Source organism: Streptomyces sp. NPDC001941 (assembly GCF_040296945.1).
Taxonomy (GTDB): Bacteria; Actinomycetota; Actinomycetes; order Streptomycetales; family Streptomycetaceae; genus Streptomyces.
Genome location: NZ_JBEOYE010000076.1, coordinates 1 through 44,372 on the forward strand (window position 1 = coordinate 1; position 44,372 = coordinate 44,372).

The window sequence follows — 44,372 nt, forward strand, 5'->3', positions numbered from 1 at the left end:
CACCGGCGCCACGGCCTCCCCGGGCGGCGGCCCGGTCGCCTTCACCTCGGCGCTCGCCGGGGGCCGGCTGACCTCGGGCAAGAAGCAGCTGTACGAGCGTCAGCGCACCTCGGTGATCTCCGGGCCGCGCTGGAGCTGGCCCATCCCGCCGGCGAAACGGGACTCGTCCTGGTCGTCGGTCTGCACGCCCTCGGGGACCATCTGCGCGTCCTGGGGGAGCTTGAGGACGATCGGGTCGCGGGGCGCCATCGGCCCCTCGCCCCGCACGACCACGGTGTCCCGGAAGATCTGCTCCAGGACCCCGGCCGCCTCCGGCTGGACCGCGCCCTGGCCGGAGATCACGCCGCGCAGGAACCAGCGCGGGCCGTCGACGCCGACGAACCGCACGATCTGCACGCCACCGGTGCCGTCGGGCAGCTGTACGGGGACCTGGGCGCGCAGCTCCCAGCCCAGCGGGCCCTCGACCTCGTCGATGACACCGCCCTGCTGGGTGATACCCGAGGCGATCTCCTCGCGGACCTCGCCCCAGATGCCCTCCTTCTTGGGGGCGGCGAAGGCCTGCAGCTGGACCGCGCTGTCGCGCAGCACGACGGTGGCCGCGACGATCGCGTCGCCCGCGACCTCCACGCGCAGCTCCATGCCCTCGACCCCGGGCACGAAGATCCCCCCGAGGTCGACCCGGCCCTCGGCGGCCTCGGTCACCTCGGAGGCGTCCCACGGGCCGTCGGGCCGCGGCGCCGGCGGAAGGTTCACCCGGCGCGGCTCGTCCTCGGCCGCGTCGTCGGTGTCGACCTCGTCGACGACCTGCTCGGCCTCGCCCGCTGCGTCCTCAGCGGCACCGCTCTTCTTGCGACGTCCGAACACGTCACTGTCCTTCCCGGTCGGATACGACCGAAGCGTATCGATTCCCACCCGTAGTGCCGTCCACGGCGGCGTGGCCGCCGGTGGAACCGAAGCCCCCCTCGGCCCGCGCCGAACCGGGAAGCTCCGCCACCTCGTGGAAGCGCACCTTCTCGACCTGCTGGACGACGAGTTGGGCGATCCGGTCGAACCGCTCGAACGTCACGCTCTCGCGCGGGTCCAGGTTCACCACGATCACCTTGATCTCCCCACGGTACCCGGCATCCACCGTCCCGGGGGCATTGACGAGGGCGACGCCGCAGCGGGCCGCGAGCCCCGAACGGGGGTGCACGAAGGCCGCGTACCCGTCGGGGAGCGCGATGGACACCCCGGTGGGCAGCACCGCCCGTTCGCCCGGGGCGAGTTCGGCGGCCTCGGTGGTCACCAGGTCGGCGCCCGCGTCGCCGGGGTGCCCGTACGAGGGAAGCGGCACCTCCGGGTCCACGCGGCGGATGAGTACGTCGATGGGGTTGCGCATCAGGGGTTCACCTCGAAGGCGCGGGCGCGCCGGAGCTGGTCGGGGTCGTCCATGGCGGCCCGGATCTCCTCCGGGCGGCCGTTGTCGATGAAGTGGTCGACCTTGACCTCGATGAAGAGGGCGTCGGCGCGGACGGCGACGGGGCCGTCGGGCCCGCCGATCCGGCCGGTCGCCGTGGAGTAGATCTTGCGGCCGTGCACCGCGGTCACCTCGGCCGACAGGTGCAGCACGGTGCCCACCGGCACGGGCCGCACGAAGTCGGTCTCCAGGCGGCCGGTCACCGCGATCACCCGCAGCAGCCAGTTCAGCGAGCCCAGGGTCTCGTCCAGGGCCGTGGCCAGCACGCCGCCGTGGGCCAGGCCCGGCGCGCCCTGGTGGTCGGGGGTGACGGTGAACCCGGCGGTGACGGTGACGCCCTCGCCGGCCCGGGCCTCCAGGTGGAGCCCGTGGGGCTGGCCGCCGCCGCAGCCGAAGCAGTGCGCGTAGTGCGCGCCGAGGGCCTCCCCGGGCGCGGGCGCGTCGGGGTGCCGTACGGGCGGTATGGCCTCGGGCGGAGGGGTCAGTGCAGTACTCACAGGCGCAGACCTTACCCGCGCGGCAAACCGCCCGGCGCGCCGTGCCAAGCTTGGCTCCATGCAGTCTTACGAAGAGCGCCTGACCGCCCCCCGATCCTGGTGGCTGATCGCTTTCCTGCTGGGGGTCGCGGGCGGCCTGGCCCTGCTGCCGCTGGGCACGGTGGCGATGCTCGGCGGGCTGATCGTGACGGGCGTACTGGCGGCCGCCGGGGTCAGTTCGTACGGCTCCGCGCGGATCCGGGTGGTGCAGGGCTCGCTGGTCGCGGGCGACGCCCGGATCCCGGTGTCGGCGCTGGGCGTGCCCGAGCCGCTGGACGCCGAGGAGGCGCGGGCCTGGCGCTCGTACAAGGCGGACCCGCGGGCGTTCATGCTGCTGCGCGGCTACGTGACGACGGCGCTGCGGGTGGAGGTCACGGACCCGGCCGACCCGACCCCGTACGTGTACCTCTCCACGCGTGACCCGGAGGCGCTGGCCGAGGCCCTGGAGCAGGCCCGGACGGCCGAGCGGGACCAGGCCTGACGGGCGGGCGCCGGGACCTGGTCCGGGCGTCCTAGGTTCCGAGCTCCTTGGGCTTGTCCAGCGGGGGGAGCTCGGGCAGCGCGTCCCAGGGGACCTGGCGGCGGCGCAGGTCGCCGCGGATGTGTTCGGCGAGCTTCTTGGTGTCGCGGCGGTTCATCACCGCTCCGACGGCCGCGCCCACCATGAACGGCATCAGGTTGGGCAGGTTGCGCAGCGTCCGCTTCATGATCTGCTGGCGCAGCTCGCGCTTGAACTGTCCGCCGAGGGCCGTGTTGAGGCTGGTCGGCTTGGACACGTCGATGCCGCGCTCCTCGGTCCACGAGGTGAGGTACGCGGCGGCGCGCTCCCGTACGTTGCCGGGCGGGCGCAGGCCGTAGACCTCGTGGAGCTCGGCGACGAGCTTGAGCTCGACGGCCGCGACGCCGGTGATCTCCGCGGCCAGCTCGGCCGGCATCGCGGGCGGTACCGGCATCATCGCGGCCGCGCCGACGCCGGCGCCGACCGTGGAGCTGGCGTTGGCCGCGCCCGCGACCAGCTTGTCGGCGAGCTGCTCCGGGCCGAGGCCCGGGAACTGCTTGCGCAGGGTGGCGAGGTCGCGCACCGGGATCCGCGGGGCGTTCTCGATGATGCGGTCGGCGAGGTGGCCGATGCCGGCCCTGGCGCTCTCGCCGCCCTTGCGCACGCCCCGCTTCAGGGCGTCCAGTCGCTTCCCCCGGGTGGTCGGCCCGGATTGTTCGACTGCTTCGAGCGAGGCCGGCAGGCCCCGCTCGTCGTCACGTGCACCGGTGGAGGGCAGGAGGGCGGTGGAGTCGGCGGGGTCGGACGCCTGGGCGCCCTCCGCCGGTCCCGTGCCGCCCTGACGCGCCTCCGACGGCTTCGACTGCTCCTGGGAGCGGTCGCGCCGGAAGCGCGGTTTCCGAGACGGTGTGTCGCCTGCCACGGCCGACCTGACCTAGTCGCAGTCGCGGCAGATCGGCTGGCCGTTCTTCTCCCGCGCCAGCTGGCTGCGGTGGTGCACGAGGAAGCAGCTCATGCAGGTGAACTCGTCGGCCTGCTTGGGCAGGACCCGGACGGCCAGCTCCTCGTTGGAGAGGTCCGCGCCGGGCAGTTCCAGGCCCTCCGCGGCCTCGAACTCGTCGACGTCGACGTTCGACGTCGACTTGTCGTTCCGGCGGGCCTTCAGTTCTTCAAGGCTGTCCGAGTCGACGTCGTCGTCGGTCTTGCGTGGGGTGTCGTAATCCGTTGCCATGTCGCTCTCCCCCTCTGGGTGGTTGCGGTGTCTCCAGCGCACGTAACGCGTGAGAGGCCGGACTTGTGCCCGACCCGAGGCGGAGATTTTGCCTCACATCAAGGTCTGTTACTCAATCGACACCCAACCGGACCCCTCAAGAGTGATCGTCTTTGGGTGGCGATCCGGACCGTACATGGTCCGTTTGTCGACTCCACGGGCGCCACCCCGTGTACTTCCCGTGATGAGGACCCCCGGAAACCCGGACTTTTCCCGGCTTTCCGGTGCTGTTCTTGATCACGGAGAGTAGACGGCGGAAAATTCGCTCCTGTGAGCGATCCCACACGGGACCATTCATTACAGGGTACGAGAATTCCGCGCAAAGCGAACTCCGCCGACTGCTTCGCGGGCACGGGTCACACCGGCAGGGTGACCCGCATCACGAGGCCGCCGCCCTCGCGGGGCTCCGCGATGATACGGCCCCCGTGGGCGCGCGCGACGGACCGGGCGATGGAAAGGCCGAGACCGACCCCCTTGTCGCTGCCCGTGCGCTCCTGCCGCAGCCTCCTGAACGGCTCGAAGAGGTTGTCGATCTCGTACGCGGGAACCACTGGTCCCGTGTTCGAGACCACCAGGACCGCCTGTCCCTGCTGGGTCTCGGTGGTGACCTCCACCCAGCCGTCCCGCGCCACGTTGTACCGCACCGCGTTCTGCACCAGGTTCAGCGCGATGCGCTCCAGGAGCACGCCGTTGCCCTGGACCACCGCGAGCCCGCGCTCGCCCCGGAGCTCCACGCCCTTGGCCTCGGCCTCGGCGCGGGCCTGGTCGATGGCGCGGGAGGCCACCTCGGCCAGGTCCACCGGCTTGCGCTCGACGATCTGGTTCTCGCTGCGGGCGAGCAGCAGCAGGCCCTCCACGAGCTGCTCGCTGCGCTCGTTGGTGGCCAGCAGCGTCTTGCCCAGCTGCTGGAGCTCGACCGGGGCGCCCGGGTCGGAGAGGTGGACCTCCAGGAGGGTGCGGTTGATCGCCAGCGGGGTCCGCAGCTCGTGCGAGGCGTTGGCGACGAACCTCTGCTGGGCCGTGAAGGCCCGCTCCAGGCGCTCCAGCATCTCGTCGAAGGTGTCGGCGAGCTCCTTGAACTCGTCGTCCGGGCCGTCCAGCTCGATGCGCCGGGACAGGTCGCTGCCGACCACCCGGCGGGCGGTGCGGGTGATCTTGCCCAGCGGCGAGAGCACCCGGCCCGCCATGGCGTAGCCGAAGGCGAAGGCGATGATGCTCAGGCCGAGCAGCGCGAACAGCGAGCGGCGCAGCAGGTCGTCCAGGGCGTGCTGGCGCTGCACGCCGACGCACGCGCGCAGGGACGCGTTGGCGGCGTCCGCGCTGCTGGTGTCGAGCGGGCAGGACGGGTCGGACCTGACCTGGGAACCGGGCAGCAGCGTGATGGGCAGGCTGGTGCCCGAGTGCAGCGCCTGCGCCGTGAGCAGGTAGATGATCGAGAGCAGCAGGATCCCGGCGATCAGGAACATCCCGCCGTACAGCAGGGTGAGCCGTATCCGGATCGTGGGCCGCAGCCAGGGACGCGCCGGCTCCCTGGGGTCCCAGGTGGGCTTCGGGGGCGCCTTGGGTGGCGCGGGGGTGGTGGCCACCGGGGGTCAGATCCGGTAGCCGGAGCCGGGCACGGTGACGATCACCGGGGGCTCGCCCAGCTTGCGGCGCAGCGTCATGACGGTGACCCGGACCACGTTGGTGAACGGGTCGGTGTTCTCGTCCCAGGCCTTCTCCAGGAGCTGCTCGGCCGAGACGACCGCGCCCTCGCTGCGCATCAGGACCTCCAGGACCGCGAACTCCTTGGGCGCGAGCTGGATCTCCTTGCCGTCGCGGAAGATCTCGCGGCGGTTGGGGTCGAGCTTGATCCCGGCGCGCTCCAGGACGGGCGGCAGCGGCACGGTGGTGCGCCGGCCCAGCGCGCGCACGCGGGCGGTGAGCTCGCTGAAGGCGAAGGGCTTGGGCAGGTAGTCGTCGGCGCCGATCTCCAGGCCCTCGACGCGGTCGCTGACGTCCCCGGAGGCGGTGAGCATCAGGATGCGGGTGGGCATGCCGAGCTCGACGATCTTGCGGCAGACGTCGTCGCCGTGGACGAGCGGGAGGTCGCGGTCCAGGACGACCACGTCGTAGTCGTTGACGCCGATGCGCTCCAGGGCGGCCGCCCCGTCGTAGACGACGTCGACGGCCATGGCCTCCCGGCGCAGTCCGGTGGCCACCGCATCGGCGAGCAGCTGCTCGTCCTCGACGACGAGTACGCGCACGGCGCATTCCTTCCTGTGGTCCCGATCACACGGACCCGGTCACGGGCCGATACGGGTACTGACTGTGAGCTTCCATCCTGCCCCTTACGCGCGTAAACCGGCCGTAAGGCGGCGCGTCGGGGGCTCCGGGACAGCCGCCGTCCACGAGGAATTCACCGTTTTCCCGGGCCAGTTGAGGTTTCCCTGAGGAAGGGCGCGGGGAGGACGTCTTCACACCCGCGATCACGCCCTGTACGTGGCACGCCACGAGCCGCTCTGTCCCCCAGAGGTGAGGGCAGGTGATCCGGATCCAACCCTCGGCACACCCCGGTGCCACCGACCCATGACGAGGGGGCACATGATGGACGCTTTCACGGCGGGACTGCTGCAGCGCATAAAGGCCACGGAGACGGACCTGACGAGGGCCCGCGAGACCGGCGACGAGTTCCTCGCCGACGTCGAGCAGGCCGAGCTGGACGACCTGCACCGACTCGCCGCCGAGCACGGCGTGGAGTTCGGCGCGGCCAGCGCCTGAGCACGGCGGAGGGCCCCGGTACCGCTCGCGGTACCGGGGCCCTTCGCGTACGCACGTTCGCGCGCGCCGTTCCCGCAGGTGCGGGCATGTGCCGGGGGCTCAGTCGTGCCAGGCCCCGAACTCCTCCAGGAGGCCCTGCAGGGGTGCGAACACGCCCGGTGACGCGGCGACCGTCAGGTCGCGGTCCGGGCGCCGTCCCGGGCGGCCCCCGGTGAGCGCCCCGGCCTCGCGGGCGATCAGCTCGCCGGCCGCGAAGTCCCACGGGTTCAGCCCGCGCTCGTAGTAGCCGTCGAGGCGGCCCGCGGCCACGTCGCACAGGTCCACCGCGGCCGAGCCGCCGCGCCGGATGTCGCGCAGCAGCGGGATCAGCCGGTGGGCCACCTCGGCCTGGTGGGCGCGGACGTCGGCGACGTAGTTGAAGCCGGTGGAGACCAGGGCCTGGTCCAGCGGGGGCGCCGGGCGGTGGGCCAGCCGGCGCCCGCCGAGGAAGGCGCCGCCGCCGCGCACCGCGCGGAAGGTCTCCCCGCGCATCGGCACCTCGACCACGCCCGCCAGGGTCTCGCCCCGGTACTCGGCGGCGATCGAGACGGACCAGGTCGGCAGCCCGTACAGGTAGTTGACCGTGCCGTCGAGCGGGTCGACGATCCAGCGCACCCCGCTGCTGCCCTCGGTCGCCGAGCCCTCCTCGCCGAGGACGCCGTCGTCGGGCCGGTGCTCGGCCAGGAAGGCGGTGATCAGCTTCTCGGCGGCGAGGTCCATCTCGGTGACCACGTCGATGGGGCTGGACTTGGTGGCGGCCACGGCGAGGTCGTCGGGCCGCCCGTCGCGCAGCAGCTCCCCGGCCCGGCGCGCGGCCTGGAGGGCGAGTTCGAGCAGTTCGTCCGCGAGGGTGTCGGTCATGGCGTCTCCTCAGGCCTGTCCGGCCGGTCGTGTCGGCGTCGGTGCTACGCGTACGGGCTGTCGGCGCCGGCCGCCGCGGGCCGCTCGCTGCGGGCCGGGCAGCAGCCGATCGGGCACAGGTCGTGCGAGGGGCCGAGCGCGCCCAGGGCGCAGCGCTCCACGCGCGCGCCGCGCGTGGTGGCGGCCCGCTCCAGGACCAGGTCGCGCACGGCGGCGGCGAAGCGCGGGTCGGCCCCGACGGTGGCCGAGCGGCGCACCGGCAGGCCGAGCTCGGCGGCCTTGGCGGTGGCCTCGGTGTCCAGGTCGTACAGGACCTCCATGTGGTCCGAGACGAAGCCGATGGGCACCATGACGACGGCCGGGGCCCCGGCCGCGTGCCGCTCCTCCAGGTGGTCGCAGATGTCGGGTTCCAGCCACGGGACGTGCGGGGCGCCGCTGCGGGACTGGTAGACGAGCCGCCAGGGGTGCTCGGTGCCGGTGGCCTCGCGCACGGCGTCGGCGACCAGCGCGGCGACGTCCAGGTGCTGGGCCACGTACGCCCCGCCCTCGCCGTGCGCCTCGGAGGGCCCCGAGGTGTCGGCGGAGGCGTCGGGGATGGAGTGGGTGGTGAAGGCCAGGTGGGCGCCCGCGCGGACGTCCTCGGGCAGGTCGGCGAGGGCGGCCAGCACGCCCTCGGCCATGGGCTCCACGAAGCCGGGGTGGTTGAAGTAGTGCCGCAGCTTGTCGACCTTGGGCAGCGGCAGCCCCTCGGCCTCCAGGGCCGCCAGCGCGTCGGCGAGGTTCTCGCGGTACTGGCGGCAGCCGGAGTAGGAGGCGTACGCGCTGGTGGCGAGGACGGCGATGTGGCGGCGCCCGTCGAGCACCATCTCGCGCAGGGTGTCGGTGAGGTACGGCGCCCAGTTGCGGTTGCCCCAGTAGACCGGCAGGTCCAGGCCGGACTCCGCGAAGTCGGCGCGCAGCGCGTCCAGCAGGTCGCGGTTCTGCTCGTTGATCGGGCTGACGCCCCCGAAGAGGAAGTAGTGCCGGCCGACCTCCTTGAGCCGTTCCTTGGGGATGCCCCGGCCGCGGGTCACGTTCTCCAGGAACGGAACCACGTCGTCCGGGCCCTCGGGGCCGCCGAAGGAGAGCAGCAGAAGGGCGTCGTAGGGGGCGGGATCGCGCTGATCGGACATGGTCTTGATCCTGCCACCCGCCCCTGACAGCCGGGAAACCACACCACGGCGACCGGGCGAACGGACCGCGAGCGCGGCCGGAAACCGCCCCCCGACTGCCCGGAACCATGCGTTCCGGCGCCATCTCGGGCCTCCGCGGGAAGTCGTGCCCGCCGGCGCCCTGAGCCGGAAAACGACGGTGCGCCGGGGTCCACGGCGGCCGTAACCTGTAAAGGCCAACTACACGCCTTACGGAGCGCCCCTTGCCCAGTCCCTATCGCGCGATCTTCGCGGCCCCCGGCACCAGGGCGTTCTCCATGGCCGGCTTCCTCGGCCGGATGCCGCTGTCCATGATGGGCATCGGCATCGTCACGATGGTCTCCCAGCTCACCGGGCGATACGGGCTCGCGGGCGCGCTCTCGGCGACCCTGGCGATGTCGGCCGCGGTCATGGGCCCGCAGATATCCCGGCTCGTCGACCGGCACGGCCAGCGCCGGGTGATGCGCCCGGCGACCCTGATCGCGCTGGCCTCGGTGACCGGGCTGCTGCTGTGCGCCACGACGGGCGCCCCGGACTGGACGCTCTTCGTCTTCACGGCCGGGGGCGGCTGCGTGCCCAGCGTCGGTTCGATGACCCGTGCCCGGTGGGCGTCGATCCACCGCAGCTCCCCGCGCGACCTGCACACCGCGTACTCGTGGGAGTCGATCGTCGACGAGGTGTGCTTCATCTTCGGCCCGATCATCTCCATCGGCCTGTCCACCGCCTGGTTCCCCGAGGCGGGCCCGCTGCTCGCCGGGGTGTTCCTGGCGGTCGGCGTCTTCTGGCTGACCGCCCAGCGCTCCACCGAGCCGGTGCCGCACCCGCGCGGGCAGCACACCGGGGGGTCCGCGCTGCGCTCCCCCGGGCTGCAGGTCCTGGTCGCCACCTTCGTGGCCACCGGCGCCATCTTCGGGGCCGTCGACGTGGTGACGGTGGCCTTCGCCGAGGAGCGCGGCAGCAAGGCCTCCGCCAGCCTGGTGCTGGCCGTCTACGCGCTGGGCTCCTGCCTGGCCGGCGTGGTCTTCGGGCTGCTGCACCTGAAGGGAGAGCCCTCCCGCAGGTGGCTCCTGGGCGTCTGCGCGATGGCCGTGAGTATGATCCCCCTCCAACTGGCCGGGAGCCTGCCGTTCCTGGCCGTGGCGCTCTTCGTCGCGGGCCTGGCCATCGCACCCACGATGGTCACCACCATGGCCCTCGTCGAAGCGCACGTACCGCGCAGCAAGCTGACCGAGGGCATGACCTGGACCAGTACCGGGCTCGCGGTCGGCGTGGCGCTGGGCTCGTCGGCCGCCGGCACGGTGGTGGACGCGTCGGGTGCGCGCGCGGCGTACGTGGTGCCCGCGGTGGCGGGCGCGCTCGCGGCCGCGGTGGCGTTCCTGGGGTACCGCCGGCTGCGCAGGCCGGTGACGGAGCGGGAGGGGCAGCGGGCCGATGAGCACCACCAGCACGACGAGCAGGACGAGCAGGACGAGCACGTGGCGTAACTGGGCGGGGAACGTCTCCGCGCGGCCGGCCCGCGAGGTCTCCCCCGCCTCCGCCGAGGAGGTCGCCGATGCCGTGCGGCGCGCGGCGGAGGACGGGCTGAGGGTGAAGACCGCGGGCACCGGCCACTCGTTCACCGCCATCGCGGCCACCGACGGGCTGCTGATCCGCCCGGACCTGCTGACCGGGATACGCCGGGTGGACCGTACGGCGATGACGGTGACCGTGGAGTCCGGTACGCCGCTGAAGCGGCTGAACGCGGCCCTGGCGCGCGAGGGCCTGTCGCTCACGAACATGGGCGACATCATGGAGCAGACGGTGGCGGGCGCCACCAGCACCGGCACCCACGGCACCGGCCGGGACTCCGCCTCGATCGCCGCGCAGATCCGCGAGCTGGAGCTGGTGACCGCCGACGGCACCCTGCTGACCTGCTCGGAGAAGGAGAACCCGGAGGTCTTCGCGGCCGCCAGGATCGGCCTCGGCGCGCTCGGCGTGGTCACCGCGATCACCTTCGCGGTGGAGCCGCTCTTCCTGCTCAGCGCGCGCGAGGAGCCGATGGCCTTCGAGAAGGTCACCGCGGACTTCGACGAACTCTTCGCGGAGAACGAGCACTTCGAGTTCTACTGGTTCCCGCACACGGGCAACTGCAACACCAAGCGCAACAACCGCAGCGCGGGCCCCGCCGCCCCGCCCGGCGCGGTCAGCGCCTGGATCGAGGACGAGCTGCTCTCCAACGGCCTCTTCCAGGTGGTCAACTCGCTCGGCCGGGCGGTCCCGGCGACGATCCCCGCGATCGCGAAGGTCTCCAGCAAGGCACTCTCCGCCCGCACCTACACGGACATCCCGTACAAGGTCTTCACCAGCCCGCGCCGGGTGCGGTTCGTGGAGATGGAGTACGCGCTGCCGCGCGAGGCCTGCGTCGCGGCGCTGCGCGAGGTGCGGGCGATGGTCGACCGCTCCCCGCTGCGGGTCAGCTTCCCGGTCGAGGTGCGCACCGCGCCCGCCGACGACATCGCGCTCTCCACGGCCTCGGGCCGGGAGAGCGCGTACATCGCCGTGCACATGTACAAGGGCACGCCGTACCAGGCGTACTTCACCGCCGTGGAGCGGATCATGACCGCGCACGGCGGACGGCCGCACTGGGGCAAGGTGCACACCCGCGACGCCGAGTACCTCGCCGGGGCCTACCCGCGCTTCGGCGAGTTCACCGCGCTGCGCGACCGCCTCGACCCGGACCGCCGCTTCGCCAACGACTACCTGCGGCGCGTCCTGGGCTGAGCCGGGCCTACCCGGCGGGCGTCTCCCGCAGGGAGTTCTGCCCGCCGGACCCGGAGCCGGACCCGGATCCCGATCCGGATCCCGCGCTGTCGCCCGAGGGCTTCGGGGACGGCGGCGGCGGGCTGGGCGGCGGCGTCGGGCCGTCCGAGGGCGAGGGCGAGGCGCCGCCGTCCCCGTCGGAGGACGAGGGGTCGGGCGAGGGGCTGCCCCCGCCGTCCTCGCCACCGGTGCCGGGCGACGGGCTCTGCTTCCCGCCCGTGCCGTCGCCGGTGCCCTTGTCCTGGTCGCCCTGGTCCTGGCGCTGCCCGCCACTGCTGCCCGGGGCGGGCTGCTCCTGCCGCTGCTGCTCCTTCTTGCCGCTGTCGCCGGTCACCACGGACCCGAAGGACGTCCTGCCCGGGGTGCCGCTCAGGTCCTCGCCCGCCACGGCCTCGTACCCCGTGATGCACACCATCGCGACGCCGAAGACCACGCCGGCCGCGATCACCGGGCGCTTCCAGCCGCGCATCCGCGTGCCGTGGGTGGTCGAGGTGTTCCACTCGCCGTCCTCGGGCGGCCCGTCCTCCTGGGCCTGCGGCATCAGCCTGGTCTCGGCCACGCTGCCGGGCACGGGCACCTGACGGGCCTTCGGCCGGACCACGGTGACCTCGCGGATCTGCTCACCGGTGCGCCGGAAGAAGTGCTGGAACACACTGCCGCCGCAGGTGGCCACGATGCTGACCACGCCGGCGCCCAGGAACGTCCCGTACACGCCCAGCTTGGAGGCGAGGACCGCCGCGGTGATCGCCGCCAGCGCGCTGCCCGCGACCTGGGGCACGCTCAGATCGAGCCGCTGCTTCTTCTTCTCTTCCTGCCCTGCGACGACCATCACCTGTCCCTGCTCACCCATCTGTACCGTCCTGCACGAGAAAGGGACTTATGGGCGAAGCGATTGGTTCCGCATCCGCCGGTTGTGTGAAGGACGCCACGCGTGACGGGGGTGGACGGGACCCAACTCCCGTGCGCGCCGAGAACTTCAGCGGCGCGGCGGTCCACCCAGGTGGCCCGAATGGAGTACTGTGGCGAACCCTGGGCCCGGCCTCCCTCAGGGGTGTCCGGACCTACGGGAGGGGGCCGAAAAGCGGCGCTCGAACCGGCGGCGCCGCGGCACCGCACGGAGACCTGTTACACGGCGTGATGAACCGGTCACTCCGCGTAACGAAAAGGTAACCGTGCCATAACGGCGTTACAGGGTCCATGCCCGACACGCCGGGCAACTCGGCAAGGTTGTGGCAGGCTGCACCCGGGCAGGCCACACTCGACTAGCGGAAGCAGCGACGCAGGTGACGTCGGCAGGCACCACCCGGGAGGTCCCCATGCCCGAACTGCGTGTCGTGGCCGTCTCCAATGACGGCACACGACTGGTGCTGAAGGCTGCTGACAGCACGGAGTACACCCTTCCGATCGACGAGCGGCTGCGCGCCGCCGTGCGCAACGACCGCGCACGGCTGGGCCAGATCGAGATCGAGGTGGAGAGCCACCTCCGCCCGCGGGACATCCAGGCGCGGATACGAGCCGGTGCCTCCGCCGAGGAGGTCGCCCAGCTCGCCGGCATCCCCGTCGACCGCGTCCGTCGCTTCGAGGGTCCCGTGCTCGCGGAACGAGCCTTCATGGCGGAGCGGGCGCGCAAGACGCCCGTGCGCCGCCCCGGTGAGAACACCGGCCCCCAGCTCGGCGAGGCCGTGCAGGAGCGGCTGCTGCTGCGCGGGGCCGACAAGGACACCGTCCAGTGGGACTCCTGGCGCCGCGACGACGGCACCTGGGAGGTCCTGCTGGTCTACCGGGTCGCGACCGAGGTGCACTCGGCGAGCTGGACCTACGACCCGCCGCGGCGGCTGGTCCAGGCCGTCGACGACGAGGCGCGCCGCCTCATCGGCGAGACCGACGACACGCTGGCCGCGCAGGAGCCGAGCTTCCCGTTCGTGCCCCGCATCGCCCGGCTGCCCCGCGACCGGCCGCTGGACCGCGCCCTGGACCGGCAGCTGGAGCGGCCCGCTCCGGTGCCCGCGCCCGAGCCGGAGGAGAGCGAGCGCGACTCGCTGACCAGCCTGCTGGAGGCGGTGCCGAGCTTCCGGGGCGACCTGGTCGTGCCCGAGCGGCCCGAGCCCGCCCCGGTGCCGGTGACCGAGCCCGTGGAGGAGGCCGAGGCGGAGGAGCCGCCCGCGCCCGCCGCGTCGGCCGGGGCCGGATCGGCGTACGCGGACGTGCTGATGCCGCGCTCGGTCAGCGGCCACCGCGACCGCCTGGTCGGCACCACCGACCGGCAGGCGGAGGCCGACGGGGTGCGCCCCGGACGCCGCGCGGCGGTGCCCAGCTGGGACGAGATCGTGTTCGGCACCCGGCGCAAGAAGCAGGAACCGAAGTAGTACGGCAGTAGTACGGCCGACTTGAGGGGTACGGGAACGGGGCAGCGCCCCGTTCCCGTACCCGTCTGTCGTCAGCCGCGCTCGGGGCCCGTCGCCACCGGGCGGGTGCCGTCGTAGGACCACTCCGACCACGAGCCCGCGTACAGCGCCGCGTCGATCCCCGCGACGGCCAGCGCCAGCACCTCGTGCGCCCCCGAGACGCCCGAGCCGCAGTACACGCCGACCCCGTCCGCGTCCGCCGCGCCCAGCCCCTTGAAGCGGGCGGCCAGTTCCCCGGCGGGCAGGAAGCGGCCGTCCGGGCCGACGTTCTCGGTGGTGGGCGCCGAGACGGCCCCCGGGATGTGCCCGCCGACCCGGTCGATCGGCTCCACCTCGCCCCGGTAGCGCTCCCCCGCCCGGGCGTCCAGCAGCAGCCCGGAGCGGGCCAGCGCGGCGGCCCCGTCCGCGTCGAGGAGCTCCGTCGCGCCCGGCCGGGGCACGAAGTCGCCCGCCTCCGGCTGCACGGCGCCGCTCTCCAGCGGGCCCTCCCACACCGCGAGGCCGCCGTCGAGCACCCGCACGTCCGGGTGACCCGTCCAGCGCAGCATCCACCAGGTCCGTGCGGCCGCCCAGCCCTGGCCGCCGTCGTAGACGACCACCGGGCGTCCGGCGCTCACGCCGGCCGCCCGCATCGCCGCCCCGAAGGCCTCCGGCTCAGGCAGCGGGTGGCGTCCGCGCGGGCCCGCCCCGGCGGCCAGGTCCGCGTCGAGGTCGACGAAGACGGCGCCGGGAAGGTGCCCCTCGGTGTACTCGGCCCGGCCGTCGAACCCGGGCTCACCTGCGGCTTTGGCGGTACTGAGCTGCCAGCGGACGTCCAGCAGGAGCGGCGGGTTGGGGCCGGTCGACTCGCTCGCGAGTTCGGATGCGGAGATGATGGCTGTCATGGACGCCATCCTCGCGCACGGCCACGCGGGAGCGTAACGCGCCCGAAACCGACGGGCACGGGCGGGAAACACCACCAGAGGCCTCCTCCCCCAGGATCACGCCAAGTGCGGCGCGGCCGGGGCGCGCCGCGGGCCCGGTGGTGCGAGCATCTGACCCGGCGCGCACGGCTCGACGGCGAGCCAGCGCGACCAGGGCCGAGAAAGGGCCCCAGGTCCCCCCGTACGGCCACGACGATGGTCCGAGGAGAGAGTGACGATGACCGAGGCGACTCGGCGCACGCCCGGCGCCCCCTGCTGGGTGAGCTTGATGGTGCACGGCCTTGACGCGACGCAGGAGTTCTACGGAGAGCTGTTCGGCTGGGAGTTCCGCCCCGGGCCGCAGCAGCTCGGCCCCTACGTGCGCGCCCTGCTCGACGGCGCGGAGGTGGCGGGTATCGGCCAGCTCCCGCCCGACCGCCACCTGCCGGTGGCCTGGACGACGTACCTGGCGACGGACGACGCGGACGAGACGGCGGAGGCGATCCGGGCCTGCGGCGGCACGGTCGGCGTCGGCCCGCTGGACGCGGGCGAGGCGGGCCGCCTGGCCATAGGGTCCGACCCCTCGGGGGCGGTCTTCGGCATCTGGCAGGCCGGCGGGCACGCGGGCGCGGCGGCTCCGGCGGGGCCGGGCACGCCGGTCTGGAACGAGCTGGTGACCCGGGAGACCGCGTCGGTCGGCAAGTTCTACCAGACGGTGTTCGGCCACGAGACGGAGGCGGTCGTCTCGGCCGACCACGACTGCCTGACGCTGCGTCTGGAGGGCCGCCCGGTGGCGTCGGTGCACGGCGTGGGCCATGCGCTGGCGCGCGACCGGGGCCCGCACTGGATGACGTACTTCGAGGTGGAGGACCCGGACGCGGCGGCGCGGCTGGTGGCCGGGCTGGGCGGCCGGGTGGTCCGCCCGGCGCGCTCGGGGCCCTACGGCCGCACGGCGGTGGTGGCGGACCCGGAGGGCGCGGTGTTCGCGCTGGTGCGTTCGGAGCGGGCGGACTGACCGACGGCCCGGGTCAGCCCGAGGTGACCGGCAGCACGTCCGGGGAGAGGGCCGCGGCGCGGGCGGACGCCGCGGTCATCCGGCGGCGGTGGTGGCGCCGGCACAGCACCTCGTAGCCGACCTCGTCCCCGGCGTTCACGTCGCCGATGACGACCTGGGCGCCCTCCACGACCATGTGGCCGCCGACGGTGCGCGCGTTGTGCGTGGCGCGCGCGCCGCACCAGCAGAGGGCCTCGACCTGGAGCACCTCGACCCGGTCGGCCAGTTCGACCAGGCGCTGGGAGCCGGGGAAGAGCTTGGAGCGGAAGTCGGTCGTGATGCCGAAGGCGAAGACGTCCAGTTCGAGGTCGTCGACGACCCGGGCCAGCTGGTCGATCTGCTCGGGGGCGAGGAACTGGGCCTCGTCGGCGATCACGTAGTCGCAGCGGCCGCCCTTGGACAGGTGGTTGACCAGGTACCCGTAGAAGTCGAAGCCGTCGGCGGCCTCGATGGCGTCGGTGACCAGGCCCAGGCGCGAGGACAGCTTGCCCTGGCCGGCCCGGTCGTCGCGGGTGAAGATCATGCCCTGCAGTCCGCGCGCGGACCGGTTGTGCTCGATCTGAAGAGCGAGGGTGCTCTTTCCGCAGTCCATCGTTCCGGAGAAGAACACCAGCTCGGGCATGGGGAGTCGAGGACCTTTCGGGGTCGGGTGGGGGCGGGGGTGCGGGGAAGGGGGGCGTTACGAGCGTACTTCGAGGAGCGGCACCAGCTGCTCCACGGGGGTCATCGAACCGTGCACGCCGACCATCGCGGACTCGTGCGGCTCCGCCGCGGACGCGGTGATGATCACGTCGTCGGCCGCCGCGGCGACCACGTCGCCGATCCGCCCGTACACCCGCTCGTCCACCTCGGGGCCGAACCAGCCCAGGGCCAGGGCCTCGTCGCGGCCCGCCACCCAGAACCGGTCGCCGAGCACCTCGCGCCAGCAGGTGAGGACGTCGGCCTCGGCGCCCGGCACCGCGTACACGTGCCGCGCCCGGCCCTCGCCGCCCAGCAGGGCGACCCCGGCGCTCAGCTCCCAGTCCTCGTCGAAGTCGATCCGCGACTCCTCGTCGAACGGGATGTCGATCATGCCGTGGTCGGCGGTGACGTACAGCGCGGCGCGCGGCGGCAGTTGCTCGGCGAGCCGCTGCACCAGCCGGTCCACGTACATCAGCTGGCCGCGCCAGGCGTCGGAGTCGACGCCGAAGCGGTGGCCCTTGCCGTCGACCTCGGAGTAGTACGTGTAGACCAGCGAGCGGTCCCCGCCGGCCAGCTGCTCGGCGGCCAGGTCCATCCGCTCCTCGCCGGACAGCCGTCCGTGGAACGTGCCGCCGCTGAGCGCGATCTGGGTGAGCGGGGTCTGCTGGAAGGTGGGCGAGGAGACCTGCGCGGTGTGCACGCCCGCCGCGTCGGCCAGCTGGAAGACGGTGGGGTAGGGCTGCCAGGCCTGCGGGGAGGTCCAGGGCTTCCAGCGCAGCTGGTTCATCAGCGCGCCGGTGCCGGGGTCGCGCACCGTGTAGCCGGGCAGTCCGTGGGCGCCGGGGGTCAGGCCGGTGCCGACCGAGGCCAGCGAGGTGGCGGTGGTGGCGGGGAAGCCCGCGGTGACCGGGCGGCCGGTGCCGCCGCGCGAGGAGCCGAGCAGCGAGTGGAGGTAGGGCGCCTCGGCGGGGTGCGCCCTGATCTGCTCCCAGCCCAGGCCGTCGATCAGGAAGACGCAGTTGCGGTCGGCGGGGGCCAGCTCGGCGATGCGGGCCTCGAAGCCGGGCACCTCCATGCCGGCCGCGAGGGTCGGCAGCAGGTCGGCGAGCGATCCGGTGCCGTACTCGGGGACGGGCGCGGTGGCGGGGGCGAGCGGCTCGGGGTCGTCCGGCCAGGCGGGCTGGGCCATCAGCGGGTGGCTGCCGTGGCCTCGGAGAGCGCCTGCGCGAACGCGAGCGTCTGGCGCACGGTGTCGGGGCCGTCGCCGGCCTCGCTGACCCGCAGGCTGAGGTCGTCGGCGGTGGAGTTGCCCGTGTAGCCGTGGTCGGCGTCGCAGTCGGGGTCGCCGCAGGCGGCGGGCTCCAGGTCGATGCGCGAGACGGCGCCCCAGCCGATGGTCAGGACGACCTCGCGGGGCAGGGTGCCCGGGGTGTACGACTCCGGGTTGGCGACGACGCGGCTGACCACGACCGAGGAGATCCGCTCCAGCTTCACCGACTCGGTGGAGGTGGTCGCGTAGGGCGTGGGCGAGCTGCTGTCGGCGGCCTGCTCGTCGGTGTGGCTGACGATGAACCGGTTCGCCGTCAGGACCAGGACGGTGACGTGGCGGCGGACCTCGTTGGAGTCGAAGGTGGTCTCCTGGTGCACCACGTACGAAGAGACCGGCTCGCCGCCGACGGCGGCCTCCACCGCCTCGGCCACGAGGGCCGGGTAGTAGCCGCTGCGCTCGATCGCCGCGCGCAGCCCCTGGGTGGTCGTACCGGTCTTCGCCATGGACTCCATCCTAAGCCCCGGGTGGGGGCGTGACGGCCGGGTCGGCGGCCGGGCCGGCCGCTCAGTAGCTGGGCAGGCGGCGGGGGCCGAGGTCGGTGCGGGCGTCGCCGGGGCCCGGTGGCTCGGCGAGGCGGACGGTGGCGCCGAGGACGGTCAGCCCGTGCGGGGCGACGACCACCGGCTCCAGGGCCACCGAGACGACCTCGGGGTGGTCGTCGACCAGCCGGGAGACCCTCAGCAGCAGCTCTTCCAGGGCGGCGGTGTCCACGGGCGCGGAGCCGCGCCAGCCGAAGAGCAGCGGGGCGGTCCTGATGGAGCGGATCTGCTCGGCCACGTCGCGGTCGGTGGCGGGGATCAGCCGGTGGGCGGTGTCGCCGAGGAGCTCGGAGGCGGCGCCGGCCAGGCCGAAGGAGAGGACGGCGCCGACGGCCGGGTCGATGGCGGCGCGCACCACGGTGTCCACGCCCCGGGGGGCCATGACCTGGACGACGGGCTGGAGCTCGGCGGGCTTGCCGAGGGTCTCGGTGAGCTCGGCGTAGGCGGTGCGCAGCTGCTGCTCGGTGGCCAGGTCCAGGCGGACGCCGCCGAGGTCGGGGCGGTGGCGCAGGTGGGGTGCGGTGGTCTTGAGGGCGACGGGGTAGCCGAGGCGGTCCGCGGCGCGGACGGCCTCGTCGGGGGTGGGGGCGGGCAGCGCGGGCGGTACGTCGATGCCGTAGCTGCCCAGGAGCGCGCGGGTGGCGTCCGCGTCCGGGGTCCGCTCGCCGCGCAGCTCCCCGATCAGCCGGGCGGCGCGCTCCTCGTCGATGGTGGCGTCCAGTTCCTCGGGCACCCGTCCGGGCTCGCCCGCCCCGCGCCGCCAGCGCGCGTAGCGGACGGCCTCGGCCAGGGCGCGGACGGCGCGCTCGGCGGCGGGGTAGGCGGGGATGCGGGCGGCCGGGGCGCCGGTGGGGGCGGGGGCCGGCTCGGCGGGCCGCGGCTCCGGGGCCGGGTCCGGCTGGGCGCGGCGGGCCGGGGAGGTGCTGGTGGCGGCGGAGAGGGCCTCGGCCAGCGCGCCCATCTCCACGTGCACGACCATCACGGGCTTGGCCGGGTCGGTGGCGGTGGCGGCGCGCAGCGCGTCCGCGAGGGAGTCCATGTCGCCGCCGACGGACGGGATGACGGTGACCACGACCGCGTCGCAGGCGTCGTCGGCCAGGGCGGCGGCCAGGGCGCGGGAGAAGTCGGCGGCGGTGGCCGCGGTGGTCAGGTCCCGGGGCGGCAGCGGGCGCAGCCCCTCGGTGAGGCAGGCGTCGTGGGTGAGCAGGCCCAGGGACTCGGAGTTGCCGAGGATCGCGACCCGGGGCCCGGCGGGCAGCGGCTGTCCGGCGAGCAGCAGGCCCGCGTCGACGAGTTCGGTGACCGTGTCGACGCGGATGACGCCCGCCTGGCGCAGCAGCGCCGAGACGGTGGCGTGCGGCAGCCGGGTGGCGGGGACGACCTGTCCGGGCGGGGCGCTGCCGCTGTGGCGGCCGCCCTTGACCACGACGACGGGCTTGACGGCGGCGGTGCGGCGGGCGAGCCGGGTGAACTTGCGGGGGTTGCCGATGGACTCCAGGTAGAGGAGGACGACGTCGGTGTCCTCGTCCTCGTACCAGTACTGCAGGAGGTCGTTGCCGGAGACGTCGGCGCGGTTGCCGGTCGAGATGAAGGTGGAGAGCCCGGCGCCCCTGCGGTGGAGTCCGGCGAGCAGGGCGATGCCGATCGCGCCCGACTGGGTGAACAGGCCGATGCGGCCGCGCGCGGGCATCTGCGGGGCGAGCGAGGCGTTCAGCCGCACCGCCGGGGAGGTGTCGATCACGCCGAAGGCGTTGGGCCCGATCACCCGCATGCCGTGGCTGCGGGCCTGGCGCACCAGTTCGCGCTGGCGCTCGCGGCCCTCGGCGCCGCTCTCCGCGTACCCGGCGGTGAGCACCACCAGGCCGCGCACCCCGTGCGCGCCGCACTCGGCGACCGCCCGCGGCACCCGTTCGGCGGGGACGGCCAGGACCGCGAGGTCGACCGGCTCGCCGATCGCGGCGACGTCGCGGAAGGCGGGGACCCCGGCGATGTCGGTGCGGCCGGGCTCCAGGGCGCTGTTCACGGCGTAGGTGCGCCCGGTGAAGCCGGCCGCGCCGAGGGCGTCGAGGACCGCGCGGCCGACCCCGCCGGGCTCGCGGCCGGCGCCGATCACGGCGACGGAGGCGGGGGCGAGCAGCCGCTGCACCGAGCGGGCCTCGGCGCGCTGTTCGCGGGCGCGCTGCACGGCGAGCGAGCGGTCGGTGGGCTCCAGGTCGAGCTGGAGGTGGACCGAGCCGTCCTCGAAGCTGCGCTTCTGGGTGTACCCGGCGTCCGTGAAGACCTTGATCATCTTGTTGTTGGCGGGCAGCACCTCGGCGGCGAACCGGCGGATGCCGCGCTCGCGGGCGACGGCCGCGATGTGCTCCAGGAGGGCGGACGCCACTCCCCTGCCCTGGTGGGCGTCCTGCACCAGGAAGGCGACCTCGGCCTCGTCGGCGGGGGCGGCGGCGGGCCGGCCGCGCTCGTCGATGCGGTCGTAGCGCACGGTGGCGACGAACTCCCCGGCGACCGTCATCGCCAGGCCCACCCGGTCGACGTAGTCGTGGTGGGTGAACCGGTGCACGTCCTTGGCGGACAGCCGGGGGTACGGTGCGAAGAAGCGGTAGTACTTCGACTCGTCCGAGACCTGCTCGTAGAAGCTGACCAGCCGGTCGGCGTCGGCGGTGGTGATCGGACGGATGCGGGCGGTGCCCCCGTCGCGGAGCACCACGTCTGCCTCCCAGTGGTCGGGGTACGCGTGTTCCGACTGCTCCGGCGGGCTCTGCATGGGGCCAGCGTACGGCCAGGCCACGAGTCGCGGAGGCCGTCGTGCCGGGGCATGGTGGGACAGGCCGATGGTCGGTGCGATCAGGGCCGAAGGTCGGTGAGGAGCACTCCGCAACGCGTGAGAGACTGGTCTAGACAACCGCTAAGACTTGAAGGGCAACACCATGGCTGAGCGCCGCGTCAACGTCGGCTGGGCCGAGGGCCTGCACGCCCGCCCCGCCTCCATCTTCGTCCGTGCCGCCACGGCCTCCGGCGTTCCGGTCACGATCGCCAAGGCCGACGGCAACCCGGTCAACGCCGCGTCCATGCTCGCGGTGCTCGGCCTGGGTGCGCAGGGCGGCGAGGAGATCGTGCTCGCGTCGGACGCCGAGGGCGCGGACGCCGCCCTGGACCGCCTGGCGAAGCTCGTCGCCGAGGGCCTCGAGGAGCTCCCCGAGACCGTCTGAGTCCCGGGCACCCTCGCAGTACGCACAGGAAGCCGCGGCTTTCCGGATCCACTCCGGCAGGTCGCGGCTTTCTCGTGCGCGAAAATCCTTCTCATGCGCGGAAATCACCGGATGCACGCAGCCTCAGCCGCTTGTACGGGTATCCGCATTCCGGGTGAATAAAGCGCGCCCCACTGGTGGGCCCACTTTAATTCCCCCCTTTGTATACGGCCCCTTTGTTAATGCCGGGCGCTCGCACTGTTTACGGCGTGTTGCGAAGTCCTCACGCGCAGCCGGTGCGCCGGCAGTCCGCGCTCGGCGTGCAGCGCGGTCAGCGAGCGCGCCCGCTCCGCGTCGCCGCGCGCCACCGCGTCCACGATCGCGCCGTGCTCGGCCCAGGTCTCCAGCGGACGGGCCGGCTGCTCGACCACGTACATCCAGGCGATCTTGTGCCGCAGCTGGGTCAGCAGGGAGCTCAGGCCCGGGCTGCCCGCCGCCTGCGCCAGCGTCTCGTGGAACCAGCCGTCCAGCGACCGCAGGTCCTCCCCCTGGCCGCCGCGCGCCCGCGCCTGGCCCAGCCTGACCAGGCCGCGCAGCACCTTGAGGTGGGCCTCGCTGCGGTGCTGGGCGGCCCGGGCGGCGCCCAGCGGCTCCAGGAGCGTACGGATCTCCAGGAGGTCGGCGGCCTCCTGGGCGGTCGGCTCGGCCACGCACGCGCCCGCGTGGCGGCGGGTGGTGACGAAGCCCTCGGACTCCAGGGTGCGCAGCGCCTCGCGGACCGGGACGCGGGAGACCCCGTACCGGCGGGCGAGCTGCTCCTCGGTCAGCCGGCCGCCGCGCTCGAAGGCACCGGACACGATGTCGTCGCGGATCGCCGTGCATACCGAGTGAGCGGGAACGCGCATACAGAGCCTCCGAATTCGTCCACCCCGGCCCGGGGTCGTGACGGCGCCATTGTGCTGCACCGCACTTGTTCGACTCTATGACAGCGGGCCGCGAATTCCGATGGCTCCCGGGAATCGTCCGAATTCTTTTGTCCGCCGCGGAGGTTCACCGGGGCGCACGGGGCGGGGGTCGGCGCGGGAAGCGCACGAGGCCCCCGCCGGGTCGGCGGGGGCCTCGTGGGAGGTGCTGCGGGGCGTGCGGCTCAGACGCCGACGCCGTGCGCGCGCAGGTAGGCGATCGGGTCCATGTCGGAGCCGTACCCCTCGCCCGAGCGGGCCTCGAAGTGCAGGTGCGGGCCGGTGGTGTTGCCGGTGTTGCCCGAGAGGGCTATCTGCTGGCCCGGCTCCACCGTCTGGCCCACCGACACGCCGATGGAGGACAGGTGGCCGTACTGGGTGTACGTGCCGTCGTTCATGCGGATGACGACGTTGTTGCCGTACGCCCCGCCCCAGCCCGCCTCGACGACGGTGCCCAGGCCGACCGCGTGCACCGGGGTGCCGCTGGCCGCGTGGAAGTCGATGCCGGTGTGGCTGCCGGAGGACCAGATGGAGCCACCGGTCTTGTAGCCGGTGGAGACGTAGCTGCCGGAGATGGGCGCCACGAAGCTGTTCAGGCGCTTGCGCTCGGCCTCGCGGGCGGCGCGCTCCTTGGCCTCGCGGGCGGCCTTGGCGCGGGCCTCGGCCTTGCGCTTGGCCTCCGCCTCGGCCTTGGCCCTGGCGAGGGCCTGGGCGGCCTCCTGCTCCTGGGCCTCGGCCTGCGCGTTGATGCGGTCGGCGAGGGACTCGGCGACGACGGCCGCGTTCAGTCCGGTCTGCTCGACCGAGGGGGCTTCCCCGTCGGCGGCGAGCGCCGGGGAGGCGAGGGTGCCGATGACGCCGGTGGTGGCGATGGTCGCGATCGAGGCGACGCCGGCGCTGCGGCGCGCCAGACGGCTCGGACCACGGTGCTTCCCGGTGGCACGGGTGAACGCCATGTAGGAGCTGTTTCCTTTCCTTCCTTCTCGCCTACCGGGTTAGCTGACGGGTTCGGAGCAGGAAGGTCTCCTACGGTCGCCCCTCGCAGGGCGTCCGATTCACCCCAGGGACTGAGTGGGTCCCCGGCTCCCCAGGCTCGCGCCTGACGGGGACTCGGCGATGACTGCCCGCGCTGCCGCGGGTGCGGCGGGGACGGCTCACGGACAGTTCCAACGGTCCAGAACGCTAAGCGTCTCCTCTTTCAATCACCAAACAGACACGACGTTTTGTAGCGCACGCCACAGGACGGACAGGCAACCTCACCAACAAACCGGACATAAGGGAGGACCCCCGGCGAAACGCTCACGCCGGGGTCCTCCGCGGGCCGTCCGCCCTGATGACAGGCCGTCAGCCGGTGACCACCGTCACCTCGCCGATGCCCAGCGCCCGCACCGGCTCCGCGATCTGCGCCGCGTCCCCGACCAGCACCGTGACGAGCCGGTCCACCGGGAAGGCGCTGACGACGGCCGCCGTCGCCTCCACGGTCCCCGTCTCCGCGAGACGGGCGTACAGCTGCGCCTGGAAGTCGTCGGGCAGGTGCTGCTCCACCTGGTCCGCCAGGGTCGCCGCGACCGACGCCGCCGTCTCGTACTTCAGCGGGGCGACGCCCACCAGGTTCTGCACCGCCACGTCCCGCTCGGCGTCGGTCAGGCCTCCCTCCGCCAGCGTCCGCAGCACCTGCCACAGGTCCGCCAGCGCCGGGCCCGTGTTGGGCGTGTCCACCGAGCCGCTGATCGCGAGCAGGGAGGCGCCCGCGCCGTCCGGGCCCGAGCGCAGCACCTGGCCGAAGGCCCGCACCCCGTAGGTGTAGCCCTTCTCCTCGCGCAGCACCCGGTCCAGACGGGACGTCAGGGTGCCGCCCAGGCAGTACGTGCCGAGCACCTGGGCCGGCCACACCCGGTCGTGCCGGTCGGCGCCCACGCGGCCGATCAGCAGCTGCGTCTGCACGGCCCCGGGGCGGTCCACCACGACCACCCGGCCCCGGTCGTCGGCGGTGACCGCCGGGACCGGCCGGGACGCGCCCGGGTCGCCCGTCCAGGCGCCCAGCGTGTCGGCGAGCAGCGCGTCCAGGTCGACCCCGGTCAGGTCGCCGACCACCACCGCGGTCGCCGTGGCGGGGCGCACGTGCGCCTCGTAGAAGGCGCGCACCGCCGCGGAGTCGATCCGGGCGACGGTCTCCTCGGTGCCCTGGCGCGGCCGGGACATCCGCGAGTCCGCCGGGAACAGCTCCTTCGACAGCTGCTTGGCGGCCCGGCGCGCCGGGTTGGCGCTCTCGTGCGGGATCTCGTCCAGGCGGTTGCCCACCAGGCGCTCCACCTCGCCGTCGGAGAACGCGGGCGCCCGCAGCGCCTCCGCGAGCAGCCCCAGCGCCTTGGCGAGCCGGGAGACCGGCACCTCCAGCGAGACCCGCACGCCCGGGTGGTCCGCGTGCGCGTCGAGCGTGGCGCCGCAGCGCTCCAGCTCGGCGGCGAACTCCTCGGCGCTGTGTTTGTCGGTGCCCTCGGACAGGGCGCGCGCCATCAGCGTGGCCACGCCGTCCAGGCCCTCGGGCTCGGCCTCCAGCGGGGCGGCCAGGAACACCTCGACGGCCACCACCTGCTGGCCCGGGCGGTGGCAGCGCAGCAGCGTCAGGCCGTTGTCCAGGCGGCCGCGCTCGGGCGCGGGAAAGGCCCAGGGCCTGGCGGTGCCCGCCTCGGGCCGGGGGTGGAACTCCATCGTCACGACCGCGTCCGTCACTGGTCCGCCTCTTCCTCTGCGTCGTCGCCCGCGTCCTCGGCGACCGGTTCGTACACGAGCACCGCGCGGTTGTCGGGGCGCAGCCGGGCCCGGGCGACGTCGCGCACCTCCTCGGCGGTGACGTCCAGGACGCGGTCGACCGCGGTCAGCGCCAGCTGGGGGTCGCCGAACAGCACGGCGAACCGGCACAGTTCGTCGGCGCGGCCCGCGACCGTGCCGAGCCGGTCCAGCCACTCGCGCTCCAGCTGGGCCTGGGCGCGCTCCATCTCCTCGGCCGTCGGGCCCTCCTCGGCGAACCGGGCGAGCTCCTCGTCGACCGCGCTCTCGATGCGCGGGACCTCCACGCCGCCGGAGGTCTTGACGTCCAGCCAGCCCAGCGAGGGGGCGCCGGCCAGGCGCAGCATGCCGAAGCCCGCGGCGACGGCGGTGCGGTCGCGCCGCACCAGCCGGTTGTGCAGCCGGGAGGACTCGCCGCCGCCGAGCACGGTCAGCGCCAGGTCGGCCGCGTCGCACGCGCGCGTGCCGTCGTGCGGCAGCCGGTAGGCGGCCATCAGCGCGCGGGCCGGGACCTCCTCCTCGACCACCTCGCGCAGCTCGCCGCCGAGGGTGTCGGGCAGCGAGCCGTCGCGCGGGGCGGGCTTGCCGTCGTGGCCGGGGATGGAGCCGAAGTACCTCTCCACCCAGGCCAGGGTCTGCGCGGGGTCGATGTCGCCGACCACGGAGAGCACCGCGTTGTTGGGCGCGTAGTACGTGCGGAAGAAGGCGCGGGCGTCCTCCAGGGTCGCCGCGTCCAGGTCCGCCATCGAGCCGATCGGCGTGTGGTGGTAGGGGTGGCCCTCGGGGTAGGCCAGCGCGGTCAGGCGCTCGAACGCGGTGCCGTAGGGCACGTTGTCGTACCGCTGGCGGCGCTCGTTCTTGACGACGTCGCGCTGGTTCTCCATCGACTCGTCGTCCAGCGCGGCCAGCAGCGAGCCCATCCGGTCCGCCTCCAGCCAGAGCGCGAGCTCCAGCTGGTGGGCGGGCATGGTCTCGAAGTAGTTGGTGCGCTCGAAGCTGGTGGTGCCGTTGAGCGAGCCGCCGGCGCCCTGCACCAGTTCGAAGTGCCCGTTGCCGTGCACCTGCTGCGAGCCCTGGAACATCAGGTGCTCGAAGAGGTGGGCGAGGCCGGTGCGGCCGGCGACCTCGTGGCGCGAGCCCACGTCGTACCAGAGGCACACCGCCGCGACCGGGGTCAGGTGGTCCTCGGAGAGCACCACGCGCAGGCCGTTGGCCAGGCGGTGCTCGGTCGCTGTCAGGCCGCCGGAGCCGGCCTGCCCTGTGGCCGTGTGACCCATGGGCATGTACGTCCCTTCGCTCGCGATACTGCTCGTCGGTGGAGTCCTCGGATGAGGCCCTGCCACTGTATGCAAGCGTGCTGACGGTCGGCGAAGTTCCCGCGCTCTTGCGGGTCGGGCGGTGCCCGAGCCCGGGTCGCGGTCGGCGTTGTCAGTACGACGGGCCACAATGGTCCGCGTCAGTCAGCAACAGTTACTCGCACTTGTTGGTAAGGAGCCGCAGCCGCGATGGCCCGCCGCAGCACGAAGACCGCGCCGCCCGACGACTTCGAGGAGAAGATCCTCGACATCGACGTCGTCGACGAAATGCAGGGCTCCTTCCTCGAGTACGCGTACTCGGTGATCTACTCCCGGGCCCTGCCGGACGCGCGCGACGGCATGAAGCCCGTCCAGCGCCGCATCGTCTACCAGATGAACGAGATGGGCCTGCGCCCCGACCGGGGGTACGTCAAGTGCGCCCGCGTCGTCGGCGAGGTGATGGGCAAGCTGCACCCGCACGGCGACGCCTCCATCTACGACGCCATGGTCCGTCTGGCCCAGCCGTTCTCCATGCGGGTGCCGCTGGTCGACGGACACGGCAACTTCGGCTCCCTGGGCAACGACGACCCGCCGGCCGCCATGCGGTACACCGAGAGCCGGATGGCGGACGCGGCGAGCCTGCTGACGGACTCCATCGACGAGGACACCGTCGACTTCACCCCGAACTACGACGGCCAGGAGCGGGAGCCGGTCGCCCTGCCGGCGGCCTTCCCCAACCTGCTGGTCAACGGCTCCTCCGGGATCGCGGTCGGCATGGCCACCAACATGCCGCCGCACAACCTGGGCGAGGTCATCGCGGCCGCCCGCCACCTGATCCGGCACCCGGGCGCGGACCTGGAGGCGCTGATGCGCTTCGTGCCGGGTCCCGACCTGCCGACCGGCGGCCGGATCGTCGGCCTGTCCGGCATCAAGGACGCGTACGCGACCGGGCGCGGCACCTTCAAGATCCGGGCCACCACCAGCGTGGAGACCGTGACGGCGCGCCGCAAGGGCATCGTCGTCACCGAGCTGCCGTTCTCGGTCGGCCCCGAGAAGGTCATCGCCAAGATCAAGGACCTGGTCGGCGCCAAGAAGCTCCAGGGCATCGCGGACGTCAAGGACCTGACCGACCGCGCGCACGGGCTGCGCCTGGTCATCGAGGTGAAGAACGGCTTCATCCCCGAGGCCGTCCTGGAGCAGCTGTACAAGCTCACGCCGATGGAGGAGTCCTTCGGCATCAACAACGTCGCGCTGGTGGACGGCCAGCCGCTGACGCTGGGCCTCAAGGAGCTGCTGGAGGTCTACCTCGACCATCGCTTCGACGTGGTGCGCCGGCGCAGCGAGTTCCGCCGCACCAAGAAGCGCGACCGGCTGCACCTGGTCGAGGGCCTGCTCGTCGCGCTGCTCGACATCGACGAGGTCATCCGGCTGATCCGGTCCAGTGAGAACTCGGCCCAGGCCAAGGAGCGCCTGATCGAGCACTTCTCGCTGAGCGAGGTGCAGACGCAGTACATCCTGGACACCCCGCTGCGCCGGCTGACCAAGTTCGACCGCATCGAGCTGGAGGGCGAGCGCGACAAGCTCAACGGCGAGATCGACGAGCTGACCGGCATCCTGGATTCGGACGCCGAGCTGCGCAAGCTGGTCTCGGGCGAACTGGCCGCGGTGGCGAAGAAGTTCGGCACCGAGCGGCGCACGGTGCTGCTGGAGTCGGCGGGCACGCCGGTGGCGGCGGCCGCCCTGGAGGTCGCGGACGACCCGTGCCGGGTGCTGCTGTCCTCCACGGGCCTGCTGGCGCGCACGGTCAACGGCGAGCTGCCGCCGGCCGAGGAGGACGCCCGGCGCGCCAAGCACGACGTGATCGTCTCGGCGGTCCCGGCGACCCAGCGCGGCGACGTGGGCGCGGTGACGTCCACCGGACGGCTGCTGCGGGTCGCGGTGATCGACCTGCCGCAGCTCCCGGACACGGCGGGGGCGCCCAACCTGTCGGGCGGCGCGCCGCTGTCGGAGTTCCTGACGCTGGAGAAGGACGAGACGGTGGTGTGCCTGACCACCCTGGACGAGTCCTCTCCGGGCCTGGCGATCGGCACGCTGCAGGGCGTGGTGAAGCGGGTGGTCCCGGACTACCCGTCGAACAAGGACGAGCTGGAGGTCATCGGCCTCAAGGACGGCGACCGGGTCGTCGGCGCCGCGGAGCTGCGCACGGGCGAGGAGGACCTGGTCTTCATCACCTCCGACGCGCAGCTGCTGCGCTACCCGGCCTCGCAGGTGCGCCCGCAGGGGCGCCCGGCGGGCGGCATGGCGGGCGTCAAGCTGGCCGACGGCGCGGAGGTGATCTCCTTCACGGCGGTGGATCCGGCGGTGGAGGCCGTGGTGTTCACCATCGCCGGCACCCGCGACACCCTGGACGGCGCGGTGCAGACGTCGGCGAAGCTGACGCCGTTCGACCAGTACCCGCGCAAGGGCCGGGCCACCGGGGGCGTGCGCTGCCAGCGGTTCCTGAAGGGCGAGGACGTGCTGATGCTGGCCTGGGCGGGCGCCGTCCCGGCGCGCGCGGCACAGGCCAACGGCACCCCGTCGGAGCTGCCGGAGCCGGACCCGCGCCGCGACGGCTCGGGCACCCCGCTGGCGAAGCCGGTGGCGGTGCTCGCGGGCCCGGCCTCGTAGCAACCGCCCCTACTCGGCCTCTTCGAGGTCCTCGTCCCGCGGTACGTAGCGCAGGACGCCCCACATCGCGTGCGCGTCCGGGGCGTCCTGCGGGCCGGCCGTGCGGCAGCCCTCCAGGGCCTTGCCGAGGGCGTCCCCGTCGGTGCCCGAGCCGATCAGGACGAGCCGGGTGAGCCGCTCCTCGTCCTCGGGCCAGGGCTGGGGGTGGAAGCGCAGGAAGCGGCCGACCGCGTGCACCGCGTAGCGGTTGGCGGGGTCGGCCGCGCCGAAGTCGACGAAGCCCTTGATCCGGTAGAGCCCCTCGGGGCGGGAGTCCAGGAACTCCATGAGCCGGCGCGGGTGCAGGGGCGCGTCGGCGGTGAAGGACACCGTCTCGTAGGCGGCGTGCGGATGGGCGTGGTGCTCGTCCTCGCGCAGGTCGTCGAAGGAGAGCTGGCCGTCGATCTGGCCCTCGCCGCGGGCGGCCCGGTCGAAGAGCAGCTCGGGGTCGACGCGGCCGTGGGCGGCGTCGACGACGGCGGCGCGCGGGGCGAGCCCGGCGACGGCCGCGTGCACCCGGTCGCGCTCGTCGGCGGTGACCCGGTCGGCCTTGTTGACGACCACCAGGTCGGCCATGGCCAGGTGCCGGTCGGTCTCGGGGTGGCGGGCCCGCACCGCGTCGAACTCGGCGGCGTCGACGACCTCGACCAGACCCCCGTACACGGTCCGCGGGCTCTCGCTGGCCAGCACCATCCGGACCAGCTCCTGGGGTTCGGCGAGCCCGCTGGCCTCGATGACGATGACGTCGAGGCGGGCCTCGGGCCGGGTGAGCTTCTCCAGGTAGGCGTCCAGCTCGCCGGCGTCCACCGCGCAGCACAGGCAGCCGTTGCCGAGCGAGACGGTCGAGCCGACCTGTCCCGCGACGGTCATGGCGTCGATCTCGATGGACCCGAAGTCGTTGACCATCACCCCGATCCGCGTCCCGCGCGCGCTGCGCAGCAGGTGGTTGAGCAGGGTCGTCTTGCCGGCCCCCAGGAATCCGGCGAGGACGACGACGGGGATCTGCGGGGTGCTCACGGGGAATGCCTCTCTCGTTCTGCTCGTGCGGACCGCCGGGCGGACCCGCCCCAGGATAGGGCGGCGCCGGGGTGGCCGGATTCGCACTGGTGACGTACCCGGGATAGGCGGCGGCGCGCGGGGCAGTAACTGGGGGCCCGGCGGCGCACGCGATGCCGGGAGAGAGGTGGCACGGCATGGTGCGGCACAAAGGCGGAAGACGGCGGTCGGCGTCCGCGCTCCCGGGTACGGCGGCCCTGTTCCCCGCGCTCGTCGGTGCGGCCGTGACGCTCGTGCTGTGGGCGGCGCTCTCGCCGGGGTTCGACGCCTCGGCGGCCGCGGCGGTGCTGTCCGCGCTGGCCGTGGCGCTGCTGGTGGCCGACCGGGCGGCGCCGGGCCCGGGGCCGGAAGCCGGGGAGGAGCGGCTGGCGCGCCAGTTGGACCTGGCCCACCTCTCGCGCCAGCACCTGGCGCTGATGGCCAGGGCGATGGAGGACCCGGACCTGGCCGCGGTGCTCGACACGTACGACGTGGACGTGCCCGTCGTACGGCAGAAGCAGTTCCTGTACGCGAACGCCCTGTACGCCAACGCGGTGCAGGCCTACCTGACGGATTCCGCCACCCTGGAGGAGCTGCTGCCGCACCTGCGGCTGATGTGCCGCAACCAGATCTTCCGCGACTACTGGAAGACGACCGGGGCCCAGCGGGCGACGCTCCTGGAGACGTCCCGGGAGGCGCGGCTCGGCCGTGAGGTGGACCGGATCGTGGACGAGCTGCTGGGACAGACGGGAGGGCGCGTCATCGAGCGCAGGCCCCGATGACGCGCCCCACCGGCCGCGGGCCCCTCACACCCGCAGCCAGACCCCCGTGTCCGAGGGGAGCAGACCGTCCCGCAGCCCGCCGCTCGCGAGGAGCACCTCGCGGTGCCCGGGCAGCTCGACCGGCTCGCGGCCCAGGTTGACCACGCAGACCAGTCCGCCGGGGCGGGTGAAGGCCAGCACCTCCGAGGCGCTCGGGAGCCAGCCGAACTCCCCGTCGCCGAAGCCCGGTTCGGTACGCCGCAGGCGCAGGGCCGCGCGGTAGAGGCTGAGCATCGAGCCCGGGTCGCGCTCCTGGGCGGAGGCGGCGTAGGCCGGCCAGTCGGGCGGCTGCGGCAGCCAGGACTCGGCGGCGGGCGGCTCGGGGTCCCAGGGCAGCGGCACCCGGCAGCCGTCGCGGCCCGGGTCGGTGCCGCCGGAGCGGAAGTGCATCGGGTCCTCGATGCGGTCGCGCGGGATCTCCACCTCGGGCAGGCCCAGTTCCTCGCCCTGGTAGACGTAGACGGCGCCGGGCAGGGCGAGCGAGAGCAGGGCCGCCGCGCGCGCCCTGCGGGTGCCCAGGGCCAGGTCGGTGGGGGTGCCGAAGACCTTGGCGGCGAACTCGAAGCCGGTCTCCTCGCGTCCGTAGCGGGTGACCGTGCGGGTGACGTCGTGGTTGCACAGCACCCAGGTCGCCGGGGCGCCGACCGGGGCGTGCTCGGCGAGCGTCTCGTCGATGGAGGCCCGCAGCAGCGCCGCGTCCCAGGGGCAGGACAGGAAGCTGAAGTTGAACGCGGTGTGCAGCTCGTCGGGGCGCAGGTAGCGGGCGAACCGCTCGGAGTCCGGCAGCCACACCTCCCCCACGAAGACCCCGTCGTACTCGTCGGCGACCCGCCGCCAGGAGCGGTAGATGTCGTGCAGTTCGTCGCGGTCGACGTACGGGTGCGGGTCGCGGCCCTCGACGAAGTCGGGCAGTGCGGGGTCCTTGGCGAGCAGCGCCGCGGAGTCGATGCGCACCCCCGCGACCCCGCGCTCGAACCAGAAGCGCAGGACGTCCTCGTGCTCCTGGCGCACCGCGGGGTGCGCCCAGTTGAGGTCGGGCTGCTGGGGCGCGAAGAGGTGGAGGTACCACTGGCCGTCGGGCAGCCGGGTCCAGGCGGTGCCGCCGAACTCGCCCTCCCAGTCGTTGGGCGGCAGTTCGCCGTGCTCGCCGCGGCCCTCCTTGAAGTGGAACAGCTCCCGTTCGGGGCTGCCGGGCCCGGCGGCGAGCGCGGCCCGGAACCAGGGGTGCTGGTCGGAGACGTGGTTGGGGACGATGTCGACGATGGTGCGGATGCCGAGCGCGCGGGCCTCGGCGATCAGCTTCTCGGCCTCGGCGAGGGTGCCGAAGGCGGGGTCGATGGTGCGGTAGTCGGCGACGTCGTACCCGCCGTCGGCGAGCGGCGACAGGTACCAGGGCGTGAACCAGAGTGCTTCCACGCCGAGTTCGGCGAGGTAGGACAGCTTGGCGCGGACGCCCGCGAGATCGCCGGTGCCGTCCCCGTCCGCGTCGGCGAAGCTGCGTACGTACACCTGGTAGATGGCGGCGGAGCGCCACCAGTCCGTAGCGGGCACGTGCATCCTTTCCACAGGGAGGCGGGGCCGCGCGGGCCCAGCGGGCAGAGGGGTGGTGGGTGGGTGGCCCCCGCGGGCCCGGTGTTCAGGGAGGTCCGGGCGCCGCGGGGTGGTGGGTGGGGCTCGGCCCCGCCGGGGCCGCCGTCGTGCGGCGGCTCAGCCCTTGAGGCTGCCGGCGGTGAGGCCGCCCATGATGTTGCGCTGGAAGAGCAGGAAGATCAGCAGCGTCGGCACGCAGGCCATGGCGAGCGCCGCGATCAGCACGTTCTCCGGCACGCCCATCGAGAGCGAGTAGATGCCCACGTTGAGGGTCTGCTTGTTCGGGTCGGGCAGCGTCAGCATCGGCCAGAGGAAGTCCTTCCAGACCCCGACCACCGCGAAGATCGACACGACGCCGAGGACCGGCCGCGAGATGGGCAGGACCACCGACCACAGGGTGCGCATCGGGGAGGCCCCGTCGACCGAGGCGGCGTCGAGGAGTTCCCGCGGGATCGAGTCGAAGAACCGCTTGAGCAGGAAGATGTTGAACGCGTTGGTGACCGACGGCAGCCAGATCGCCCAGGGCGAGTTGAGCAGGTTGCGCTGGAAGATCGGCACGTCGAGCACGGTGAGGTACTGCGGGACGACCAGGACGGTCGCCGGGATCATCAGGGTGGCGAGCATCATGCCGAGGATCGCCTTGCCGAAGACGGGGCGCAGCTTGGACAGCGAGTACGCGGCCGCCACGTCGAGCACCAGCTGGAAGGCGAGCGCGCCGAACGCGTAGTACAGGGTGTTGAACAGCAGCCGCGCCAGGTCCATCACCTCCCAGGCGCGGGAGTAGTTCTCCGGCTGCAGCGTGTGCGGCACCAGGGTGGGCGGCGTCTGGACCGCCTCCTGCGTGGTCTTCAGCCCGTTGGTGACCAGCCAGTACAGCGGGCCGAGGAAGGCGAGCGTGAAGACGACGGCGACCAGGGCGAGGACGGTCCAGTACAGGACCCGGCCGCGCGGCCGGGCGAGCGCGGCCGGCGATATCAGGGTGCGGGTGCTCATGGTGTGTCCCCCGGTCACTCGTCCTCGGCGCGGCTGAGCTTCACGTACACCGCCGAGAAACCGGCGAGCAGTACGAGGAGCAGCAGACCGAGCGCGGCCGCGGCGCCGTAGTTGTTGAAGTTGAACGCGTACTGGTAGATCAGGTAGACGACGGTGGTGGTGGAGCCCTCGGGGCCCGCGCCGCCGGTGAGCAGGAACGGCTCGGTGAAGACCTGCATGGTGGCGATGATCTGCATCAGCAGCATCAGCGAGAGCACCAGGCGGGTCTGCGGGACCGTGACGTGCCAGATCTTCCGCCACAGTCCCGCGCCGTCGAGGTCCGCCGCCTCGTACAGCTCGCCCGGGATGGTCTGCAGGGCCGCCAGGTAGATCAGGGTGGCCCCGCCCATGTTCATCCAGGTCGCCGCCACCACCACGCAGAGCATCGCGATGTCCGGGTCCTGCAGCCACTGCTGTGCGGGCAGGTGGAAGAAGTCCAGCACCTCGTTGAACAGGCCGTAGCCCGGGTCGTAGAAGTACTTGAACAGCAGGACCGAGGCGACCGGCGGGAGCATGACGGGCAGGTAGACCAGCATCCGCAGGTACCCGTTGAGGTGGCGCAGCTCGTTGAGCACGAGCGCCACCAGGAACGGGACCACGAAGCCGAGGACCAGGGCCAGGCCGGTGAACAGCAGGGTGTTGCGCCAGGCCTGGCCGAACGCCGGGTCGTTGAAGACGGTCCTGAGGTTGTCCAGGCCGACCCAGTTGGTCTTCCCGCCCTCGGCCTTCTGGAAGGCGAGCAGGACCTCCCGGACCATGGGGTACCAGGAGAAGAACGCGAAGCAGAGGACCGCGCCGATCAGGAAGCCGTGCGCCGTGAGGTTGCGGCGCAGGGCGCGAGGATACGTGGTGGACGACATCGGCTACTGGTTCGCCAGGACCTGGTTGACCTGCGACTCGGCGGTGGCGAGCAGCTTGTCGACGTCGGCGTTCTTGTTGGTGAGCAGTCCGGACATCACGTTGTCGAGGACCTTGTAGACCTCCTGCGCCTTCGGCGGCTCGGCCTTGCCCTTGACCGGGTTGTCCATGAAGGCCTTGAAGTTCTGGACCGGCATGGTGGCGTTGGCGGCGCGGGCGGCGTCGTCGGTGGTCTTGGAGGCGTTCAGCCAGAAGTTGGGCTGCGGGACGCCGACGGGGAGCTGGTCGGTCTTGGTGCGGGCCCAGTCGAACTGGCCCTTGCCGACGGTGAGGTTCTTGTAGTTGAGCCAGGCGATGCCCGCCTTGATCTTGTCGGCGGAGATGCCCTTCTTGATCATGTAGTTGTTGCCGCCGGCCAGGGTGTTGGAGCCGCCGGGGATCGGCCCCATGCCGAAGTTCTCGTACTTGGCGCCGAGTTGCTGGACCATGTACGCGATGTCGTCGGGCGCGGCGAGGAACATGCCCAGCTTGTCGGAGGCTATCTGCTTCTGCAGGTCGCCCCACTTGAGCAGCTGGGTCTGGCCCATGCTGTTGTCCTCCCAGCGCATCGCGTGGAGGTTGGCCGCGACTTCCTTGCCGATGTCGTTGTTGAACGCGGCCTTCTTGCCGCTGGCGTCCACGATGTCGCCGCCCAGGCCGTACATGGTGGCGGTGAAGTGCCAGCCGCCGGTGTTGCCCGCGCTGTACTCGCCGTACCCGGCGACGCCCTTGCCCAGGCCCGCGATCTTCTTGGCGGCGGCGCGCACCTCTTCCCAGGTGCGCGGCGGGGCGTCGGGGTCGAGGCCGGCGTCCTTGAAGAGCTTGCGGTTGATCAGCAGGCCCATGGTGTAGTTGCTGGTGGGCAGGCCGTAGAGCTTGCCGTCCTTCTTGAGCTGGGCCAGGACGTCGGGGTCGATGTCCTTGAGCAGCGGGACGGACTTGTCGTTGACGTACGCGGTGATGTCCGCGGCGCCGTCGTTGTCGAGCACCTGCGGCAGGTCGGTGAAGTACGTGTAGAACACGTCCGGCTGCGACTTGGCCTTGAGCATCGCGGTGAACCGCGGCGGCTCCAGGCACTGGCCGGGGGTCGAGCGGCCCTCGACGGTGACGTTGGGGTAGGTCTCGTTGAACTTCTTGACGTCCTCCTTCCACTGGCGCAGCTCGGCGGCCTTGGCCGCGGGCGGCATGCAGTCGATGGTGATCGTCACCTTGGTCTTCGGGTCCAGGGGCGCGGCCGGGTCGGAGGAGCCGCTGCCGCCGCCCTCGTCGTCGTTGCCGCTGCTGCTCGTGCCGCAGGCCGCCAGGGCGGTGAGCGTGAGCGCGGTGACGGTGGCGAGGGCGGCGTGGCGGAACCGGACACTTCTCATTGGTGGTCCCCTTCGGGCATGAGCGTGGGAGGCCCCTGGCTGGCGCGCTGCGGGGCGCCGCACACTCAACCACCGCCAACAGATGTCCGCAATATCTCGCGCTGATTTCGTAAAAGATTGACAGCTCGTTGCCGTACGCAACGTGAACGCGTCGGCCCGCCCGCACGGACCCGACAAGCACGAAGGGGTACGGTGCCCACCGGGCCCGTACCCCTCCTGTGCCGCCCCGCGCCAAGTCAGCGCGGCGGCTGGGCCGTTGACCCCCGTACCACCAGCTCCGGCTCGAACAGCAGCTCACCGGGCGGCACCGAGCCGCCCTGGATCTGGGCGCACAGCAGCTCCACCGCGGCCCGGCCCATCGCCTCGATGGGCTGGCGCACGGTGGTCAGCGGGGGCTCGGTGCAGTTCATGAAGGCCGAGTCGTCGAAGCCGACGACGGAGACGTCCTCGGGCACGCCGAGGCCGCGGCGGCGCGCGGCCCGCACCGCGCCCAGGGCGAGCGGGTCGCTCGCGCAAATGATGCCGGTGATCCCCTTCTCCAGCAGGCGCGTGGTCGCCGCCTGCCCGCCTTCCAGGGAGAACATCGAGCGCTCCACATCGGCCTCGGTCAGCTGCCGCCCGGCCGACTTCGCGATCGCGTGGGCGGCGGTGAGCTTGCGCCTGGAGGGCATGTGGTCCTCGGGGCCGAGCACCAGGCCGATCCGCTCGTGCCCGAGCGAGCTGAGGTGGCGCCAGGCCTGCTCCACCGCCACGGTGTCGTCGCACGCGATGCAGGGGAAGTCCATGTTGGCGATGGAGGCGTTGATCAGCACCACCGGGATCTTGCGCTCGGCGAGCCTGCGGTAGTGGTCGTGCGGGGCGTCCGCCTGCGCGAACAGGCCGCCGGCGAAGACCACGCCGGAGACCTGCTGCTGGAGCAGCAGGTCGACGTAGTCCGCCTCGGAGACACCGCCCTTGGTCTGGGTGCACAGCACCGGGGTGAGGCCCTGCTGGGCCAGCGCACCGCCGATCACCTCGGCGAAGGCCGGGAAGATCGGGTTCTGCAGCTCGGGCAGCACCAGGCCGACCAGCCGGGCGCGCTCGCCGCGCAGCTGGGTGGGGCGCTCGTAGCCGAGGACGTCGAGGGCCGTGAGGACCGCCTGCCGGGTGGCCTCGGAGACTCCCGGTTTGCCGTTGAGCACCCGGCTGACCGTGGCCTCGCTGACCCCCACCTTCTTCGCCACCTGAGCAAGTCGTCGCGTCATGAGCGCAAGACTAGCGCAAGCCGCGCAAGCGGCTTGCGCCAGTCTTCGGCCACTGTTGCGCTAGTTCACGTTGATCTTGAAGGTGGACGTGGTGTTCTTGATGTCCTGGGCGTTGTCGGCGAACCGCAGCCCGTTGATGGTCACTTCGCCCACCGCGGGACCCTGCCCCGGCTCGGGCTGCTCGTTGGCCCAGATGCCGAAGCCGGACTTGGCGTCGAAGGCGTCACCGCTCTTGTGCGCCCCGCTGACGGACACGTTGCTCAGGATGCTGTCCGTGATCGGGTTGAGCGGCGTGGAGCCGTTGTACTTCGTCTGGAACATGATTCCGGAGTACGTGGGCTCGGTGATGTCCAGACCGTTGATCCGCACCGAGCGGTACGCGTACTCCCCGGAGAACATCCACAGCGCCGGGAACGTCTGGTTGCCCCAGAAGTGCCCGCCGGAGCGTTCGAGCGAGATGTTCTCGAAGGTGGACAGCGAGGTGCCGAAGCCCAGCGCGGGGATCGAGCCGAACTGCAGCGTGGCGATGGTCAGCCCCGGATAGGTGAGGGTGTCGGCCACGTAGGCGTTGCGCACGCTGGTGCCGCTGCCGCCGTAGATCGCGATGCCCGCCGCCCGCCAGGTGAGCAGGGAGGTGATGTTCTCGAAGGTGTTGTTCACCTCGTCCGCGTTGACGATGTCCACCGCGGGGAAGAGCGCGAACGCGTCGTCGCCCGTGGTGCGCGCCTCCACGTTGGAGACCACGTTGTCGCTGCTGCCGTTGGTGAAGTTGATCCCGTCCGCGTACAGGTCGCGGATCCGGGTGTTCCTGATCGTGATCTTGTCGGTGTCGGTCCCCCAGAAGAGGCACATCATGTGCTCGGCCCACACGTTGTCGATGGTCACGTCGGAGACCTTCGACAGGTTGAAGACCTTGCCCGGGCCGTCGTTGCGCGAGGTGTAGTTGCCGAAGAAGCCGAAGCCGCCGAACGAGGATCCCGCCGCGCTGGCCTGCACGTCGAACCCGGCGTCCGTGTTCTCCTGCTCCGCCGGCGTCTGGAAGCGGCTGAACCAGGGGCCCGCGCCGACGACCTTCACCGCCTTGCCGTACACCTGGAACTTGTTGGCGGTGGCGTACGTGCCCGCGGGCAGGTAGACGCCCACCAGCTTGCCGGTGGTGTCCATCCGCACCTTGTCCAGGGCGTTCTGCACGTCCTGCTGGGCGAATCCGGCCGGCACGGCGTACGCCGCGGGGTCCGGGTTCGCGACGGCCGTCACCTGCTCCAGGTTGACGAAGTCGATCGCGTACTGGGAGGTGTTGGCGGTGTCCTTCTGCAGCCGGACCTTGGAACCGGCCGGCACGGTCGCGCCGAGCATCACGTTGGCCTCGTCGTAGATGTGGCGCGCGGGGCCGGATCCGGGCGAGTTGTTCGGGCTCGCCTCGGCGCCGTACTGCCACATGTAGCGGGAGGTCAGGTCGATCGCCTTGCGGAAGGTGCCGTCCACGTAGACGTTGAGCGTGGCGCTGGTGCCGCCGCCGCCCGGCGCGTCCGGGATGGAGAAGCGGGTCACCAGGGTGTTGGTGTCCGCCCGGGTGGTGAACTCCACGTAGGAACCGGTGGAGTTGAGCGTCACCGCGCGCCGCCCGGAGGCCTCGCCCGCGAGGTCGCCGATGGTCCGGTTGGGCCCGATCTTCTGCGCCCCGCCGCCGACCGCGCCGTCCTCGGCCTCGTAGCTGTCGTACGGCATGTTGGCGCCGCGGCCCACGAACAGCGGCCGGGTGCTGGTGTTGTTGGCCCGCTTGACCGGCAGCTCGTTGGCGTCGTCGGCGAGGACCGTCTTGACCGTGTACGAGCCGTTGGCGGCCGCCCAGGTGCCCAGGTTGACCGGGGACCCGGTCGCCCCGGCCGCGAGCGCCCCGGAGTAGGAGCCGGTCAGCGTCTTGACGACCGTCCCCTTGCTGTCGGTGAGCGTCAGCGTGATGCCGTGGCTGCCGCCCGCCGAGGCGATGGTGCCCTGGTTCTTCGGCGTCACCGAGAAGGTGACGGTGTTGCCCGCCGCCGGGGCGCTGGGCGTCCAGCCGACCGAGGCGGCGACCAGGTCGGAGCTGTCGACCGGCTTGACCACCAGCGAAGTGGGGCTGGTGTAGGTGTTGTTGGTCTCGTTCTGCTCGATGACCGCGTTCGCCTCGTCGGCGACCGCGCTCAGCTGGTACGTCCCCGCGTCACGCGCCCCGATCGAGGCGCTGACCGTGGTCTGCGCCCCGGCCGCGAGCGCCGGCACGGACGCCGAGGCGACCTTCGTGCCGTTCAGGCGCAGCGCCACGCTGCTGGCGGCGGCCGCGGCCGGGCCGCTGTTGCGCACCACGGCGCTCAGCGTGACCGGGTCGGACTCCACCGGGGCCGCGGGGCTCGCGGTGACCGAGGTGACCTCCAGGTCGGGGTTGGGCGCGGCCACCCCGATGACCTGGAACTCCGCGAGCTGTCCGGCCGAGGAGCCGGTGTTGGAGGTGAACTTCAGCTGCACGTCCGCCACCCGCGCGTCCACCGGCACGGTCACCGAGTTCTGCGAGGACGGAGTGAAGGCGTAGTCCTTGGCGGACACCAGCGAGGTGTAGCCCGAGGCGCTCTGCTCGCGGCCGAGCACCTGGATGTTCTGGGTGCGCGCGCCCCAGGAGGAGTCCGGGTTGAGCTTGAGGACCAGGCTGCTGACGTCGGCGTTGGACCCCAGCTTCACGGTGAGCGTGTTGGGGTAGCTGCCCGCCGCGCCCTCCCAGTAGGTGGTGAGGCTGTTGTCGTTGGCGTTCTCCGCGACGAAGGTGTGGATCACGGAGGAGGCGGTGATGGGCTTGCCGACCGCGAGGTTGGAGCCGGTGCCGCCGCTGCCGTTGCGGGTGACGGTGTTGGAGTCGCCGGACCGGTTCCCGGCGGCGTCCTTGGCCCGTACGACGTACGAGACGGTCGCGCTCGCGGGCTGGCTGTCGGTGTACGTGGTGACGTTGCCCGCCACGGTCTGGCGCAGCACGTTGTTGGCGTACACCTCGTAGCCCGTGACGCCCACGTTGTCCGTGGACGCGGTCCAGGTCAGCTTGATCTGGCCGGAGGCGGGCTCGGTGTAGGCCAGGTTCGCCGGGGTGGTCGGCGCCTGGGTGTCGCCCGAGTCGCCCTTGCGGGTCACGGTGTTGGAGTTGGCCGACTGGTTCCCGGCGGCGTCCTTGGCCCGTACGTAGTACGCCACGGTCGCGCTCGCGGGCTGGGTGTCGGTGTACGTGGTGACGTTGCCCGCCACGCTGGTGCGCAGGTCCCCGTTGGCGTACACGTCGTAGCCGGTGACGCCGGTGTTGTCGGTGGACGCGTCCCAGGTGAGCTTGATCTGGCCGGTGGCCGGCTCGGTGTAGGCCAGGTTGGCGGGGGCGGTGGGCGCCTGGGTGTCACCGCCGGCGGGCCCGTAGACCTCCAGCTCGGAGAGCTGTCCGGCGGGCTGCGCGGTGTTGGCGGTGATCAGCACCCGTACGTACCGGGTGGTGAGCGTGTCCAGGGCGAGCGTCACCGAGTTGGAGTTCGCCGCGTTGAACGCGTACCCCTGGGAGGCGGTCAGGTCGGTGAAGTCCGTACCGTTCGCGCTGCCCTGGAGCTTGAGGGTCTGGGTGCGCGCGCCCCAGCCGTCGGGCAGCCGCAGCACGACCCGGTCCACCCGCAGCGAGGCGCCGAGGTCGACCTGGATCCACTGGGGCAGCGCGCTGTTGCGGCTCTCCCAGTAGGTCGCCTTGCTGCCGTCGTTGGCGTTGGCCGCGGCGTAGACCTCGGTGTGGCTGGACTCGCTCATCGTCTTGCCGCGCGCGAGGTTGTCCGACGACGTCCCGGCGCCGTGCACCTCGAGCTCGGAGAGCTGGGCGGCGGCCCAGCCGCTGTTCGCGGTGATCTGGACGCGGACGAAGCGGGTCAGCGCGGCGGGGAAGCCGACGGTGACCGTGTTGCCCGTGCCCGGCGCGAAGGTGTACGCGGCGGCGGCCTTCAGCGTCGTGAAGGAGGTGCCGTCGGCGCTGCCCTGCACCGCCACCGTCTGGGAGCGGCTCTCCCAGGCGCTCGGCAGCTTCAGGACGACCTCGTCCACCCGGGTGCTCGCGCCGAGGTCAGCCTGCACCCACTGCGGCAGTGCGCCCGAACTCTCCCAGTACGTACCCTGGTTGCCGTCCGTCACGTTGCGCGCCTGGTACTCGGCGTTCGCGCTGCTCGCGGCCGCGGCCTTGCCCGCGGCGAGGTTGGGACCACCGGAGCTCTCCGCCCCGGAGGCGGCGAGCGAGGGCAGTCCCAGCATCAGCAGACCGGTCGTCACCGCGGCGGTCAGCGCCCGCCATCTCCAGCGTTGCCTTCTCATTCGTCCCCGATCCTGACTGTCGATACGACGTGAGGCACCGCACCCCGGGACCGGCACCACGGAACGACCGGGCACAGGCTTTTGTGCGTGCGGTGGCTGGTTCTTTTGCGTTGTGCGGTCAGAGAGTTGCAGGCAAGTGCCCGAACGTCCACCGTTCCAACCGGACGGAATTTCTCGGTCCGAGCCCCTCAGGGCCCGCTCCTTTCCCCTCTCCCACGCCGTACCAGCCGCTTTCACCCGGGCTTCCAGGAATCCGCAAACCGACCGCAAGCAATGCAAGCGAATTGCGCTGTTACCGTTCATGGCTATGCACCCACCGACCGACTCCCCGCGACGGCGGCGGATCGGCTGGCCCCGGCGGGTCTTCGCGCAGGTCCTCCTGATGCAGCTGGCCGTCGCCACCGGCGTCACCGTCCTCGCCACCGGCCTCTTCCTGGCCCCCCTCAGCGCCCAGCTCGACGACCAGGCGATGCGCCGCGCCCTCGCCATCGCCGAGACCACCGCCTCCCCCGCCGTGGCCCGGGCCCTGGCCGCCTCCGCGCCCACCGCCGACGGACCGGTGCAGGGCGAGGCCGAGCGCATCCGCCGGGAGACGGGCGCCGAGTACGTGGTGGTGATGGACCGCTACGGGGTGCGCTGGTCACACACCGACCCCGGCAAGATCGGCGGAACGGTCTCCACCGACCCCGGCGACGCGCTCGCGGGCCACGACGTGATGGAGATCGACAGCGGCACCCTGGGCCGCTCCGCGCGCGGCAAGGTTCCCCTGCGCGACGCCCGCGGCGCAGTCGTCGGCGCGGTCTCGGTCGGCATCGAGTACGACAGCGTGCGCGACCGGCTGCTCGCCGCGATCCCCGGGCTCCTGAAGTACGCGGGCGGCGCCCTGGCCGCCGGGGCGCTGGCGGCCTACCTGATCTCCCGCCGGGTCCAGCGGCAGACCCGCGACCTGGCCTTCTCCGACATCTCCGGGCTGCTCGCGGAGCGCGAGGCGATGCTCCACGGCATCCGCGAGGGCGTCGTCGCCCTCGACGGCGCGGGCCGCGTCCGGCTCCTCAACGACGAGGCCCAGCGCCTCCTGGACGTCGGCCCCGAGGCCCTGGGCCGCCCGCTGGACGAGGTCCTGGGCGCCGGCCGCACCGCCGACGTGCTGACCGGCCGGGCCGCCGGCGAGGACCTGGTCACCGTGCGCGGCCCCCGGGTGCTCATCGCCAACCGCATGCCCACCGACGACGGGGGCGCCGTGGCCACCCTGCGCGACCGCACCAAACTGGAGAGCCTGGGCCGCGAGCTGGACTCCACCCGCGGCCTGATCGACGCGCTGCGCGCCCAGGACCACGAGCACGCCAACCGGCTGCACACCGTGCTCGGACTGCTGGAGCTGGAGCTGCACGAGGAGGCGGTCGCGTTCGTCACCGAGGTGGTGGGCGTGCACCGGGCCACCGCCGAGCAGGTCACCGAGAAGATCCACGACCCGCTGCTCGCCGCGCTCCTGGTGGGCAAGGCCACGGTGGCCGCCGAGCGCGGCGTGGCGCTGGTCCTGGCCCCGGACACACTGCTCCCCGACCGGCTGGTCGAGCCGCGCGAACTGGTGACGGTCGTGGGCAACCTGGTCGACAACGCCCTGGACGCGGCGGCCGGTTCACCCGGCGCCCGGGTCGAGGTCGCCCTGCGCGCCGAGGGCCGCACCGCCCTGCTCCGGGTCAGCGACAGCGGCCCCGGGGTGCCGACCGGGCAGCGCGAGGCGGTCTTCACCGAGGGCTGGAGCACCAAGGAGCCGCCCGCGCACGGCAAGCGCGGCCTGGGCCTCGCCCTGGTGCGCACCCTCGCCGAGCGCCAGGGCGGCAGCGCGCGGGTGGGCGAGGCGGCGGACGGCGGCGCGGAGTTCACCGTCGTCCTGCCCGAGGCCCTCACCGACACGGACACCGCGCGGGTGACCCGGTGATCGGCGTGCTGGTGGTGGACGACGACGTCCGGGTCGCCACGATCAACGCCGCGTACGTCACCCGGGTCCCCGGCTTCCAGGTGCTCGGCACGGCCCACACGGCCGCCGCGGCACTCACCCTGGCCACCGAACTGCCCGTCGACCTGGTCCTGCTCGACCACTACCTTCCCGACGACCAAGGGCTTTCGGTCGTACGGGAGTTGAGGCGTCGGGGCCACCAGGCGGACGTGATCATGGTGACGGCCGCCCGGGACGTGGCCACCGTGCAGGCGGCGATGCGCCAGGGCGCCCTGCAGTACCTGGTCAAGCCGTTCACCTTCGCCGGACTGCGCGCCAAGCTGGAGGCGTACGCCCGGCTGCGGCGCACCCTGGAGGTCGGCGGCGAGGCCGAACAGGCCGAGGTGGACCGGATGTTCGGCGCGCTCTCCGCCACCCCGGCGGCCCCGGACCTCCCCAAGGGCCACTCCCCCACGACGGCCGAACTCGTCCGCCAGGTCCTGCTCGCGGCCGACACCCCGCTGTCCACCCAGGAGATCGCCACCCGCGCGGGCGTGAGCCGCCAGACGGCCCAGCGCTACCTGAAACTCCTGGAACGCACGTCCCGGGTCACCCTCACCCTCCGCTACGGCGAAACAGGCCGCCCGGAACACCAGTACAGGTGGTCCCGGGGAACGTGAACACCTGAGCACCTGAGCACCTGACCGAGCCCGCCCCTTCCGGGACCCCGGCCTCCCCCCCAGATGTGGCCCCCCACCAACCCCCCCACGTAGACCCCCGGCGGCGGGGTGTGACGGGGGGGGATGACGGGGGCGCCGCGGCCCCC

General features: G+C 72.8%; 37 protein-coding genes and 1 riboswitch. Of the genes, 11 read left to right on the plus strand and 26 right to left on the minus strand.

The window, feature by feature from the left end; translation table 11 throughout:
• Window positions 1–99 precede the first annotated feature (99 nt).
• The 3 genes from ABT160_RS35150 to ABT160_RS35160 are packed head-to-tail and all read right to left on the minus strand — an operon-like array spanning window position 100 to window position 1,953.
• Complete coding sequence (locus ABT160_RS35150) at window positions 100–864, minus strand: DUF3710 domain-containing protein (RefSeq protein ID WP_351652035.1); 765 nt, start codon at window positions 862–864, stop codon at window positions 100–102.
• Between the two features lies 1 nt (window position 865).
• On the minus strand, window positions 866–1,378 hold the full coding sequence (dut, locus tag ABT160_RS35155; RefSeq protein ID WP_351652036.1) for a dUTP diphosphatase: 513 nt from the start codon (window positions 1,376–1,378) through the stop codon (window positions 866–868).
• Window positions 1,378–1,953 carry a PaaI family thioesterase gene (locus ABT160_RS35160; RefSeq protein WP_351652037.1) on the minus strand — a complete coding sequence of 192 codons (576 nt, stop codon included), beginning with the start codon at window positions 1,951–1,953 and terminating at the stop codon, window positions 1,378–1,380. The genes dut and ABT160_RS35160 overlap by 1 nt, the downstream gene beginning before the upstream one ends.
• Before the next feature lie 58 nt (window positions 1,954–2,011).
• Here ABT160_RS35160 and ABT160_RS35165 point away from each other — a divergent pair, with 58 nt between their 5' ends.
• The gene (locus ABT160_RS35165; protein ID WP_351652038.1) at window positions 2,012–2,473 is read left to right on the plus strand and encodes a DUF3093 domain-containing protein; all 462 of its coding nucleotides are present in this window, start codon (window positions 2,012–2,014) and stop codon (window positions 2,471–2,473) included.
• A gap of 31 nt (window positions 2,474–2,504) precedes the next feature.
• Here ABT160_RS35165 and ABT160_RS35170 read toward each other — a convergent pair whose 3' ends face one another.
• The 4 genes from ABT160_RS35170 to ABT160_RS35185 all read right to left on the minus strand — a co-directional run bounded on the left by ABT160_RS35170 (window position 2,505) and on the right by ABT160_RS35185 (window position 6,007).
• Window positions 2,505–3,413 carry a hypothetical protein gene (locus ABT160_RS35170; protein WP_351652039.1) on the minus strand — a complete coding sequence of 303 codons (909 nt, stop codon included), beginning with the start codon at window positions 3,411–3,413 and terminating at the stop codon, window positions 2,505–2,507.
• 12 nt (window positions 3,414–3,425) lie between these two features.
• Complete coding sequence (locus ABT160_RS35175) at window positions 3,426–3,722, minus strand: DUF4193 domain-containing protein (protein WP_351652040.1); 297 nt, start codon at window positions 3,720–3,722, stop codon at window positions 3,426–3,428.
• Between the two features lie 395 nt (window positions 3,723–4,117).
• Window positions 4,118–5,347: a sensor histidine kinase gene (locus ABT160_RS35180; RefSeq protein ID WP_351652041.1), complete on the minus strand. Its 1,230-nt coding sequence runs from the start codon at window positions 5,345–5,347 to the stop codon at window positions 4,118–4,120.
• 6 nt (window positions 5,348–5,353) lie between these two features.
• Window positions 5,354–6,007 (minus strand): response regulator transcription factor, encoded by a 654-nt coding sequence (locus ABT160_RS35185; RefSeq protein ID WP_351652042.1) that lies wholly within the window; start codon window positions 6,005–6,007, stop codon window positions 5,354–5,356.
• Between the two features lie 337 nt (window positions 6,008–6,344).
• Between ABT160_RS35185 and ABT160_RS35190 the strand changes: the two genes are divergently transcribed.
• Complete coding sequence (locus ABT160_RS35190) at window positions 6,345–6,521, plus strand: hypothetical protein (protein WP_351652070.1); 177 nt, start codon at window positions 6,345–6,347, stop codon at window positions 6,519–6,521.
• Window positions 6,522–6,620: 99 nt separating this feature from the next.
• On the opposite strand, the gene ABT160_RS35195 is transcribed toward ABT160_RS35190, so the two are convergent.
• The gene (locus ABT160_RS35195) at window positions 6,621–7,421 is read right to left on the minus strand and encodes an inositol monophosphatase family protein (protein WP_351652043.1); all 801 of its coding nucleotides are present in this window, start codon (window positions 7,419–7,421) and stop codon (window positions 6,621–6,623) included.
• Window positions 7,422–7,465: 44 nt separating this feature from the next.
• Complete coding sequence (locus ABT160_RS35200) at window positions 7,466–8,593, minus strand: ferrochelatase (protein ID WP_351652044.1); 1,128 nt, start codon at window positions 8,591–8,593, stop codon at window positions 7,466–7,468.
• A gap of 242 nt (window positions 8,594–8,835) precedes the next feature.
• On the opposite strand from ABT160_RS35200, the gene ABT160_RS35205 reads away from it, so the two are divergent.
• On the plus strand, window positions 8,836–10,095 hold the full coding sequence (locus tag ABT160_RS35205) for an MFS transporter (protein ID WP_351652045.1): 1,260 nt from the start codon (window positions 8,836–8,838) through the stop codon (window positions 10,093–10,095).
• The gene (locus ABT160_RS35210) at window positions 10,043–11,371 is read left to right on the plus strand and encodes a D-arabinono-1,4-lactone oxidase (protein ID WP_351652046.1); all 1,329 of its coding nucleotides are present in this window, start codon (window positions 10,043–10,045) and stop codon (window positions 11,369–11,371) included. Before ABT160_RS35205 ends, ABT160_RS35210 begins: the two co-directional genes overlap by 53 nt.
• Before the next feature lie 7 nt (window positions 11,372–11,378).
• Here the strand turns inward: ABT160_RS35210 and ABT160_RS35215 are convergent, their stop codons facing one another.
• A complete protein-coding gene (locus ABT160_RS35215) occupies window positions 11,379–12,260 on the minus strand; it encodes a hypothetical protein (RefSeq protein WP_351652047.1) in 882 nt (293 codons plus the stop codon).
• A gap of 466 nt (window positions 12,261–12,726) precedes the next feature.
• Here ABT160_RS35215 and sepH point away from each other — a divergent pair, with 466 nt between their 5' ends.
• A complete protein-coding gene (gene sepH / locus ABT160_RS35220; protein WP_351652048.1) occupies window positions 12,727–13,776 on the plus strand; it encodes a septation protein SepH in 1,050 nt (349 codons plus the stop codon).
• Between the two features lie 71 nt (window positions 13,777–13,847).
• Here sepH and ABT160_RS35225 read toward each other — a convergent pair whose 3' ends face one another.
• A complete protein-coding gene (locus ABT160_RS35225; RefSeq protein ID WP_351652049.1) occupies window positions 13,848–14,699 on the minus strand; it encodes a sulfurtransferase in 852 nt (283 codons plus the stop codon).
• Between the two features lie 256 nt (window positions 14,700–14,955).
• On the opposite strand from ABT160_RS35225, the gene ABT160_RS35230 reads away from it, so the two are divergent.
• Window positions 14,956–15,732, plus strand: a complete 777-nt coding sequence (locus ABT160_RS35230; protein ID WP_351652050.1) for a VOC family protein — start codon at window positions 14,956–14,958, stop codon at window positions 15,730–15,732.
• A 13-nt stretch (window positions 15,733–15,745) separates the two neighbouring features.
• Here ABT160_RS35230 and ABT160_RS35235 read toward each other — a convergent pair whose 3' ends face one another.
• The 4 genes from ABT160_RS35235 to ABT160_RS35250 all read right to left on the minus strand — a co-directional run bounded on the left by ABT160_RS35235 (window position 15,746) and on the right by ABT160_RS35250 (window position 21,088).
• Window positions 15,746–16,393, minus strand: a complete 648-nt coding sequence (locus ABT160_RS35235) for a thymidine kinase (RefSeq protein WP_351652051.1) — start codon at window positions 16,391–16,393, stop codon at window positions 15,746–15,748.
• Window positions 16,394–16,450: 57 nt separating this feature from the next.
• Complete coding sequence (locus ABT160_RS35240) at window positions 16,451–17,641, minus strand: alkaline phosphatase family protein (protein ID WP_351652052.1); 1,191 nt, start codon at window positions 17,639–17,641, stop codon at window positions 16,451–16,453.
• Window positions 17,641–18,225, minus strand: a complete 585-nt coding sequence (locus tag ABT160_RS35245) for a DUF5998 family protein (protein WP_351652053.1) — start codon at window positions 18,223–18,225, stop codon at window positions 17,641–17,643. Before ABT160_RS35245 ends, ABT160_RS35240 begins: the two co-directional genes overlap by 1 nt.
• 61 nt (window positions 18,226–18,286) lie before the next feature.
• On the minus strand, window positions 18,287–21,088 hold the full coding sequence (locus ABT160_RS35250) for a bifunctional acetate--CoA ligase family protein/GNAT family N-acetyltransferase (protein ID WP_351652054.1): 2,802 nt from the start codon (window positions 21,086–21,088) through the stop codon (window positions 18,287–18,289).
• Window positions 21,089–21,251: 163 nt separating this feature from the next.
• On the opposite strand from ABT160_RS35250, the gene ABT160_RS35255 reads away from it, so the two are divergent.
• Window positions 21,252–21,533, plus strand: a complete 282-nt coding sequence (locus ABT160_RS35255) for an HPr family phosphocarrier protein (RefSeq protein WP_003981826.1) — start codon at window positions 21,252–21,254, stop codon at window positions 21,531–21,533.
• A 218-nt stretch (window positions 21,534–21,751) separates the two neighbouring features.
• On the opposite strand, the gene ABT160_RS35260 is transcribed toward ABT160_RS35255, so the two are convergent.
• The 4 genes from ABT160_RS35260 to ABT160_RS35275 all read right to left on the minus strand — a co-directional run bounded on the left by ABT160_RS35260 (window position 21,752) and on the right by ABT160_RS35275 (window position 26,541).
• Window positions 21,752–22,417 (minus strand): GntR family transcriptional regulator, encoded by a 666-nt coding sequence (locus tag ABT160_RS35260; RefSeq protein ID WP_351652055.1) that lies wholly within the window; start codon window positions 22,415–22,417, stop codon window positions 21,752–21,754.
• Between the two features lie 242 nt (window positions 22,418–22,659).
• A complete protein-coding gene (locus ABT160_RS35265) occupies window positions 22,660–23,430 on the minus strand; it encodes a M23 family metallopeptidase (protein WP_351652056.1) in 771 nt (256 codons plus the stop codon).
• Between the two features lie 14 nt (window positions 23,431–23,444).
• A riboswitch (cyclic di-AMP (ydaO/yuaA leader) is annotated at window positions 23,445–23,600 on the minus strand.
• Window positions 23,601–23,818: 218 nt separating this feature from the next.
• Window positions 23,819–25,186, minus strand: a complete 1,368-nt coding sequence (locus tag ABT160_RS35270) for a M16 family metallopeptidase (protein WP_351652068.1) — start codon at window positions 25,184–25,186, stop codon at window positions 23,819–23,821.
• Between the two features lie 17 nt (window positions 25,187–25,203).
• Window positions 25,204–26,541 carry a M16 family metallopeptidase gene (locus ABT160_RS35275; RefSeq protein ID WP_351652069.1) on the minus strand — a complete coding sequence of 446 codons (1,338 nt, stop codon included), beginning with the start codon at window positions 26,539–26,541 and terminating at the stop codon, window positions 25,204–25,206.
• A gap of 228 nt (window positions 26,542–26,769) precedes the next feature.
• Between ABT160_RS35275 and ABT160_RS35280 the strand changes: the two genes are divergently transcribed.
• Window positions 26,770–29,226: a DNA gyrase/topoisomerase IV subunit A gene (locus tag ABT160_RS35280; protein ID WP_351652057.1), complete on the plus strand. Its 2,457-nt coding sequence runs from the start codon at window positions 26,770–26,772 to the stop codon at window positions 29,224–29,226.
• Between the two features lie 9 nt (window positions 29,227–29,235).
• On the opposite strand, the gene ABT160_RS35285 is transcribed toward ABT160_RS35280, so the two are convergent.
• Entirely contained in the window at window positions 29,236–30,282 is a 1,047-nt protein-coding gene (locus ABT160_RS35285) for a CobW family GTP-binding protein (RefSeq protein WP_351652058.1), read from the minus strand.
• Between the two features lie 176 nt (window positions 30,283–30,458).
• Between ABT160_RS35285 and ABT160_RS35290 the strand changes: the two genes are divergently transcribed.
• Window positions 30,459–31,082 (plus strand): DUF6082 family protein, encoded by a 624-nt coding sequence (locus ABT160_RS35290; RefSeq protein ID WP_351652059.1) that lies wholly within the window; start codon window positions 30,459–30,461, stop codon window positions 31,080–31,082.
• Between the two features lie 24 nt (window positions 31,083–31,106).
• On the opposite strand, the gene ABT160_RS35295 is transcribed toward ABT160_RS35290, so the two are convergent.
• From ABT160_RS35295 to ABT160_RS35320, 6 genes are all read right to left on the minus strand, one after another.
• On the minus strand, window positions 31,107–32,678 hold the full coding sequence (locus tag ABT160_RS35295) for a glycoside hydrolase family 13 protein (RefSeq protein ID WP_502984359.1): 1,572 nt from the start codon (window positions 32,676–32,678) through the stop codon (window positions 31,107–31,109).
• A gap of 150 nt (window positions 32,679–32,828) precedes the next feature.
• Window positions 32,829–33,704, minus strand: a complete 876-nt coding sequence (locus ABT160_RS35300) for a carbohydrate ABC transporter permease (protein WP_351652061.1) — start codon at window positions 33,702–33,704, stop codon at window positions 32,829–32,831.
• Window positions 33,705–33,718: 14 nt separating this feature from the next.
• Entirely contained in the window at window positions 33,719–34,603 is an 885-nt protein-coding gene (locus tag ABT160_RS35305; protein ID WP_351652062.1) for a carbohydrate ABC transporter permease, read from the minus strand.
• Between the two features lie 3 nt (window positions 34,604–34,606).
• Window positions 34,607–36,007 (minus strand): extracellular solute-binding protein, encoded by a 1,401-nt coding sequence (locus tag ABT160_RS35310; protein ID WP_351652063.1) that lies wholly within the window; start codon window positions 36,005–36,007, stop codon window positions 34,607–34,609.
• A gap of 236 nt (window positions 36,008–36,243) precedes the next feature.
• A complete protein-coding gene (locus ABT160_RS35315; protein WP_351652064.1) occupies window positions 36,244–37,251 on the minus strand; it encodes a LacI family DNA-binding transcriptional regulator in 1,008 nt (335 codons plus the stop codon).
• A gap of 60 nt (window positions 37,252–37,311) precedes the next feature.
• Entirely contained in the window at window positions 37,312–41,607 is a 4,296-nt protein-coding gene (locus tag ABT160_RS35320) for a discoidin domain-containing protein (RefSeq protein ID WP_351652065.1), read from the minus strand.
• 307 nt (window positions 41,608–41,914) lie between these two features.
• On the opposite strand from ABT160_RS35320, the gene ABT160_RS35325 reads away from it, so the two are divergent.
• Window positions 41,915–43,549 carry a sensor histidine kinase gene (locus ABT160_RS35325; protein ID WP_351652066.1) on the plus strand — a complete coding sequence of 545 codons (1,635 nt, stop codon included), beginning with the start codon at window positions 41,915–41,917 and terminating at the stop codon, window positions 43,547–43,549.
• A complete protein-coding gene (locus tag ABT160_RS35330; RefSeq protein ID WP_351652067.1) occupies window positions 43,546–44,226 on the plus strand; it encodes a response regulator in 681 nt (226 codons plus the stop codon). The genes ABT160_RS35325 and ABT160_RS35330 overlap by 4 nt, the downstream gene beginning before the upstream one ends.
• Window positions 44,227–44,372: the final 146 nt, after the last annotated feature.

What these genes read in the sequence shown, in the direction of transcription:
- dut (WP_351652036.1), bottom strand. Translation starts at nt 1,378, where the DNA reads ATGCGCAACCCCATCGACGTACTCATCCGCCGCGTGGACCCGGAGGTG.
- ABT160_RS35165 (WP_351652038.1), top strand. Translation starts at nt 2,012, where the DNA reads ATGCAGTCTTACGAAGAGCGCCTGACCGCCCCCCGATCCTGGTGGCTG.
- ABT160_RS35175 (WP_351652040.1), bottom strand. Translation starts at nt 3,722, where the DNA reads ATGGCAACGGATTACGACACCCCACGCAAGACCGACGACGACGTCGAC.
- ABT160_RS35190 (WP_351652070.1), top strand. Translation starts at nt 6,345, where the DNA reads ATGATGGACGCTTTCACGGCGGGACTGCTGCAGCGCATAAAGGCCACG.
- ABT160_RS35195 (WP_351652043.1), bottom strand. Translation starts at nt 7,421, where the DNA reads ATGACCGACACCCTCGCGGACGAACTGCTCGAACTCGCCCTCCAGGCC.
- ABT160_RS35200 (WP_351652044.1), bottom strand. Translation starts at nt 8,593, where the DNA reads ATGTCCGATCAGCGCGATCCCGCCCCCTACGACGCCCTTCTGCTGCTC.
- ABT160_RS35210 (WP_351652046.1), top strand. Translation starts at nt 10,043, where the DNA reads ATGAGCACCACCAGCACGACGAGCAGGACGAGCAGGACGAGCACGTGG.
- ABT160_RS35215 (WP_351652047.1), bottom strand. Translation starts at nt 12,260, where the DNA reads ATGGGTGAGCAGGGACAGGTGATGGTCGTCGCAGGGCAGGAAGAGAAG.
- sepH (WP_351652048.1), top strand. Translation starts at nt 12,727, where the DNA reads ATGCCCGAACTGCGTGTCGTGGCCGTCTCCAATGACGGCACACGACTG.
- ABT160_RS35225 (WP_351652049.1), bottom strand. Translation starts at nt 14,699, where the DNA reads ATGACAGCCATCATCTCCGCATCCGAACTCGCGAGCGAGTCGACCGGC.
- ABT160_RS35230 (WP_351652050.1), top strand. Translation starts at nt 14,956, where the DNA reads ATGACCGAGGCGACTCGGCGCACGCCCGGCGCCCCCTGCTGGGTGAGC.
- ABT160_RS35235 (WP_351652051.1), bottom strand. Translation starts at nt 16,393, where the DNA reads ATGCCCGAGCTGGTGTTCTTCTCCGGAACGATGGACTGCGGAAAGAGC.
- ABT160_RS35240 (WP_351652052.1), bottom strand. Translation starts at nt 17,641, where the DNA reads ATGGCCCAGCCCGCCTGGCCGGACGACCCCGAGCCGCTCGCCCCCGCC.
- ABT160_RS35245 (WP_351652053.1), bottom strand. Translation starts at nt 18,225, where the DNA reads ATGGCGAAGACCGGTACGACCACCCAGGGGCTGCGCGCGGCGATCGAG.
- ABT160_RS35250 (WP_351652054.1), bottom strand. Translation starts at nt 21,088, where the DNA reads ATGCAGAGCCCGCCGGAGCAGTCGGAACACGCGTACCCCGACCACTGG.
- ABT160_RS35255 (WP_003981826.1), top strand. Translation starts at nt 21,252, where the DNA reads ATGGCTGAGCGCCGCGTCAACGTCGGCTGGGCCGAGGGCCTGCACGCC.
- ABT160_RS35260 (WP_351652055.1), bottom strand. Translation starts at nt 22,417, where the DNA reads ATGCGCGTTCCCGCTCACTCGGTATGCACGGCGATCCGCGACGACATC.
- ABT160_RS35265 (WP_351652056.1), bottom strand. Translation starts at nt 23,430, where the DNA reads ATGGCGTTCACCCGTGCCACCGGGAAGCACCGTGGTCCGAGCCGTCTG.
- ABT160_RS35270 (WP_351652068.1), bottom strand. Translation starts at nt 25,186, where the DNA reads ATGGAGTTCCACCCCCGGCCCGAGGCGGGCACCGCCAGGCCCTGGGCC.
- ABT160_RS35275 (WP_351652069.1), bottom strand. Translation starts at nt 26,541, where the DNA reads ATGGGTCACACGGCCACAGGGCAGGCCGGCTCCGGCGGCCTGACAGCG.
- ABT160_RS35280 (WP_351652057.1), top strand. Translation starts at nt 26,770, where the DNA reads ATGGCCCGCCGCAGCACGAAGACCGCGCCGCCCGACGACTTCGAGGAG.
- ABT160_RS35290 (WP_351652059.1), top strand. Translation starts at nt 30,459, where the DNA reads ATGGTGCGGCACAAAGGCGGAAGACGGCGGTCGGCGTCCGCGCTCCCG.
- ABT160_RS35295 (WP_502984359.1), bottom strand. Translation starts at nt 32,678, where the DNA reads ATGCACGTGCCCGCTACGGACTGGTGGCGCTCCGCCGCCATCTACCAG.
- ABT160_RS35300 (WP_351652061.1), bottom strand. Translation starts at nt 33,704, where the DNA reads ATGAGCACCCGCACCCTGATATCGCCGGCCGCGCTCGCCCGGCCGCGC.
- ABT160_RS35305 (WP_351652062.1), bottom strand. Translation starts at nt 34,603, where the DNA reads ATGTCGTCCACCACGTATCCTCGCGCCCTGCGCCGCAACCTCACGGCG.
- ABT160_RS35310 (WP_351652063.1), bottom strand. Translation starts at nt 36,007, where the DNA reads ATGAGAAGTGTCCGGTTCCGCCACGCCGCCCTCGCCACCGTCACCGCG.
- ABT160_RS35315 (WP_351652064.1), bottom strand. Translation starts at nt 37,251, where the DNA reads ATGACGCGACGACTTGCTCAGGTGGCGAAGAAGGTGGGGGTCAGCGAG.
- ABT160_RS35320 (WP_351652065.1), bottom strand. Translation starts at nt 41,607, where the DNA reads ATGAGAAGGCAACGCTGGAGATGGCGGGCGCTGACCGCCGCGGTGACG.
- ABT160_RS35325 (WP_351652066.1), top strand. Translation starts at nt 41,915, where the DNA reads ATGCACCCACCGACCGACTCCCCGCGACGGCGGCGGATCGGCTGGCCC.